The following is a 57,098-nucleotide window of genomic DNA, read 5'->3' as shown; positions in this document are numbered from 1 at the left end:
GCGCGCGACGATAAAGCCTGTCGACCAGAGTAGGACGAAGACCGGCGTGGCCAGCAAGGAGAGCATCGTCAATCAGGCGTTTGGCGGAAAGGCCGAAGTATGCGGATGTGCGTGCACCGCGTCTTGTCCAATCCTGCACCGCTTACGGCATTCACGTGTCTGTCACACGGCTCTGCAATGCTTCGACACCAGCGCAGCACCCGAGCCGCGTCACCTTATCTCACCGGATCGATCACGAAATGACTCGCGACCTTCGCCTCGCACGCACGATGCTGCCGGCCATCGCCGCCTTGATGGCGTTTGCAACCTCGCCGGCACACGCAGCCGATGCCGTCGTCCTCTACACGGCGGACGGCCTCGAAAATCTCTACAAGGACGTGCTCCCGGCTTTCGAGAAGAAGGAAGGCGTCAAGGTCAATATCGTCACGGCGGGCAGTGGCGAAGTGGTGAACCGCGCGAGCGTCGAAAAAGATTCGCCCAAGGCGGACGTGCTCGTGACCTTGCCGCCGTTCATCCAGCAAGCATCGCAGAGCGGCTTGCTGCAGCCGTACCAGAGTGTGAACTACAAGAACGTGCCGGCTATCGCCAAGGCGAACGACGGCGCGTGGGCCACCTTCGTCAACAACTACTTTTCTTTCGCCATCAATCCGGAAGTCACGAAGAGCGCGCCGAAGACCTTCGCCGATCTCTTGCATCCGAACTACTCGGGCAGGATCGCATATTCGAATCCGGCGACGGCGGGCGACGGCATGGCGGTCATCATCCTGACGTCGGCCCTGATGGGCGAAGACAAAGCGTTCGATTATCTGAAGTCGCTCGAACGAAGCGCGAAGTTCCATACCAAGGGCACGGGTTATCTCGATGTGCTGCTCTCGCGTAACGAGATCGCCTTCGCCAATGGCGACCTGCAAATGGATCTCGACGATGCCGCGAACGGCGGTCTGTCCATCAAGCCGCTTTTCCTGTCGCATCAGAACGGCGACGCGCCCACCACGTTCCAGTTGCCGTATGCAATCGGTCTCATCAAGAGCGGGCCGAATCAGGCAGCGGGCAAGAAGCTGATCGACTATCTGATGTCCGCGGAAGTGCAGTCGAAAGTGCCGGACATCTACGGCATTCCGGCGCGCACCGATGTCGCGCTCGGCGGCAAGAACGGCGAAGCGGTGAAGCAGGCAATTGCCGGCGTGAAGCTGATTCCGGTGGACTGGAACGAAGTCATGCAGAAGAAGGCTGGCTGGACCGAGCGCTGGAAGAACGAAGTGATCGGCCAGTCGGGCAAGGAGACCGAGGTCGTGAAGCCGAAGTCCTGACGTGAATACGTTTGCTCTGAGCTCGTCCGGAAATGCGCTCGCTCATGAACACGAAGCGCGATCCGGCGTGCATATCGAAGGACTCACGGTGCGCTTCGGCGCGCGCACCGTGCTCGATCAACTATCGCTGCACATCGAACGTGGCGAGTTCCTGACGGTACTCGGCAGAAGCGGCTGCGGCAAGACCACGCTGTTGCGCTTCATCGCCGGATTCATTCAGCCCGATGCCTTCGCGGGCGCGCTTTTTATCGCGGGCCGCGAACTCACGCATGTGCCGCCGCATCAACGTAATCTCGGCTTGCTGTTCCAGAGCTATGCGCTCTTTCCGCATCTTTCCGTATTCGATAACGTCGCCTTCGGCCTGCGCGCGCGCAAGCTGAAGACGGGCGAGATCGCGCGCCGCGTCGCCGATGCGCTCAAACTCGTGCAACTCGCCGATGCCGGCCACGTCATGCCCGCGCAGCTCTCGGGCGGTATGCAGCAGCGTGTGGCGCTTGCCCGCGCGCTCGTCATCGAGCCGGATGTGCTCTTGCTCGACGAACCGCTTTCGGCGCTCGATGCCAACCTCCGCGCGTCCGTGCGCAGCGAGCTGAAGGCGTTGCACGAGCGCTTGCCGAATCTGACTATCGTTTGTGTGACGCACGATCAGGACGATGCGCTCGTGCTGTCCGACCGCACGCTTCTTATGCGCGATGGCCGTAACGCGCAACTCGGTTCGCCGCGCGAGTTGTACGACGCGCCGAACGACGGCTTCGTCGCGCGCTATCTCGGTGCCGCGAATCTGCTGCCGCCGCGCGTGGTGTATCCCGTCGGCGACGCGCGCCACGACGAACGCGAGCGGCTTGCGTGCATTCGGCCGGAGCGCTTCTCCATCGTGCCGCTCGGCGATGGGCCGTTGCACGGCACGATTGCATCGGTCGAATGGTATGGCGCGTCGCTCTCGATTTCCGTCGCGCTCGATGCGTGGCCCAACGAGCCCGTACTCGTTTCGACGCAGCGCGGCCACACGCGCATGCCGGAAAAGGGCGCGCGCGTTTCCCTGACCTTCGAGGCTGACGATGTCGTCCTTGTCCATCCCTGAAGAGGCCGCCGGGCGAGCGCAGGACGGCCAGGCGACAATCGCCGCGCGGCGCGGCAAGAAGGGGCAATGGCAGTTGTGGTTCATCCTCGTGTTCGTGCTGGGGCCGCTCGTCGTCTATCCGCTCTCGCGCCTTGCCATGTTGAGCGTGACCGGGCCGCACGGCTTCACGCTACACGCCTACACCGCGTTCTTCGGCAATCCGGAGACGCGCGGCGTGATCGGCACGACGCTCGGCATCCTCTTCGCAAGCGCAAGTCTCGCGTCATTGCTTGGCGTCGCGCTCGCGTCGATGCTTTTTTTTCGGCCGTTTCCCGGCGCGAAGCTCGTCACGCGTTTCCTCGAGTTGTTCGTGGCGTTCCCTTCGTTCCTCGTGGCATTCACGCTGATTTTTCTTTATGGCTCGCAGGGTTCGGTGAGCATCGGCTTGCAACGGCTTTTTTCGCTCGATACCCCGCCGCTCGATTTCCTCTTCGGCATCGGCGGCGTAATTCTCGCGGAGGTCGTGTTCTATGCGCCGTTCGTGGTGCGCCCGACGCTCGCTTCATACGCCATGCTCGACATGCGTCTCGTCGAGGCCGCGAAAAGTCTCGGCGCGGGCGGCTGGATGGTCGCGACCAAGGTCGTGTTGCCGCTTGCGTGGCCGGGAATCGCGGCGGGCACTATCTTGTGCTTCCTCCTGACGCTCAACGAGTTCGGCATTCTGCTCGTTTTGGGCAGCGCACATCTCATCACCTTGCCAATTGCCATTTACAGCGCGGCGACCGTCGATCTCGACTTGCCGACCGCAGCGGCGGGATCGGTCGTGATGTTGCTGATGTCGCTCTCGCTCTATGCGCTTTATCGACGCTTGCAAAGACGCTGACATGCAACTTTCGACCTCGTTCAAACCTGGAAAGCCAGTCTCGCTGATGCGCGCGCTCGTTGCGTTCCTGGCGGCGCTCGTGTGCTTCTGGCTCTTCGTGTTGCCGGTGGTCGTGGTGGCGTTGTCGAGCGTCGCGTCGCACTGGTCGGGCACGATCTTCCCCGATGGCTTCAGCACGCGCTGGTTCGGGCGCCTCGGCTCCAGCGATTTCGACGCGCTGACGACAAGCCTTTGTGTCGGCTTCGGCGTCGCGATTCTCGGCACCGCGCTGGGATTGTGGCTTGCGTTGGCGCTGGAGGGCCGTGACCGGCGCAGCCTGGGCGCATTCGTCGATGCCATTGCAATGATGCCGAACGGCGTACCGAGCGTGGTGTTGGGCCTTGCGGTACTGATTGCGTATCACAAGCGTCCGCTGGACCTGTCTGGCTCGGCGGCGATCGTCGTCATGGTGCAACTCGCGCTGGTCTTGCCATTTTGTTACCGCTGCGCGGCGGCTGCATTGCGACCGGAATTGACGACCTTGCGCGAGGCCGCCGCGAGCCTTGGCGCGCCGCCGCGCATGGTGTTGTGGCGCGTGGTGTTACCGCAACTCGTCCCGGCGATAAGGGCGAGCCTGGCGTTGGGATTCGCGCTATCGCTCGGCGAATTGGGCGCGACATTGACGGTGTATCCGCCGGGCTTCGCGACCGTGCCGATAGTCGTGGTGGGGCAAGTGAATCGAGGGTATTACTTGCCCGCATCGGCGCTATCGCTGATATTGCTGGCGGCGTCGCTGGCGGCGCTGTTGTTGATAGCGGTCCACGCACCAAGACGAATCGATAGATGAAAACGCTACGGAAGCCGAAGCAAAGCCCAATGAAGAATTTGCCGGGCGCATCCAACGGCCGCGCGTCGCACTAAGCCGGAAGCACCAAGCGTTACACCGGTCAGACAATCCGCGAGACCAGCGAGTCCCATGAGCTCCAGGAACGGCGATTGAATAAGGCCGACACTTAGGCGCGTGCCGGCGTAGAACTCAATCCTGACCACGCGCCCGATCAGCGGGCAAGACGAAGGCTGCTTCTTCGGCGACTTTCATTGCAGCAACAAAAGAAGTTACGCCTGCCGGGGAGGCGGCTAGTGAACAAGACTGCAAGAGGAGATAGCAAATTTACCCGTCGCAGGGGCGGCGGCGACTGATTGAAACCGCAGGCCAAGAAAGCAAATTCCCCGAACCGGCAAGATCAACCGCCCACGGAAAATCAGGCGTCAGCGACCCACCGCATGTCATACCAAAAAAAATAAAACTGGCGTAACCTGCACCTTCAGGCCACGACCGCAACCCGCGCGAACAGGGAGCCAGCCAAGCCGCAGGCCAAAAAAGCACTGAACTCCCACCACGCTTTCGCTGTCGTTGCATATGTTGCAAATACCGGAGGTTTCGATGACATCCGTCGATCTGGAATTCGACCAGCTCAACAGCAGTGTCGATGCGCTACGGCGCTCCATCTCGAATCGCCTGATGTACGGCGTCGGCAAGGACGCGGTTACCGCGCAGCCGCGCGACTGGCTCAATGCGGTGGAGCTCGCCGTGCGCGACCGCCTCGTCGCACGCTGGATGCGCACCACACGGCAACAATACGAACAGGACGTGAAGCGCGTCTATTACTTGTCGATGGAATTTCTCATCGGCAGAACCTTCACCAACGCGCTGCTTGCGCTCGGCATTCATGACGAAGTCCGCGAAGCGTTATCGGGCCTCGGCATCGATCTCGCCTCGCTCGAAGACCTCGAACCGGATGCCGCGCTTGGCAACGGCGGCCTTGGCCGGCTCGCAGCCTGTTTCCTCGATTCGATGGCAACGGTCGGCGTGCCCGGTTTCGGCTACGGCATTCGCTACGAGTACGGGATGTTCCGGCAGACCATCGTCGATGGCAATCAGGTCGAAATGCCCGATTACTGGCTGCGCGCGGGCAACCCGTGGGAGTTTCCGCGCCCCGAGGTGACGTACACGGTGCACTTCGGCGGGCGCACGGTGCAGCACGACGATCGTACCGACTGGATCGATACCGAGCACGTCAACGCGATGGCCTACGACACGGTCATTCCCGGCTACGCCACCACCGCGACGAATACGCTGCGCCTGTGGTCGGCGCGCGCCACCGACGAGTTCGATCTATCCGCGTTCAATCAGGGCGACTATCGGCGCGCGGTCGAAGCGAAGAACACGTCGGAGCACGTCTCGCGCTTGCTGTACCCGGATGACTCGACGCAAGCCGGCCGCGAATTGCGTCTGCGTCAGGAATATTTCTTCGTCTCCGCGACGATGCAGGATCTGATCCGCCGCTATCAGCGCACGCATACGCATTTCGGACGTCTCGCGGAAAAGGTCGCGGTGCATCTGAACGACACGCACCCCGTGCTCGCCATCCCCGAACTCATGCGCCTGCTCGTGGATCGTCACGGCGTGCCGTGGGACAAGGCGTGGAAGCTGATTCAGCAGATGTTCTCCTACACGAATCACACGTTGATGCCCGAAGCGCTCGAAACGTGGGATGTCGAAATGTTGTCGCGTCTGTTGCCGCGGCATCTGGAGATCATCTTCGAGATCAACGCGCAGTTCCTGAAGCAAGTGACCGAGAAGTTCGGCCGCGACGTGGAACTGATCCGCCGCATTTCGCTCGTCGATGAATACGGCCAGCGGCGCGTGCGGATGGCGCATCTGGCGATCGTCGCGAGTCACAAGGTGAATGGCGTCTCGAAGCTGCATTCGCAACTGATGACGCAGAACATTTTCGCCGACTTCGCGCGCATGTACCCGGAGCGCTTCACCAATGTGACGAACGGCATTACGCCGCGTCGCTGGCTCGCGCAAGCGAGTCCGTCGCTGTCATCGCTCATCGACAAGCGGCTTGGACCGCGCTGGCGCAGCGACTTGTTCGAACTCGGCCGGCTGCGCGAATGGCGCGACGACCCCGAGTTCCAGAAGGCGTTTCAGGACGCGAAGTTCGCCAACAAGCTGCGCCTCGTCGAGCGCGCCAAACGCGAAGCCAACGCGATCATCAATCCTGAAGCGCTGTTCGACTTGCAGGTGAAGCGCATCCACGAATACAAGCGGCAGTTGCTCAACATCTTGTATACGATCGTGCGCTACAACCGTATTCGCGAGAATCCCGAGCAGGACTGGACGCCGCGTGTGGTCATGTTCGCGGGCAAGGCGGCTTCGGCCTACAAGATGGCGAAGAGCATCATCAAGCTCATCAACGATGTCGCGAAGAAGATCAACGCGGACCCGCTCGTCGGCGACAGGCTCAAGGTAGGCTTCGTCCCGAACTACGGCGTGAGCGTGGCGGAGCTCATCATTCCCGCCGCGAACTTATCGCAGCAGATTTCGATGGCCGGCACCGAGGCATCGGGCACCGGCAACATGAAGCTTGCGTTGAACGGCGCGCTGACCATCGGCACGCTGGATGGCGCGAACATCGAAATTTGCGACGCGGTGGGCCGCGAAAACATCTTCATCTTCGGCAACACGACCGACGAGATCGAAACGCTGCGGGCGGCGGGCTACAGGCCACGGCAAATCTACGAGGACAATCCGGAGCTCAAGGTGGCGCTGGACCAGATTCGCCTCGGACACTTCTCGCCGGAAGAGCCGCACCGTTTCTACGACATCTTTCATACGCTCGTGGATTGGGGCGATCACTACATGGTGCTCGCGGACTTCGACAGCTTCGACAAGACGCAAACCGAGGTCGATCTCAAGTACCGAGATAAGGAAGCGTGGACGAAGAGCGCGATCGAGAACGTCGCCGGAATGGGGATATTTTCATCAGACCGGACCATCGCGGAATATGCCCGCGATATCTGGCACGTCGAGCCGCTGAACTTGACTTGACGATGGCTTGAACTGAAGTATGTGCCGCGCGCGGGTACGTCCCGCGCGTGTTCTTTTGTAGCGGCGTCAGGCTTGCGGCTTTGCGGCCGCTGTCTGCGCGTGTTTCGCGACCGCGTCGCCGACCAGCGCGGCCACGCGATCCGCAAATTCCTCGTCTTTCGTGATGATGACTTCGCGCTCGCCTTCGGGCGTTGCGACCATCAATTGATAGATCACGTCCTGCGTGATCCACGACAGATAGCCGACCACGGCCACCATGATGCCGAGTACGAGCGCCGGCCCCGAACCCGTTGCGATGCCCACGCCGATTCCCGCGAGCCCGATCAGCGCAAGGATGATCGGCAGCGGCTTCTTGCGCGATATCTTCACGACCCGCGCGGCGCGCAGATCGCGCAGCGGAATCAACTGGCCCGAGGCCGACAGGCCGACGCGCGAGAGCGTGACGCCGCGTTCGTTGAACGGTGTATCCATATGCAATTGAGATCGAAAATTGACGGCAGCTAAACCGCGCAGATTACCAGACCGCGCGCCGCGATGACACGCATCGCATTGACGAAACGCATGTGGACGCTTGCGTATCGGATATTTCCGATATATGATTCGCTTTAAGACGATGCGGCGAAGCTTCCGCCGTCGGACGAACGAGCAACGAAATGGACATCGACGCAATTCACAAGGCCCTTGCCAACCCGCTTCGCCGCGAGATTCTCGAGTGGCTGAAGACGCCGGAGCTGCACTTTCCCGAACAGGAATTGCCGCACCTGCATGGCGTGTGCGCGGGGCAAATCGATGGGCGCTGCGGCATGTCGCAGTCCACCGTTTCGGCGCATCTCTCGACCTTGCAAAAAGCCGGGCTCGTCACCACGAAGCGCGTGGGGCAATGGGTGTTCTTCAAACGCGACGAAACGGTCATACAGGCGTTTCGCGATTCCATCGGGAATCTCTGAGCGCGGCAGCCCTTTCCACGGCGAACCTTCTTTACATTTCTTCAGGATACCTTACATCTATGCCGACTCTTTTCGATCCGCTCAAAGTAGGCGCGTTGACGCTCAAGAACCGCATCATCATGGCGCCGCTCACGCGGCAACGTGCAGGCGTGGAACGCGTGCCTAACGCGTTGATGGCGCAGTATTACGCCGACCGCGCGTCGGCTGGTCTCATCTTGAGCGAAGCCACCTCGGTCACGCCGCAAGGCTTGGGCTACGCGGATACCCCCGGCATCTGGTCGGACGAACAAGTCGAAGGCTGGAAGCTCGTGACGCACGCCGTGCACGAAGCGGGCGGCAAGATCTTCCTGCAACTGTGGCACGTCGGCCGTATTTCGGACCCCATCTTCCTGAACGGCGAACTGCCGGTTGCGCCGAGCGCGATTGCAGCGAGCGGACACGTGAGCCTCGTGCGCCCGCAGCGTCCGTTCGTGACGCCGCGCGCACTGGAACTCGATGAAATCGAAGGCGTGGTCGCGGCTTATCGCAAGGGCGCGGAAAATGCGAAGCGCGCGGGCTTCGACGGCGTGGAAGTGCATGGCGCGAACGGCTACCTGCTCGACCAGTTCCTGCAGGACAGCACCAACAAGCGTACCGACGAATACGGCGGCGCAATCGAAAACCGCGCGCGTCTCATGCTCGAAGTGGTCGATCAATGTATCGACGTATGGGGCGCGGATCGCGTGGGCGTGCATCTGGCGCCGCGCGCCGATTCGCACAGCATGGGCGACAGCGACCGCGCCGCGACCTTCGGTTACGTCGCACGCGAACTCGGCAAGCGCAACGTGGCGTTCATCGCCGCGCGCGAGTCGGAAGGCGCCGACAGTCTCGGGCCGCAACTGAAGAAGGCGTTTGGCGGCGTGTATATCGCCAACGAAGGCTTCACCAAGCAAAGCGCGGAAGCGGCAATCGAGCGCGGCGACGCCGATGCGGTCGCGTGGGGCAAGCCGTTCATCGCGAATGCGGATCTCGTGCGACGCTTCGAACTCGACGCGCCGCTCAACGCGCCGGACACCTCGACGTTCTATTCAGCAGGCGCGACGGGCTATACGGATTATCCGTTGCTCGAAACCACCGAGTAAGTTGCAACGCGTCGGACAGAACGCAGCAAGCATTTCGGTTCCATGGAAACAGCGGCTTCGGCCGCTGTTTTTTTTCGTCCGCACGATCGGCCGGGGACGGTTCGAATCGACTCGTGCAACGCCCGCAACGAGCAGGAGGGGCCTCCGAAACTATCGTTTTTTAGTTCAACTGCGTGGCGAAAATAGTGTATTGCTAGGCATCAGACAGCCGTGTTGAAGCCTCTTTTTTCGCCGTGACGCATGCGCCAATTCTCTGTGCGTCATCCGTTTGCAGATCGCGATTCGTGCCCATGAACCGTTCGATGCAACTCGATTTTCTCTCGCAAGCACTCGCCCGTATTGCGGCAACGGGGAGCGCATCGTTGCAGGTCATTCGTTTTCCTTCATTCCTTCCTTGCCCAAGAAGCATGTAACGGTCGCGGGGCTGATCCCCGAGAGGAGTGCACATGTCCTGGTTCACAGCAACGCTGCACAGCTATCCCGAGATAGCCATCTTTCTTTCGCTGGGTATCGGTTATTGGTTCGGCGGCAAGAGCTTCAAGGGCTTCAGCCTCGGCGCGGTAACGTCTACCTTGCTGGCCGCCATCGCGATCGGGCAGCTCGGCATCACTATCTCGCCGAACGTCAAATCCGTCTTCTTCCTGATGTTCCTGTTCGCGGTCGGTTACGGCGTGGGTCCGCAGTTCGTGCGCGGCATCGCCAAGGACGGCTTGCCGCAGGCCATCTTCTCCGTCATTCAGTCCGTGCTGTGCCTCGCCTTTCCGTATCTTGCGGCGAAACTGGCCGGATACGACGTCGGTTCGGCGGCGGGACTTTTCGCGGGATCGCAGACCATCTCCGCTTCGATGGGCCTCGCCACCGACGCCATCAACCGGCTCGGCCTGGCGCCGAACGACGCCAAGGTATTGCTCGACGCGATGCCGACCGCCTACGCCGTCACGTACATCTACGGCACGATCGGTTCGGCGATGATCCTTGCGCTGCTCGGGCCGAAGCTGCTCAACATCGACCTCGTGGCGGCCTGCCAGCAGTACGAGGAAGAGATGGGCGGTAGCGGCGAACTGGGCGGCGCGGGCAGCGGCTGGCATCAGTTCGCGCTTCGCGCGTATCGCATTGGCGAAGAGGGGCGTGTGGTCGGCATGAAGGTCGGCGAAGCGGAGGCGCTCGAACCTGCAGGCGTGCGGCTTTTCATCGAACGAATCCGGCGTGGCGGGACGATTCAAGAAGCCAAGGTCGACGACGTCCTGCTAGCGGGCGATGTCGTCGCCGTCGTCGGACGACGCGAGCATCTCGTGAATCTGCTGGGCGGCGTGGCAACCGAAGTGGACGATGCCGAACTGCTCGCCGTGCCGGTGGAAGGCGTCGATGTCTACGTGACGAGCAAGGCCGTCGACGGCAAGACGCTGGAGGAACTCTCGCAGTTGCCCGGCGCGCGCGGCGTGTTCCTGCGCAAGATCAAGCGCGGCGCGACCGAAACGGCCATCCCCGTGTTGCCGAGCACCAAGCTGCATCGCGGCGACACCATCACGCTCGTCGGCCGCACGCAGGATACGTCGGCCGTGGCGAAAGCGGTCGGCGTGATCGACCGTCCGACCGATGCCGCCGACATGGCCTTCGTCGGCCTCGCGATCACGCTGGGCGCGCTGATCGGCGCAGTCGTGATCCGCTTCGGCGCGATTCCCATCACCTTGTCCACGGCGGGCGGCGCGCTGATCGCGGGCATCGTGTTCGGCTGGCTGCGCGCGATCCATCCGACCTTCGGCCGCATTCCGGGGCCCACCATCTGGTTCATGAATTCGGTCGGGCTTAATGTGTTCATCGCGGTGGTCGGCATCTCGGCGGGACCGGGCTTCGTCGCGGGTCTGCAGAAGCTCGGCGTGAGCCTCTTTCTGTGGGGCATCTTCGCGTCGTCGGTGCCGCTCATCATCGGCATGTATATCGCCAAGTACGTGTTCAAGTTTCACCCGGCGCTGTTGCTCGGCATCTGTGCGGGCGCGCGCACGACCACGGCGGCGCTCGGCATGCTTTGCGATGCCGCGAAGAGCCAGGTGCCGGGTCTTGGTTATACGGTGACGTATGCCGTCGGCAATACGCTGCTCACGATCTGGGGCATGGTGATCGTGATGTTGCTGACATGATGCCCGAGCCTTTCGTGCTTCCGTTGTTCAACTCTACGTATCTTTTGCCAGTGGGGGTGTCGGATGTCCAAATCCTCTAAGTCGGGTTCCGACGATCAGGCCGCAATGGCGGCGCTCAGTCCGTTCGAACTGAAGGACGAACTCATCAAGGCGGCCGGCGGCGGCGCGGTCGAGCGTCCCGCCAATTTGTCGATGCTCAACGCGGGTCGCGGCAATCCGAACTTTCTCGCGACGATTCCGCGTCACGGTTTCTGGCAACTGGGCCTCTTCGCCATGCGCGAATCCGAGCGCTCGTTCGCCTATATGCCCGAAGGCGTGGGCGGCTTTCCGAAGCACGAAGGCCTTGAAGAACGCTTCGAGATCTTCGCGCGCGACCACAAGGGAACGCCCGGCATCAGCTTTCTGGTGGGCGCGGTGTCTTACGTGCGCGACCAGCTTGGACTGAACGCAGCCGACTTTCTCTACGAGATGTGCGAAGGCATTCTCGCTTCGAACTATCCCGTGCCCGACCGCATGCTGAAACTGTCGGAGGTCATCGTCGGGCAATATCTGCGGCGCGAGATGATCGGCAAGCACCCGTTCGTCGGCGACTTCGACATCTTCGCGGTCGAAGGCGGCACGGCGGCGATGACCTATATCTTCAACACGATGCGCGAGAACTTCCTGATCAAGGAAGGCGACACGATCGCGCTCGGCACGCCGATCTTCACGCCGTACATCGAGATCCCGCGCCTGAACGATTACAAGCTCAACGTCGTGAATCTCGAGGCCACGGTTGAAAACGGCTGGCAATATTCGAAGCAGGAACTCGACAAGCTGCGCGACCCGAAGGTGAAGGCGTTCTTCCTCGTCAATCCGAGCAATCCGCCATCGGTAAAGATGGATGCCGAGAGTCTCGAATATATCGCGGAGATCGTTAAGGAACGGCCGGACCTGATTCTCCTGACCGACGATGTCTACGGCACCTTTGCGGACGACTTCGTCTCGCTCTTTGCGCTGTGTCCGAAAAACACGATCCTCGTATATTCCTATTCGAAATATTTTGGCGCGACGGGTTGGCGGCTCGGGACCATCGCGACGCATCGGCATAATATTTTCGACGATCAGCTCGCCGCGCTGCCGAAAGACCAGCGAGCCATCCTGCATGAACGCTACGAATCCATCACGACGGAGCCGGACAAGCTGAAGTTCATCGACCGACTGGTCGCCGACAGCCGCACGGTCGCGCTGAATCACACGGCGGGGCTATCCACGCCGCAGCAAGTGCAGATGGTGCTGTTCTCGCTCTTCTCGCTGATGGACACGCCCGACGCCTACAAGAGCGCGCTCAAACGGTTGATTCGCAATCGCAAACGCGCGTTGTATCGGGAAATCGGCATCGCGCTCGAAGACGAGGACGAAAATCAGGTCGATTACTACGCGATCCTCGACCTCGAATACATGGGCGAGAAGTCGCACGGCCGCGAATTCGTCGACTGGGTGCTCAAGAACACCAAGCCTTCGGACTTGCTCTTCCAGCTGGCGAGGGAAGCGCGCGTCGTGTTGCTGCCAGGACGCGGCTTCGGCACGCAGCATCCTTCGGGACGCGTGTCGCTTGCGAATCTCAACGAGAGCGACTACATGCAGATTGGCCGCGCCATCCGCAAGCTGATGGACTCGTATGTCGAGCGCTTCAACAAGGAGACGGGCAAGAAGAGCAAGTAGGCGCACGCATGATGCGACAAGGGCCGCTCGTTCGACCGAGCGGCCCTTTTTTGCGCCTTGTTTTACCGTAACGGGCAGCGCTTAGAACTTGTGACGCACGCCCAGGCGGAACGCGAGCTGGTTGTTCGAACCCGTGCCCGACGTACCGAAGTAGCTCGTCGACGAACCGATCTGCGCCTGATTCTCGACGCCGCGATTCGAACCCGAAGCACGCTGATAGATGCCGAGCGCGTACACGTCCGTGCGCTTGCTCAACGCGTAGTCGAAGCTCGCATCGATCTGATGCCAGTGACCTTCCACGCCATCGGTCACGTCCATGTAGGTGTAGCCGAGCGCCGCCGTGATCGCGGACGTGAAGGCGTACTTGCCGCCGATGTCGAACGCATTGAGCTTCGAACTCGCGCCGGTGATCGGTTCGAAGCGCGTGTTGGTCCAGAGGCCGAACACGGTCGCGGCGCCGAATGCATAGTTCGCGCCGATGCCGAACGTGCGCAGGTCCTTCGTGCCGCCAGTCGCGAGGTTCGCGAGCGCCGTGCTGAACGCGGGCGTCGCCGCGCCCGGATAGTGGATGTCGGTATAAGCCGCGCCCACGCCGACTGGACCGGCCTTGTAATTCACACCGAAGCTGTAGGCACGCGACGAACCGGCGGTGGTCACGCCGCCCGCGGTCGTCGTCGGTGTGCCCGCAAAGGCGCCTGCCTGATTCGAGAAGCCGTACATCGCGCCGAACGTCACGCCATAAAAGCTCGCGCTGCTGAACTTGACCGAGTTGTTGATGCGGCTCGACGTGAGTTGATCGACGTCGTTGATGTGATAGCCATAGTTGCCCGCGACGGTCTGGCCGCCGATGGAGTAGGCCGAGCCGAGGTAATCGGTCGAGAACGTGTACTGACGGCCGAGCGTGACCGAGCCAATGTCGTTCTTCGCGAGACCGACATACGCCTGGCGGCCGAATTCCGCGCCGCCCTGGCCGAGCGCGCCGGTGCCGCTGTTGAAGCCGTTTTCCAACGTGAAGATCGCCTTCAGGCCGCCACCGAGGTCTTCGGCGCCTTTCAGGCCCCATCGGCTGCCCTGGGCCACGCCGTCGTCGTACTTGAAGTTGTGATCGCTGCCGCCAGTGACGGCGCTGTGGTTCACGTAGCTGACGCCTGCGTCGATGATGCCGTACAGCGTGACGCTGCTCTGCGCATGAGCGGAAGTGGCGAAGGCGAAGGCGGCGAGGGCGGCGAGGGCGGCGGTTGCCAGAAGGTTCTTCTTCAAAACGTGCTCCGGGATGAGTTCGCGGGTGTGGTGTGTGATCGTGCGTGTTCGTCGATGTCGCGCTGCGTTCTGCTGACGCTCGGTGCAACGGGCGCAAATGTAGCGGCCGCTGACTAAAGAAATATGACAGCGCTTTCGGATGGCTTGCGGTGTGTCGCGGCTGCAACAGCGCTAGCGCGGCGACGGCGTTTCATGCGTGCGTCCGCTTGCGCGAGACGCGCGGTATTCTCACGACTCCGCCCCATGACGGCCAAGCGAGAAACAAAATGGACGAACACGGAATCCGCGAACTGGAAGAACGCCTGAAGCAGGCGATGATAGCGTCGGACGTGACTGCGCTTGACGCGCTCCTGGCCGACGACCTGACTTTCGTCGATGCCACCGGAAAGATATGGAGCAAGGCCGATGACCTGAACGGGCATCGCCATGGCATGCAGCGCATCGACAAGCTGGAGGTGGTGGAGCAAAGCGTGCGCGTGTACGGCGCGTTTGCCGTGACCGTCACGCGCGTTGCGCTCGCCGGGACATTCGGCGGCGCGCCGTTCGCGGGCAGCTTGCGCTACACGCGAACGTGGGGCGAGACCGCGAACGGCTGGCGCATCGTCGCGGCGCAGTGCGGGCTCATTCCGTTCTGTCGTTCAAGACTCAGGCGGACAACAGCGACCCCGTGCGATAAGCCTTCGCTCCCGCGATGCGCGCCACTTCCAGCCCGGCGGTCGCAAAGCGCGTGATATGCCGCGCGTACAAAACGCCGGAGGTCGTGCACTTGAGCGTGGTGATGGTATCGGCGAGCGGGTCGATCACATCGGCGATGGCCGAGCCCGCCTCGATGAACGCGCCCACTTGCGCACGGAACACGAGAATGCCGCTCGCAGGCGCGACGATGGGCTCCGCGCCCGCGAGCGGCGTGGCCGGATACGCGAGCGGCGGCAGCGGCACTTGCGGCGCATCGATCACGCCGCGATGAATCAGATAATTGACGATGCCCTGCGCGTCCTTATCGCCGAGTTCATGCGAGACGTCGTGCTGGCTGCGCAACTCGACCGTCACCGAGATGCCGCCGTTCGGAATAGGGAAACGCTCGCCGAAACGCGTACGCAAGTCGGACCAGCAGAAGCTGTGGATTTCGTCGAACGGGTTGCCGACCGAATTCAGCGCGAGCAGGGACGCCTTTGCATCGAGATAGCGCGCGAGCGGTTCGACATCGGCCCAGATATCCGGGTTCGTGTAGAGATGCAGCGCGGCGTCGAGATCGCAGTGCAGGTCGAGCACGACATCGGCGTCGTACGAGAGCTTTTGCAGCGCTAGACGTTGCGATTCGAGTTCGGTGTGCGCCGTTTGCTCGTCGAGCGCTTCCTTCATCGCGGCGCGCACGGCGAGCAGGTTCGCCTGACTGTCGCCGGAAAGGCGCGCTTCGATGCGCGGCGCGATCAACGCGGCCAAATCGTGAAAATTGCGGTTGAAGTTGTGGCCGCTATTGGCTTCGAAACGGCCGAGCAGTTGGCCGTGCAAGATCTGATTCAGCCCGATGGGATTCGGCACCGGCACGATCACCACTTCGCCTTTGAGCTTGCCGTCGGCTTCGAAAGCGGCGAGCAGGCGGCGCAATTTCCACGCGGCGAGCATGCCGGGCAATTCGTCCGCGTGCAGCGAGGACTGAATGTAGATTTTCTGACCGCCGCCCGAGCCGTAGTGATAACTCGTGATGGTGCGGGAAGTGCCGAGCGTCGGCGAAATAAGTTGATGAGTCTTGGTTTGCATGATGTGCGCGCGCATGCGAGTGCGCGGTCTTGTCTCGAATGATGTTTATGGCGGGCCAGCGTGCACGGGCGAGATTGCCGCGTGCCATGGCGATGGCGTCTCCTGTCGACCGGAATGAGCGCTGATGGTGCTTGCCGCGCCCGGTTCCGGTTCCATGCGAGATTGCTGCCGTCGGCTTTGCCTCGGACGTTCGATCTTAGCCGAAATCCGCGCGGCGGCGCGTCGGGACGTTTGCGGAGTTGCGCGGAAGGCCAAAGCGGGCACGGAAGAGCGCACCGTTGCTGCGACAAAAGCAGACTCAGCAAAAGCGACCTGCCAGGCGCCAAAAACAAAGCGGGCTCCGCAAAAAAACGCGGAGCCCGCTTCGTAGCCCACTCGAGCGAAGGCCGGTGTGACCGGCGCTTCGCCCGAAGGCATGACTTAGCTGCCGTACACGTCGAAGTCGAAGTACTTCTTCTCGATCTTCTTGTACGTGCCGTCCTTGATGATGTCGGCAATTGCCTTGTCGACTTGCGTCTTGAGGTCGGTGTCTTCCTTGCGCATGCCGATGCCCGCGCCTTCGCCCAGCACCTTCTTGTCGACGATATCCTTGCCCGCGAAGTCATAGCCAGCACCGCGCGGCGTCTTCAGGAAGCCGATTTCCGCCTGCACGGCGTCTTGCAGGGCGGCGTCCAGACGGCCCGAAGTCAGATCGGCGTAGACCTGATCCTGGTTCTGGTACGGCGTCACCGTCACGCCCTTCGGCGCCCAGTAGGTCTTGGCGTAGGTTTCCTGGATCGTGCCTTGTTCCACACCCACGGTCTTGCCCTTCAGGCTTTCGGCCGTCGGCAGGATGTTGCTGCCCTTCTTCGCGACAAGACGCGTCGGCGTGTTGAACAGCTTGCTCGAAAAAGCGATCTGCTCGGCGCGTTGCGGCGTCATGGACATCGACGAGAGCACGCCGTCGAACTTCTTCGCCTTGAGGGCGGGGATCATGCCGTCGAAATCGTTCTCCACCCATACGCACTTGGCCTTCAGGCGCGCGCAGATCTCGTTGCCGAGATCGATATCGAAACCGGTCAGCTTGCCATCCGAACCCTTCGATTCGAACGGGGGATAGCTTGCGTCGACGCCAAAGCGAATCGTCGAATAGTCCTTGGCGTGCGCGGTGACGGCGGTGAGCGACGTGGCGGCAAGGAGGGACATCGTCAGGGCCGCGATCAGTTTCTTCACTGTTATTACTCCAGATGGTGGTCGGTTCATCCCGGCAGGTCTCGTATCCGGGCATCCGGCGCCGTAATTGGCGACGCCGGACCTTTGGGTCTTCCGCGGATCGTGTCCGGGCAGAATCGGCAGAAGGGTACCAAGCCAAAATTGTCAGGCATCTAGTGAAAGCACCGATAGCGGCGATTTAGAACTTTCCTTCACATGATTTAGCAAGTGGTTTTGTCTGAATTCTACCGACTTCCTTGCTGATTACTTTCTCAATGCTTGCGAAGCGGATGGTCCTTGAGAAACCACGACAGCGCAAAAGCGATGCACGCAATACAAGCCGCGACCAGATAAACCGTGTGCATGGAGCCGGCGAACGCGCTCAGATAATCGTCATGCAACGCGGCCGGCAGATTCGCCACCGCGAGCGGCCCGAGCGAACGCGGCATCTCCGTGCCGGCCGGAATCAGCGTTTCGAGCCGGCCGCGCAGGCTTCCCGAGAAAATCGCGCCGAAAGCGGCCACGCCGACCGAGCCGCCGATCGAGCGAAAGAGCGTCGCGCTGGAGGTGGCCACGCCGATCATCCGGAATTCGACCACGTTCTGCACCGCCAGCACGAGCACCTGCATCACCATGCCGAGCCCGAGGCCGAGCAGCAGCATGTAGCCGTACATGACCGGCAGCGGCGTGTCGAGGCGCAGCGTGGACAGCAGCACCATGGCGAGCGTGACGAGCCCCGTGCCCGCGATCGGGAAAAACCGGTACTTCCCGATCTTGCTGATGACCCGGCCGCTCACGATGGAAGAAAGCAGCACGCCGGCCATCATCGGCGTGATCTGCAGACCGGCCTGCGACGGCGTGGAGCCCTTGACCACTTGCAAATAGAGCGGCAGGAACGTGACCGCGCCGAACAGCGCGCAGCCGACAATGAAACCGATCAGCCCGGCCAGCACGAAGGTGGGTTCCTTGAAGAGCGAGAGCGGCATGATGGGCTCGGCGGCGAGCCGTTCCTCATAGACGAATCCGCCGATGCAGATCAAGCCGAGCGCGAGCGTGCACCACAGTTGCGGTGAACTCCACGGCAAGAGCGCGCCGCCTTCGCTGGTGAACAGGATGATGCAGGTGAGCGCGGCGGCTAGAAAGCCCGCACCCATATAGTCCACGCGATGGTTCACGTGCGCCGTATGCGGCTTGAATACGGTCTGGATGACGGCGAGCGCGATCACGCCGAGCGGCACGTTGATGTAGAAAATCCAGCGCCACGACAGATGCTCGACCAGAAAGCCGCCAAGCAGCGGCCCGACGACCGTGGCAAGGCCATACACACCGCCGAAAAGCCCCTGGAAGCGACCGCGTTCGGCGGGTGGTATGACATCGGCGATGGCGGCCATGGTGACCACCATCAGCCCGCCGCCGCCGAGCCCCTGCAACGCGCGCAGCGCGATCAATTGCGTCATGTTCTGCGCGACGCCGCAGAGGATAGACCCGGCAAGGAATATCAGGATGGATGCCTGAAGCATGACCTTGCGTCCGAACTGATCGCCGAATTTGCCGTAAAGCGGCACGACGATGGTCGAACTGAGCAGATAGGACGTGACGACCCACGACAAGCGTTCGAGTCCGCCGAGTTCGCCGACGATGGTCGGGAGCGCTGTCGACACGATGGTTTGATCGAGCGCACCGAGCAGCATGACGAGCAAAAGCGCCGTGAAGAGCAGGCCGAGCGGCGGTTTTGCGGCTTCGTCGACGCCTGCAGGAGCGGTTCGGTGTAAAGATGTCATATCGACCTGTACTTGCGTAGGGACGCCTTTGGCGTCGTGAAAAGCGCTTCAATCCGGTTCTCAGCGCTGCCCGCCGAAAACGGATTGAATTTAATTAACATGAAAGTTAATATAAACGATCATCGAAGGCCCGTCAAACCATCTCTATGTCAAACGATGTAATCGGAGCCGAGTTGCCCGGCGAATCAGGCGAGGTTCAACTGAAGAAAGCGGGGCGGCGGCCGGGCCGTCCGAGCGGCGGTCACAGCGCCGAGGCGCGGGCGCACTTGCTGGATACGGCGCTGATGTTGTTTGCGCGGCAGGGCATCGGCGAAACGACGCTCGGGGCGATTGCCCGCGAGGCCGGCGTAACGCCCGCAATGGTCCATTACTATTTCAAGACGCGCGAGCAGCTACTCGATGTGTTGATCGACGAACGCTTCGCGCCGTTGCGCTCGGAACTGGGACGCGTATTCAACGATCCCTCGGCCGAGCCCGCCGACACCTTGCGCGCCTTCGTGGAGGCGCTGGTCGCGACGGTGGACAAGCATCCGTGGTTCGCGGCGCTGTGGGTACGCGAAGTCATCAGCGAAGGTGGCGTGCTGCGTCAGCGCATGGCAGAACGCTTCGGCGACGAGCGCAAGGATTTGGCCATCGAGCGCATCGCCGGATGGCAGAAAGCGGGCAAGGTAAATCCGGCGCTGGAGCCATCGCTCGTGTTCGTATCGTTGTTCGGACTCGCGGTGTTTCCGCTTGCGACATCACGCTGGCGCGGCCAGGGCGCAGGCGCGATCAGCAAGGAGCAGATCGCGCGGCATGCGGTGGCGTTGTTGATGGATGGGATTCGGGCTGACTGATACGCCCCTCGCAGCTAAAATGCGGCCCTCGTCCCGCGCGCCGAAGACCACCCCTTCGCGCGGGACGCCACATCCGCAAAAGAACCGTCCGGTCGACAGGAGACATATCAATGGCAACTTCCCCCGCGGCGGGCGCACAGCGCACATCGGCCGCTGCGTCCGCGTCCGCGCCACCCGAAATCACCGCCGGGCTCATTTCCGCGCGTCTCGACCGGCTGCCGGCCACGCGCACCATCTGGACTTTCATCGCGCTCCTGAGTCTCGGCTTCTTCTTCGAGCTCTACGACTTGCTGTACTCCGGTTACGTCGCGCCAGGGCTGGTAAAGAGCGGCATCCTCACGCCAACGACAGCGAGTTTCTTCGGTTTCACAGGCGTGGCGAGCTTTATTGCGTCGCTGTTCGCGGGGCTGTTCATCGGCACGGTGGCGTGCGGTTTTCTCGCCGACCGTTTCGGCCGCCGCGCGATCTTCACGTATTCGCTGCTCTGGTACACCGTCGCGAATCTCATCATGGCGTTTCAGGACACCGCGACCGGCCTCAACTTCTGGCGCTTCATCGCCGGCGTGGGAATCGGCGTGGAACTGGTGACGATCGGCACGTATATCTCCGAACTCGCGCCGAAGTACATCCGTGGACGCGCTTTTGCCTGCGAGCAGGCAGTCGGTTTCATGGCGGTGCCGGTGGTCGCGTTCCTCGCTTATCTGCTGGTGCCGCGCGCGCCGTTCGGCTTCGACGGATGGCGCTGGGTCGTCGTGATCGGTGCGCATGGCGCGCTCTTCGTCTGGTGGATTCGCCGCACGCTGCCCGAAAGTCCGCGTTGGCTCGCGCAAAAGGGCCGCCTCGCCGAAGCGGATCGCGTAATGTCGGCGCTCGAAGCCAAAGTGGAACGCGAATACGGCCGGCCGTTGCCGCCGCCCGCCGCGCCCGAGCCGGTGCTCGACGCCGCGCAGGGCGCAGGCTCGTTCGCCGATATGTGGAAGCCGCCCTACGGCCGCCGCGCCACGATGATGATCATCTTCAACGTGTTCCAGACAGTCGGTTTCTACGGCTTCGCCAACTGGGTGCCGGCCTTGCTCGTGAAGCAGGGCGTCACGGTCACGTCGAGCCTCATGTATTCGAGCATCATCGCGATCGCGGCGCCCATCGGGCCGATCATCGGGCTTTTGATTGCCGACCGCATCGAGCGCAAGACGGCCATCGTCGCCATGGCGGGCGCGAATATCGTCTGCGGGCTGCTGTTCAGCCAGTCGTCGGACGCCATCTTCCTGATCGCGATGGGCGTCGGGCTCACGCTGTCGTCGAACATCATGTCGTACAGCTTCCACGCGTATCAGACCGAGTTGTTCCCGACCAGCATCCGCGCGCGCGCCGTCGGCTTCGTCTATTCGTGGAGCCGGTTTTCGGCGATTTTCACGTCATTCATCATCGCGGCCGTGCTCAAGGGCTTCGGGACGACCGGCGTGTTCGTGTTCATCGCGGGCGCCATGCTCGTCGTGATGGCGGCGATCGGCCTCATGGGACCGCGTACGCGCGACATGGCGCTCGAAAAAATCTCGCATTGACGTGAATTGAGCAGCGATTGCTGCGGATTGTCGGCCGGTATGCCAAAATCCGCAGAACGTACCCGATCGTCGCTCAATTTTCGAATATGTCCGACACGCTCACTCCGGTAGAAGCAGATCATGCGATGCGTAATTGGACGTATCGATCGTCAGGAAAGATTCGGATTGGCTCGGATCAGCATCTGCGGATGTTCTGCGAGATGTTGCTGACGACGCACAATCCGTACAAACCGGCCGTGATCGAATGGCCGAAGCTGGCCCCGGCGGCGCTCAAGCGCGTGACGTCGCTGCCCATCTGGGACATCGCGGTGCAGACGGAAGGGCGCGCCTCCATTCGCGTGGCGACTTACGCGGCGGCGGTTCACGATCCGCATTTGCGCGAAGCCTTGCGCGTGAACGGCGGGGAAGAAGCGCGCCACAAGCTCGTACTCTCGAAACTCGTCGAAGCCTATGGCATCGAGCTCGCGCCCGAGCCGCCGTATCCCGCACCGGACGACGCATTGCGCGCGTGGATGCTCACGGGCTACAGCGAGTGCATCGACAGTTTCTTTGCGTTCGGCTTGTTCGAGGCGGCGCGCCAGTCAGGCTATTTTCCCGAAGCGCTCGTCGAAACCTTCGAGCCGGTGATTCAGGAAGAAGCGCGTCACATTCTGTTTTTTGCCAACTGGGTGGCGTGGTATCGGCGCAGTCTGCCGTGGTATCGCAAGCCTGGTTTCCTGCTCAAAACCGCGAGCGTCTGGATTTCGCTGATTCGCGACCGCATTTCGCTCGCACGAGGTTTCGACACGAGCGGCGCGGCGCAAGATGCCAACTTCCCGGCCAACGTCGGCGATTCCGTGGCGGGCAATGTCTCCGTCGCTTCGTTGATCGACCTGTGTCTCGCGGAAAACGCGCGTCGCATGAGCGGTTACGACGCGCGGCTCTTGCGCCCGACCACCGTGCCGATGCTCGCGCGTCTCGCGCGCCGCTTCGTCAAGTAAGCGGCTTCTCTTCGCTCGATGCCGCTTTGTAGCGGCGCGATGCGTCTTCGACATCCTGTCGAAACTGCGCTAGCGCCGCCGTTTTCGCATCGGCGGGTTGCAGCGCGGCCCACAGCACTTCCACCAGTTCATTCGCCGTCGTCTCGATCTGAGTCTGACTCAGGCGGCGTTTTGCAAGCGTGGCGTCCCACAACACGTGTTCCATCGGCCCGAAAACGAGCGAGCGCAAAAGACGCAGCGGAACGTCGCCGCGGACGTGGCCAAGCGTCTGTCCGCGCGCGAGCACGTCCATGAGCGGCGCGGTGTAGCGGCGCTGCAATTCGGTGAGCGTGTCCGACAGATCGTGCTGGCGCGTGCGGCCTTCCGAGAGCACGAGCGCGCACAGACCGGTGCCGTTCATCAGCATCAACCGCAAATGCGTTCTCACGATGAACGCGAACTGCTGGCGCACCGAGCCGTCGCGCGGCATGCCGGTCTCGAAGGCATCGATGATTTCGTCGTACCAGTCCGCGATCACGCGGGCGCACAATTCCCGCTTGCCGCTGAAATAGCTGAACACCGTGGCTTCCGAAATGCCGGCGCGCTGCGCGATTTCCGCGCTGGTGGCGCCGTCGTAGCCTTTCTCGGCGAAGACCTCGCGGCCGGCCTGGAGGATTTCGCGCACGCGTTGTTGCGATTTGACGCCCGACGGCGTGCGGCGGTTGGAAGCGGTGCTTTGCGTGGACATGGCGGTAGCGGAAGAGCGTGCGCAAGAAATGTGAGCGTAGCTCAAAAACCTATTGACGGAAAGACGAATAGAGGATGAAATTGGCCCATTCTGCGGCGCTCCATATGCTGTGAGTGAAACTCAAACGCGACGCGCCGAAACATTGCATCTGGAGGAGACACCCCATGAGCACCGTGCCGGGCCTGAACTTCGCGCTGGGCGAAGACATCGATATGTTGCGCGACACGCTTCAGCATTTCGCGTCGAAGGAAATCGCGCCGCGCGCCGCCGAAATCGACCGCACCGACCAGTTCCCAATGGACCTCTGGAAGAAATTCGGCGACATGGGCGTGCTCGGCATGACGGTATCCGAGGAATACGGCGGCGCGAATCTCGGCTACACCGCGCACATGGTCGCGATGGAAGAAATCTCGCGGGCGTCGGCATCGGTCGGGCTGTCGTATGGCGCGCATTCGAACCTCTGCGTGAACCAGATTCATCGCAACGGCACGGAAGAACAGAAGCGCAAGTATCTGCCGAAGCTCGTTTCCGGCGAACACGTCGGCGCGCTTGCCATGAGCGAGCCGAACGCCGGATCGGATGTCGTCAGCATGAAGCTGCGCGCGGACGAGAAGGGCGACCATTACGTGCTCAACGGCACCAAGATGTGGATCACCAACGGCCCGGATTGCGACACGCTCGTCGTCTACGCGAAGACGGATATCGAAGCGGGCGCGCGGGGCATCACGGCTTTTATCGTCGAGAAGGGCATGAAGGGCTTCTCGGTCGCTCAGAAACTGGACAAGCTCGGCATGCGCGGCTCGCATACGGGCGAACTCGTGTTCGAGAACGTGGAAGTGCCGAAGGAAAACATTCTCGGCGCATTGAACGGCGGCACGAAGGTGCTGATGAGCGGTCTCGACTACGAGCGCGCCGTGCTCGCGGGCGGGCCGACCGGCATCATGCTCGCCTGCATGGATGCGGTCGTGCCGTATATCCATGACCGCAAGCAGTTCGGGCAAGCCATCGGCGAATTCCAACTGATTCAAGGCAAGGTCGCGGATCTCTATACGACGCTGCAAGCGTGCCGCGCATATCTCTTCGCGGTGGGCCGCCAGCTCGATACGCTCGGCTCGGGCCACGTGCGCCAGGTGCGCAAGGACTGCGCGGGCGTGATTCTCTACACGGCCGAAAAAGCCACGTGGATGGCCGGCGAAGCCATCCAGATTCTTGGCGGCAACGGCTACATCAACGAGTATCCGGTGGGACGCCTGTGGCGCGATGCCAAGCTCTATGAAATCGGTGCGGGCACGAGCGAGATTCGCCGCATGCTGATCGGTCGCGAACTGTTCGCCGAGACGGCTTGAGGCGCGTCATGGCGATCATCGAATCGAAACTGAACCCGCGCAGCGAAGATTTTCGGACCAACGCCGCCGCGCTCGAAGCGCTCGTCGCGGATCTCAAGGCAAAAGTCGCGAAGCTCGCGGAAGGCGGCGGTCAAGCCGCGCGTGACCGGCACGTGTCGCGCAACAAGCTCTTGCCGCGCGACCGCATTGCGCAACTGCTCGATCCGGGCACGCCGTTTCTCGAACTCTCGCAGCTCGCGGCCTACGGCATGTACAACGACGACGCGCCGGGCGCGGGCATCATCACGGGCATCGGGCGCATTGCGGGACAGGAGTGCGTGATCGTCTGCAACGACGCAACCGTGAAAGGCGGCACGTACTATCCGGTGACGGTGAAGAAGCATCTGCGCGCGCAGGAAATTGCCGAACAGAACCGCCTGCCGTGCGTCTATCTCGTCGATTCGGGCGGCGCGAACCTGCCGAATCAGGACGACGTGTTCCCCGACCGCGATCACTTCGGCCGCATCTTCTACAATCAGGCGAACATGTCGGCGGCGGGTATCGCGCAAATCGCGGTGGTCATGGGCTCGTGCACGGCGGGCGGCGCTTATGTTCCGGCGATGAGCGACGAGTCGATCATCGTGAAGGATCAGGGCACGATTTTTCTGGGCGGCCCGCCGCTCGTCAAGGCCGCGACCGGCGAGGAAGTCAGCGCCGAGGATCTCGGCGGCGGCGACGTGCACACGCGTCTTTCCGGCGTCGTCGACCATCTCGCGCAGAACGACGCGCATGCGCTCGGCATCGCGCGCAGTATCGTCGGCAATCTCAATCGCGTGAAGACGCCGCCGCTCGCGCTCAAGGAACCGCTGCCGCCGCGCCATGAAGCGCAGAGCCTTTACGGCGTGATTCCGGTCGATACCCGCAAGCCTTTCGACGTGCGCGAAGTGATCGCGCGCATCGTCGACGATTCCGCTTTCGACGAATTCAAGGCGCGCTACGGCACGACGCTCGTCACCGGCTTCGCGCATATCTGGGGGCATCCGGTCGGCATCGTCGCGAACAACGGCATTCTGTTTTCCGAGTCGGCGTTGAAGGGCGCCCACTTCATCGAACTATGCTGCCAGCGCAAGATTCCACTCGTGTTCCTGCAGAACATCACGGGCTTCATGGTCGGGCGCAAGTACGAAAACGAAGGCATCGCGCGTAACGGCGCGAAGATGGTGACGGCCGTGGCCACGGCAAAGGTGCCGAAGTTCACGGTGATCATCGGCGGTTCGTTCGGCGCGGGCAATTACGGCATGTGCGGCCGCGCCTACTCGCCGCGTTTTCTGTGGATGTGGCCGAACGCGCGCATCTCGGTCATGGGCGGCGAACAGGCCGCGTCCGTGCTCGCAACCGTCAAGCGCGACGGCATCGAGAAGAAGGGCGGCGCGTGGTCGAAGGACGAAGAGGAAGCGTTCAAGGCGCCGATTCGCGATCAATACGAGGCGCAGGGTCATCCGTACTATGCAAGCGCGCGTCTTTGGGATGACGGCGTGATCGATCCGGCGCAAACGCGCGACGTGCTGGGCTTGGGCCTTGCCGCGACGATGAACGCGCCGATCGAAGACACGCGCTTCGGCGTATTCCGCATGTGACGACAGACGTCGGGACCCAGGCGCCCGACTCGCGTCTCGCACCTCAAGCTGATCCACGGATGTGAAGCCATGTTCAACAAGATTCTGATTGCAAATCGCGGCGAGATCGCCTGCCGTGTCGCGGCGACGGCGAAGCGCATGAATATCGGCAGCGTCGCCGTTTATTCGGACGCGGATGCCCAAGCGAAACACGTCGATGTCTGCGATCAAGCCGTGCACGTGGGCGGCGCGGCGGCATCCGAAAGCTATCTGCGCATGGAGCGAATTGTCGAGGCAGCGCTTTCGAGCGGCGCGCAAGCCGTGCATCCAGGCTACGGCTTTCTTTCCGAGAACGAAGACTTCGCCAATGCATGCGAGAAAGCGGGCATCGTCTTCATCGGGCCGCCGGTCGAAGCCATTCGCGCGATGGGTTCCAAGGCCGCGGCCAAGGCGCTCATGCAATCCGCGTCGGTGCCGCTCGTGCCCGGCTATCACGGCGACGATCAGGACGCCGCGCTCCTGCAACGCGAGGCGGATCGCATCGGCTATCCGGTGCTGCTGAAGGCAAGCGCGGGCGGCGGCGGCAAGGGCATGCGAGTCGTCGAAAAGAGCGAGGACTTCGCGGCCGCGCTCGCTTCATGCAAGCGCGAAGCGGCGTCGAGCTTCGGCAACGATCGCGTGCTGATCGAAAAATATTTGCTGCGCCCGCGTCACGTCGAAGTGCAAGTTTTCGCCGATACGCACGGCAACGCGGTCTATCTGTTCGATCGCGATTGCTCGGTGCAGCGTCGGCATCAGAAGGTGCTCGAAGAAGCGCCCGCGCCCGGTCTTTCCGATGCCACCCGACGCGCAATGGGCGAAGCCGCCGTGGCGGCGGCACGCGCGGTGAATTACGTCGGCGCGGGCACGGTCGAGTTCATCATGACGCAGGACGGCCAGTTCTACTTCATGGAGATGAATACGCGCTTGCAGGTCGAGCATCCGGTGACCGAGATGGTGACCGGGCTCGATCTGGTCGAATGGCAACTGCGCGTGGCGGCGGGCGAGCCTTTGCCACTGTTGCAAGACGCGCTGAAGGTGCACGGTCATGCCATCGAAGCGCGCATCTATGCGGAGAACCCGGCGCGCGGCTTTTTGCCATCGACGGGCACGCTCAAGCATCTCGCATTGCCGCAGGCGGTGAGTTTTTCGATCGATGGCGACGTGCGTATCGACAGCGGCGTGCGCGAAGGCGACGCCATCACGCCGTTTTACGACCCGATGATCGCGAAGCTGATCGTGCATGGCCGCGACCGTCGAGATGCGCTCGCCCGCATGGCACGGGCGCTGGCCGAATGCGAGATCGTCGGGTTGCATACGAACGTCCAATTCCTGCAACGTATCGTGAAAAGCGAGCCGTTTTCGCAAGGCGAGCTCGATACCGGTTTGATCGAGCGTCATCGCGACACCTTGTTCGCGCCGCCAACCGTACCGCGCAACAAGGCGCTCGCGCTTGCCTGCGCCGCGCTGCTTACGCGCGAAGGCGGCGAGGCGCACGGTCACTCGCCGTGGGACGCGCTCTCGCACTGGCGCATGGCGGGCGGTTATAGCCAGGACCTGAACTGGCGCGAGGTCGATCACGACGACATGCTCAAGGTCGTCTACACGAAAGACGGCGAGAAGCGGCTCGCGCTCGATGGCAAGAGCGCGCGCTTCGACTGGACGCATGGCGGCGCGACCGATTACACCGTGCAATTGGACGATAACCTGCTAAAAGGCACCGTCTTCACCGAAGGCGACATCTTCCACGTCTTTCTCGAAGGCGCGGAATTCCAGTTCGAATGGCAAAACCTGATGGCTCATGCGGGCGACGCCGAACACGAAGGCCGTCTCACCGCGCCGATGCCCGGCAAGGTCATCGCGGTATTGGTGGAGGCAGGCGCGATGGTGGCGAAGGGCGCGCCGCTCATCGTCATGGAAGCCATGAAGATGGAGCATACGATCGTCGCGCCCACGGCGGGAAAAATCGGCGAGATTCTCTTCGACGTCGGCGATCAGGTCGCCGACGGTTCGCAGTTGCTGGTGCTCGAAACGAGTTGAAGGAAGCTGGAAGCGCGTTACTTCCTGGGCCTGCCGAGTAACGTGTCCTGGCTCTCGGTGCGCACCAGAATCTCGACGCGCCGGTTTAGCGCGCGGCCCTGCGGCGTGTCGTTATTGGCGATGGGCCGCAGGTAAGCCATGCCCTTGGTCGTAATGCGCTCGGCCGGCACGCCGCGCGCGATCAACGCATTCGCAACGGCATTCGCGCGCGCCAGCGACAGTTCGCGGTTGTAGGCGAGCGAGCCTTCGTCGTCGGTATGGCCTTCGATCAGAACAGGCCGCATGCTGCGTTTGAGCACATCCGCGACGCGGTCCAGCACGGCGATGTTCTGCACGCGGATGCGCGCTTCGTCCCTATCGAAGAGCGGCGCGTCGGGCAGGCGCATCTCCACGCCGCCTTTGACCTGCAGCATGGTGATGCCGTATTGCGCGTTCAGCTTGTCTTCCTTCGTGCGGCTGAGGCCGCTCGAACAGCCTGAGAATAAACTCGCCAGCATCGCAAGCGACGCGCATGTTCCAACGGCCGACTGTAATGCTCTACCTGCCATCCGTGCTTTCCCTTCTCTTTAGAGAGGCTTTGATTATACGGAGCCCGAATCTTGCCGTTGTAAATAACATTTGCTGCTTGCCCGCAACTATGCGGAACGCTTTGTGCGAATCGAGCGCCAACCTAGACCCAACTGGGCGTCAACAGGGCGCCAACTTCGTCCGAACGTTCGACGCGCTTACAATGCGTGCGACCATTCAGGTTATCGATTCGAATTTCCGTCTTTCTTCCTGCGAGCTTTCACCGTCATGTCTACACCGCGATATCCGCGTAATCCAGAGCGCAGCAACGAGCATGATACGGACCCGGGCGCACGCATCAACAAGGTACAGCGGGCGGCGTCGGCGGCGCTTTACACGGTGCTCGTGCTGATTGCGCTCTATACGGCGCGCACGTTCATTCCGGCGGTGGTATGGGCTATCGTGATCGCCATTTCATTATGGCCGGCGCTGCACTGGCTAGAGCAGCGTCCGCTGTTCAGGCGGCACAATATCTTGCTCGCGGCGTTTCTTGCCACAGCGGTCGGGCTGCTCTTCGTGGTGCCGTTCGCCATCGTCGCCGCGCAGACCGCCAACGAAGCGAGCGACATGCTCCGCTGGTTCCACGACGTCTTGCGCACCGGTATTCCGATGCCCGCTTTCCTCGAGCATCTGCCAATGGGTTCGCAGCAGGTTTCGCACTGGTGGCAGGAGAATCTGGCGACACCGCTCGAATCTTCCCCTGCCGTGAAGCGTCTGCATAGCGCGACGGTCGTCGCGATGACGCGCCATTTCGGCGGACGCGTGGTGCATGCGCTCGTCATTTTCGGCTTCATGCTGATGACGCTGTTCTTCATGTTCCAGGCGGGCGCGCGGCTTGGCGAGCAACTGATCGCGGGATCGCGGCGCGCGTTTGGCGCGGACGGTGCGGCGCTCATCCGGCGCATGGCGGACTCCGTGCGCAGCACGGTGATCGGTCTCGTGGTGGTTGGCCTGGGCGAGGGCGCTTTGCTCGGTATCGCCTATGGCATCACGGGCGTGCCGCACGCCACCTTGCTCGGCATGCTGACCGCGGTCGCCGCTATGCTGCCGTTCTGCGCGCCGATCGTCTTCCTCGGCTCGGCGCTATGGCTGCTCGCGCAAGGCTCCGTGATTTCGGCTGCCAGCGTGGCGATCTTCGGGCTGATCGTGGTCTTCATCTCCGAGCATTTCGTGCGACCAGTGCTGATCGGCGGCTCCACGCGCCTGCCGTTTCTGCTCGTCTTGTTCGGCATTCTGGGCGGCGCGGAAACGTTCGGGCTGATCGGGCTTTTCATCGGCCCGGCATTGATGACGATTCTCGTCGTGCTATGGACGGACTGGGTGCGCGATTGAAGACGAAGTCGATGAAGCGCCGCGCGTGACGTAATTCAAATGCCCGCGCCGCGTTCCTGCACGCAGACCCAGGGCGATACCACCACGGCCCACAACTCGGGATCGCGCGCGGCGATATCGACGGCGGTCTGCGCCTGCAAGCGCTCGATGAGTCCGGCCGAGAGCCATTGCGTGACCTGCTGCGTGTCGTCGTTGGCGACAGCCTCGGCGACGCTCACTAGATCCAGGTCGCCCTTCACCCAAATCAGCGCGCCCTTTGCGAAGAAGCGTTCGAGTTCGGACCAGCCGATCTGCGCCGTTTCGGCAAGCAGCTTGGTGTAGAGCGGGCTGGGGCTTTGGTTGGAAGCGTCGGTCATAAAGGAAGCGATGGAAACGAAAAGGCGTCCGACACTATAGCGCAGTGCCGGACGCCTTCGTTTCGCCTTGAAGCGGACGTTTAGAGGTCGAAGAACACGGTCTCGTTCGGGCCGCGAAGATGAATGTCGAAGCGATAGATCGTGCCCGACACACCCGGCTTGCCCGTCGGTCCCGCTTCGCGCTTGGCGATCAGCGTATGGCGGCGCTCGGCCGGCACGGCGGCGAGCACGGCGTCGTTCGCGTTGGCTTCGGTTTCATCGTCGAAATAGATGCGCGTGTAGCTGTGCAGCAGCATGCCGCGCATTAGCACGATGACATCGAGATGCGGCGCGGCATCGTCGGCGGTCTTGCCGGGCTTCACCGTATCGACGATAAAACGCAGCTTCGGGTCCGTGCCCGTGCCGACGCGCGCGAATCCGCGAAAGCCCGACTCGCGCGCGGCTTCGGCGCTTTCCACGTAACGGCCGTTCGCGTCAGCCTGCGCGATTTCGATGAGCGCGTCGCCAATGGGCTTGCCTTCCGCGTCGTACACGTTGCCGACCACGGCGATATGCTCGCCCGGCACTTCACGATCCGCGGCCGATGCCGTGAACAGGCTCTTCAGATCGAAGTTGTATTGCTCGGGAACGAGGCCGTAGGCGAAGTACGGTCCGACGGTCTGCGATGGGGTTTGTTTGAGCGTGGTCATGTCGTTCACTCCGTCGGCGTCTGGTCCGGGCCGCGCAGCACGATATCGAATTCGTAGCCGAGCGCGTAGTTTTCCTGAGTCGTGTCGATCGAGAAGCGCGACACGAGGCGCTTTCTCGCCTGCTCGGGAATGCCTTGATAAATCGGATCGAGGTCGAGCAGCGGGTCGCCCGGGAAATACATCTGCGTGACGAGACGCGAGCCGAAGTAGTCGCCGAAGAGCGAGAAGTGAATGTGATTGGGGCGCCACGCGTTGGTGTGATTGCCCCACGGATACGCGCCCGGCTTGATCGTCATGAAGCGGTAGCGGCCTTCGTCGTCGGTCAGGCAGCGGCCCGCGCCGAGGAAGTTCGGGTCGAGCGGCGCGTCGTGCTGATCGGCCTTGTGGACATAGCGTCCGGCGGCGTTGGCCTGCCACACTTCCACGAGCGTGTTGCGCACCGGGCGGCCGTTGTCGTCCAGCACGCGGCCCGTCACGATGATGCGCTCGCCGAGCGGCTCGCCGTTCTTGGCGGCATTGCGCGTGAGGTCGTTATCGAGCGTGCCCAGGTCGTCCGCGCCATAGACGGGAACGCGGCGGTTGCGCAGATTTTCCTTCAGCGGGATGAGCGGCAGCGAAGGGCTGCGCAGCACGGATGACCGGTAGCCCGGCGACAGATACGGCGGGTGGGAATCCCAGTCGCGAGGCGTGAGAATAGGCGAAGTCATGACGACGTGTCTCCTGTTTTGTAGGGTGTCCGGGTTTTTCAATCGGATATTTCTGGCAACTACTTTATCGAATGCAGCGAGTTATGGAAAATGATGTTTCGTGTCTGCTTGCATAACGACTCGTCATGGATACCGACTTCACCAACACTCGCGTCAAGTTCCGCCACCTTCAGTGTTTTCTTGCCGTGACGCAGCTCGGCAGCGTGCAGCGCGCGGCCGACAGCCTGTCGATTACGCAGCCGGCCGTGTCGAAGACCATAGGGGAACTCGAATCCATTCTAGGCGTGCGCTTGTTCGAGCGTGGCAGGCGCGGCGCGGTTCCCACGCGCGAGGGCCGGCTCTTCGCGCCGCATGCGAGCGCGTGCGTGGCGTCGCTGCGCGAAGGCGTGGACATGCTGCTGCGCGAACGTGGCGATGTGCCGGGGACCATTTCCATCGGCGTATTGCCGACTGTCGCCACGGCCTTGCTGCCGCCCGCGCTCGCTGCTTTCCGGCAGCAATGGCCGGCCATTTCGCTTGCCGTTCGCACGGATTCGAACGCGCAACTGCTCGAACGGCTGAAGGCGGGCGACGTCGATCTGGTCGTTGGCCGGCTCTCTGAGCCGGAAGCCATGCACGAGCTTTCCTTCGAGCAGATCTATCGTGAACCGCTAGCGGTGATTGTCCGGCGCGAGCATCCGCTGACGTTCGAGGCGCCGCTCACGCCCGCGTTGCTTGCGCGTTTCGCGATCGTCGTGCCGCCATTCGGGACGTTGATTCGTCAGTCGGCTGAAAGCGTTCTGACAGCGTTCGGCGCGCATGCGCTGACCGCGTTGATCGAAACGCTGTCGGTTTCGCTTGGCCGCGCGCTCGCGTTGCACAATGACGCCGTGTGGTTCGTTCCGGCGGGCGCGGTCGCGCAGGACATCGCGCTCGGCTTGCTCGTTGCCTTGCCCATGCCCTTCGCCGGCACCGATGAGCCGATCGGCTTGATACGTCGCAACGACTCCGCGCGCACGCCCGTGGAAGATAGTCTGGTCGATGCCTTGCGCGAAGCGGGCCGTGCGCGCGCCGGGAACAAGTGACCGGTCGTGCGCCGCGGCGCGCACCTTGCTAGAGCAGCATTTACCGCGCAGATTTCGCGCGAAACAAATACTATGACGTAAGCCCGCCGGGACAGCGAATCGGTTGCAACGAACGCTCGTGGCGCCGGTCTTATCGACGCGTGCCGCTTCGGCGCATCGACGTCATTTCCCGCACTTGGTGCCGCATTGCTGTCAACTCGTTCGCTCCATGAAGACCGTTCTGCTCGTCGATGACGACCCCGCCACCATCGAAGCCTGGACCCTCTGCATGCAAGGGGAGGATTGCCGCGTGCTCTACGCCGTCGACGGCAACGGCGCTCTGTCGATACTCGGCGCGCAGACGGTCGACATCGTCGTGTCCGACTGGATGATGCCGGGACTCGGCGGTGCGCTTCTCTGTCAAACGATGAAGAACGACGCCGCGCTCGCGCACATCCCTTTCCTGATGATTTCAGGGCATCCAAATCCGCCGGCTTTCGTGAGCTACGACGGGTATCTGCGCAAGCCGGTCGAGATGGAGACGCTGGTTGCGGCCGTGAACCGTCTGTGTGCCGCAAAGAAGCGGCCGCTTTATTGAACGGCTGCTGCTTGCGCTTCGACGAGAATCTCGGAACGCGACGACCAAGGCCTCAAGTCCGCATCCACGGGGCAAAGGCTTGCGGCTTAACCAATCAGCGCAACTCCGCCAGCGCCGCATCCATCTGCGCTTGAGCGAGCCGGTTCAATTCCTGCGGGATTTCGCATTCGAGCGGCAAGGCGGGCGTGACGATCACGCGGATATGTCCACCATGATCCGGCCAACCCTTCGCCGGCCAGACCTTGCCCGCGTCGTGGACAACGGGCACGACCGGAACCTTGGTCGCGCACGCGAGCCGCACGCCGCCCGAAGCGAGCTTGAGCGGCGCATCGTGCGCCACGCGCGTGCCTTCCGGAAAGATCACCACGACATCGCCTTTCTTCAGCCGCGCGGCGCATTCACGCGTGACAGCCTGGTGCGCCTGACGGATCGAGCCGCGGTCCAGGCTCACCATGTCCAGACCGCGCAACACCCAGCCGAAAAAAGGAATCTGCATGAGTTCGTGCTTGAACACGAAGCTGATGCGGCGCGGAAAGAGCGCCATGAACGCGAGCGTCTCCCAGGTCGATTCATGGCGGCTCAACACGATGCATGGCCCGTGCGGCAAGTGTTCGAGTCCTTCGACCGAGACGCCCACACCGGTGATGACGCGCATCATCGTGACCATCGCGCGGCACCATTGCCTGGCTAACCAATAGCGTCCGTTTCTGCCGACGAACGGGAAAAGCGGCAGGATCAGGATCGACCAGATCGTGCCGCTGCCGAGCAGATAGGTGGCGAAGAGCCACTTGACGAGGGTGCTGCGCATTGAAATCGTGCGATCGACGGAGGAAAGCCCAGAAGCATAACGGTATCGAGCCGTGAACGCACGAGGCAAAAACCGCCGCTTCGCTCATGCGTCTTCGGGCGCGCGATGCAACAATGGCGCGTGCAGGTCATCGACCGCTTATATCAACATCGCAAGGGAACACATGGATCAGGAGCCGGTGAGTTTCGACGAAGGCATGCTCGACGTGGGCGACGGCCATTCCATCTACTGGCGCGCGCAAGGTCCGCGCGAGGCGCCCGTCATGCTCGTCGTGCACGGCGGCCCCGGCGGCGCCATGAATCTCAAATGGGCCGAGGTGCTGGAAGCGGACAAGTGGCGCGTCGTGTTCTTCGACCAACGTGGCTGCGGCAAGTCGAAGCCTTTCGGCAAGCTGGAGGCGAACGGCATCGATGCGCTCGTCGGCGACATGGAGAAGCTGCGGGTCGGGTTGAACATCGAGCGCTGGGCGCTGTTCGGCGGTTCGTGGGGCACGACGCTCGGGCTTGCCTACGGCGTCACGCATCCCGAACGCTGCACGGGCTTCTTGCTGCGCGGCGTGTTTCTCGCGCGGCGCGCGGACATCGACTGGTTCCTGTGGGACGTGCGGCGCGTGTTTCCGGAGGCGCATCGCGCGTTTCTGGACGCCATCGAAGCCGCGAGCGGGAAGCGTCCGACGAGCGGCGAGGAGATCCTGCAACTGACGGAAGCGCCGCTCGCGCGTTTCGATGAAGCCGGCACGCGGCTCGCGCGCGCGTGGACGCTGTATGAGACCACCTTGTCGGTGGTCAACAAGCCGCCGAAGGAGGCGAAGGAAGCGGACGAGGCGAAAGTATCGGGTGAAGCGCAAGCATCGAGCGAAGCGAAGGACTCGAGCGACCCGAAGCAGGACGACAAGCGCCCGAGCGCCGAGGCCAACTCCGCCGCCGTTTCCATGGCGCTGCTCGAACGTCACTACATGGCGCACGAACTGCCGCCCGAACCGCTGCTGCCGCGCGTCGCGCGCATTGCGCATCTGCCGTGCAGTATCGTCCACGGACGTTTCGACATGGTGTGTCCCGCGGATCAGGCGTTCGACCTTGCCGCGCTTTGGCCGGGCGCGCAACTCGCCATCGTGGATGTCGCCGGGCACTGGACCTTCGAGCCCAACAACGTGACGGCATTGCGCAAAGGCGCGGTGGCCCTGGCTCAAGCCATCGCGGCAAGCTGACGCTTACAGGATCGACGGCGCCGCTTCGGTCAGGCGTCGCCAGTCGAGATCCGCGCCCGCGACGATCAGCCGTCCGTTGCGCTGCGTCGCGATGGTGAGCGTGACGCACAGCGACGTCCCCGTTACCGACAGATACGGCGCGCTCGTGATGACCTGCTGCGGCCGCGTGTGGGCATCGACGAAGTAGGGGCGCGTGTCCCAGCGGCCGGTCGAGGCGTCCGCGATGGGCGCGAAGCGGTCGGCCGAGCGCCGCTCACACGCGCCGGCGAGCGTCGGCAGGCATTCGCGACCCGCGTGGTCGAGAAAGAAGCAACTGATCGTACAAGGCAGCGCGAGCAACGCGGCGCAAGCATGCTCGGCGGATGCGCCGCCCGCAAGGCGCGTCGCGGCCTGCGCCAGATTCGAGCGATACGGCATCAGCAGCAAGTCGCTCGCGAGGCGCTCGGTGCGGCGCGTCTGCGCGAGCGAATCGAATACGTTTTCGAAGAGCGGCGTGGCCGCGCCGCGTTCGGCGAGTTGCGCGGCGGGTTGACCGAACAGATAACCCTGCACGAAGTCCACGTTGGAGCGCGCCGCGAGCATCAGGTCGTCGCTGGTTTCGATTCCTTCGGCCACCACGAACATACCGGATTCATGCAGCAGATCGACGAGCTTCGGCATCAGCGCATCGCGCATCGGCGTGCGTCGCTTGCCGCTCTGCGCGCGCACCAGGCTGCGGTCGAGCTTGACGATATCCGGCCGCATCGTGAGCAGACGATCGATATTGGAATGCCCGGCGCCGAAGTCGTCGACGGCGACGAGGAAGCCCTGCGCGCGAAACGAGCGCGTCGCGCGCGCGATTTCCGCGACATCCGAACCGCCCGATTCGAGCACTTCGATCACGATCCGCTCCGGCGCGAGCCCGGCCGCGTGCGTGAGCGCGGCGAACTGTTTCGCATAGCCAGGGTCCGTGAAAGTCGCAGGGTTCATGTTGACGAACAGCCAATGCGCGCTCGGCAGCACCGGCGCGGCATGACGGAGGTGCGCCAGATGACTCATGCGGTCGAGCGCGGTGAGCTCGCCCGAGACGATCGCGCGGCCAAACAGATCGAACGGGCCGATCAGCGCGCCATCGCCCGCATCGCCGCGCAACAGCGCCTCGTATCCGACTTCGCGCTGATGCGGGAGGCTGTAGATCGGCTGCAGATGCGTGCGAAGCGTGATGCCGTCGACGACTCCGGTGTGTGCCGTCAACACGTCGGACCACGCCGGCCGAGGCCTGACGGCTGCGTGCGGACACAGCGTCGGGGAGAATGCACATACGAGTCGATGAACGGCACGGCAATGGCACGCGGCGAGATGGGGATACAAGGCAGTATCGGCCGAGCGTGCGAAAACTTGAGTGGCGGCGTCGTGTTTGCCCGCGCCCGCGCCGCGACCTATCTTTGAAGAGGCGGTGATACGATCCCGCTGCAACTTAAGCGGCGCAAGGCTCGTCGAAGCTTGCACCAAAACCTTTGAGAGACATCGATGGCGCAACAGAAAACCAATCCAAAACTCGAGCAGGCGCTCACGCGCGGCGATCTCGCCATCCGTCAGGCCAATTCGGCTCGCGCCACGGCGGTGTTGCGCGCACTCGGCAAGATGATCGTGGAGGCGTCGGCGACCATCGGCGTCGAAGCGCACGTGGTCGTTCACGACGGCGACAAGATCTACGATCCCGCCGACGGCGCGTGGCCGCAGCAGTTGCTCGTTTCGCTCGACGGCCCTGTCGAGGAGAACGATCCAGACGAAATTCGCACGATCACCTTGCTCGCCGACACGCCGGCCACCATCTTCCGCTGCGAATGGCAGCGTGCCGACGGCAATCTCGGCCGTCAGGAGGGACGCCCGCTTGCCATGGTTGCTTTCATTACCGACGTCGACATTCCCTGGCTCGACGAGGAAGACTGATTATCCCGTCTTTGATTTGTTCAACATGTTGTGAGATTCGCGGATGCCAAAAGTCCTGGTATCCGCGTTTTTGTGTCCGCTCATCTCCCCAACGATCCCATTTGTTGCCGTTTTCTGTTTTCGAGTGTTGCGTGAAGCGCAAACGTTACCGTGTCCCCTTTTTTTAGTCTTTTGACGTGATTACGCGATATTTCGTATTGCTTGACAGACGGCTATTCTCCTGAATACCTCTCACGGCATTTGGTGGCTGTTGGCCCTCGTTTCTTTTCACTCTTCTTGTGCATGCATAATCGAATACCGGCTATGCATATTTATTTTTGCAGCAGTTGCCCGGCGATTAGTTCGGCAATTAGAATAAAAGTTCTAATTGTTTAGCCTGAATTTTGCTGAGAAACAGTGGCAAGCGCGCACCCCGTTATTTGACTTCGTGAGAGGCTCGATTCGCCGTGTGAGGGCACAACCTTAAAACGCCCATATCACGCGGCAATTTCCTAATCGCCAAGAAAAATGGGGTTTACAAAATGGAACGTCTGAACCTTGCCACGAATGCCGCCGCTAACCAATCTGAAACGGCGCTTCGTCCGACACTCACGGTAGTGCCCGCACTTCAGAAAACGGAACGCATGCCGTTTACTATCCGTATCGTCCAGGACGACGACGGGCTCCAGAAAGCCGTAAGCATCAGGCGTTCTGCGTATGGTCGGCATTTGCCCGAATTCGCCGAGAAAATGACGATCGAGCATTCCGATCGCGATAGCGGCACCGCGGTTTTGCTCGCGGAATCGAAACTCGATGGCGCGCCGTTGGGCACCATGCGCATTCAGACCAATGCGTATGCGCCGCTCGCGGTCGAGCAATCGATCAAGCTGCCGGGTCATCTCGCCGAAAGCCGTCTCGCGGAAGCGACGCGCCTCGGCGTGGCGGGCGGCATGGTGGGACGAGTCGTGAAGGTGGCGTTGTGCAAGGCGTTGTGGATGTTCTGCGAACTGCATGAGATCGACTGGATGGTGATTACCGCGCGTGCGCCGCTCGACCGGGAATACGAAGCCATGCTGTTCAAGGACGTGTTCGGCGTAAACGAGTATCTGCCGATGGCGCACGTGGGCGGCATGCCGCATCGCGTGCTGGCCAAGGAAGTGGCTGTCGCGCGGCAGCGTTGGGAAGAGGCGCGTCACCCATTGTTCAACTACATGGTGAATACGCATCATCCGGACATCGATTTGCAATCTGTAGATTTATCTTTTGACTGGGAACCGGTACGATGCCCTGAGGCTCCGCTGATGGCTTACGGCCGGTAGAAGAAGGGCTGCGGTAACGAAAGCAAGAGCAAAAAAGCCGGGCCCGAAGTGGTCCGGTTGGCCAAAGAGTGCGGTGGCGGGGGCAAGCTCGGCTCCGCCGCGCCTCTCGCCGGCAAGATCGGCGCAAACGGGGGGCTTATTCAGGTATGGCGTCGGTTATTCCAGCTTCCTTATCGAGATTCAGACGCTCGGGCTCGTGGATCGACGGCGCGTTGTACGCGGTCGCCGTCTACGCGGTCCCGTTTCTGATCGCACTCGGTACGCTAGCGACGCTCTTCTTTTTACCCCGCCAGTACGAAACGCGGGGCGCGGTCCCGCTTGAACTCCACGTTCTCGCCGATCATGGCGACTCGCTCGGTCCCGAAGCCGCGCGCGAAGCCTTGCGCGCCGCACCGGCCACCACGCGCTACAACACGCATCTCTCCGAAAAACCCGTCTGGTTTTCCATCACGGCGCCCGTCATGAGCACGGAGTCGTCGACTGCAATCGAACTGCCTTCGCGCCACGCGCAGTCGCTTTCATGCTGGAACGCCAGTAACCTCCAGCCGCTCGGCACCGCCGATCGCGAAAGCGTGAGCGGCGAGATGCATCCGGTCAAGGCCGGTTTCTTCGTGCAGGTGGGGCGCATCAAGGCACCGTTGTCCGTCATTTGCCGCGGCGTTTATTCGGGCCCGGCGCAGATCAACGCGTTTGCGTGGGAATGGCAAGGTCTCCGAAGCTCGGCGCTCGACTTCCAGGAAAGCTCCGGGCTGATCGCGGGCGGTTTGCTCACGCTCGCGGTATTCGTTTTCGTCACCGCGTTGATCAATCACGAATGGACGTACGTGATTTTCGCGGTGTGGCTCGTCGGCAATCTGCGTTTGTGCGCCAACGCCATGGGCTGGGACATGCAGTGGCTCGGCCGCGTACTGCCAGCCGACTTCATGACGCCGCTCAGGCAAATCACGTTCGCCGCGTACTACTTGCTGACCGCCGCGCTATTCCAGCAGCTGTTCCGCCGCGAATTGCGCGTGGTCGGTTACCGGTGGCTTTTGCGTGTCATTCAGTACGTCGGCATCGTGCTCCTTGGGGCAGCCGTGGCGTTGCCGTATTCGCTGTTCATTCCGACGCTGTGGGTCATTGCCGGCTTCGGTATCTGCGTGCTGCTGTTCTTCCTCGTGCGGCTCGTGTGGATGGCCCGTTCGCGCACGGTCATGTGGTATGTGGCGTCGCTCGCCATCGTGCTGTTTTCCACGTTCTCCGAAGTACTTGGCGCGGCGTTCGGCCTCAAGGTGCTGGTCGGCGGCGTGAACACGGTAATGGCCGCGCTGTCGTCGAGCATGATGGCGGCGTTTGCCATCGCCGAGCAGATGCGCGCCGAGCGCGACTTCCGCCGTCAGGCGCAGATGGAATTACGCAACACTTACGAAGTCACGCCAATCGGTCTCTTCACGCTCGATACCGACGGCCGCTTCGTGCGCGCCAATCCGGCGCTGCGCTCGATGCTCGACCTGCAGAAAGCGGAATACAAAGTCCGCCACTGGAACGATTACTTCGAGCCCGGCGCGTGGGGCGCGCTGCAGGCGCTGGCATCGAAAGGCAGTGACGGTGAGCTCGAAATGGGCGGTTCCGCCGCGCGCGGCACGGGCGAGCGGCGCTATCTATTGAAGGCTATCCGCTCGAATGGTTGGATCGAAGGCTCGCTGCAGGACACGACCGAACGTTCGCGCGCTGTCGAGCGTCTGCGCTTTCTCGCGGAGCATGATCCGCTGACGGGCTCGCTGAACCGGCGCGGTATCGAGAAAGCTATTTCCGCCCAAAGCGATGAAATGTTGCCGTGGGCGCTTGCCTATGTCGACCTCGACCGCTTCAAGCTCGTGAACGACCTCTTCGGCCACCGCAGTGGCGACGAAGTCTTGCGACAGGTCGCGGCACGCACGCGGGCGCACTTCGCGCGCAATTACGCAGTGGGGCGAATCGGTGGCGACGAGTTCGTCTGCGTCATGCACGACACGTCGATTGAAGACGCCATCGCGCAATGCCGCGAACTCATTTCCATTCTTTCTGACGCGCCCTATCAGGTCGGAAATCGCGCGTTTCAGGTGAAGGCTTCGATCGGTCTCGTCGAATGCTCGCAGGGCGTGCGCGTGCAGGACGCGCTGTCGCATGCGGATCGCGCGTGCCGCGAAGCGAAGAAGGTCGCGCATACTCACCTCGTCACGTACCGCAAGGGCGCGGCGGCGTTCGAGGAGCGCGCGGAAGAATTGAAACTCGTCGAGACGCTCGGCCGAAATCGTCTGCCGCCGGGCCTTTTTCTCGTGATGCAGCCGATCATGTCGTTATCGGCGCCAACGGAATCGCTTAATTTCGAAGTACTTCTGCGCATGCGCGCGCCGGACGGCACGACGCTGCCCGCGGGCAAGGTGATCGTCGCGGCGGAAGAGTCCGGCAATATTGCTGCAATCGACCGCTGGGTCATTACCACGTTGCTCGAATGGATCGAGGCGCATCGCCATGAATTGAAGAACACGCAATTCATTTGCGTGAACCTTTCGGGCGGTTCGCTCAACGACGAGCAATTCATGGAGGACATCTTCGCGTTGTTCGCGCGGCATCAATCAGTGGTGCATTACCTTTGCCTTGAAATCACCGAAAGCGTGGCGCTGCACGATTTGGAGAACACGCAGCGCTTTATCGCGCGCGTCCATGACATGGGCGGCAAAATCGCGCTCGACGACTTTGGCGCGGGTTATTCCTCGTTCAAATATTTGAAGGCACTTTCCGCCGATGCGCTGAAAATCGACGGCGAATTCGTGCGCTCCATGTGTGCGCATCCGGCGGATATCGCCATTGTCGAAGCCATCGTCGCGCTTGCGCGCAATCTCGGCATGCGCAGCGTGGCGGAATGGGTCGAAGACATCGATACCCTGCGCGCATTGCAGGAAATCGGCGTCGATTATGTGCAGGGTTTTTTAGTCGCGAAACCGCAAGACAGCGTCGCCATTCTTTCGGCGACTTCCGCTGCGAGTTTCGTAAAAGATCCGGAGGTGGTGAGTTTTGTCGAGTGCCTGTCCGCGCCGGCGCAGGCGCTCGCATTCGACTATGAATGGCGCGCCCGCGCCGCGGGCACCCATTAACTTCTATTTTCGAACCCGTTTTCAGGCGGGTTTCGATTCACTCAAAATCTTGTTCGCCGCGATGGGAATGCGCGTGTCGTCCCATTGCGCGAGCCATTGAATCTCCTTTCGCGTGAAATAGCCGGGATGATTGCGCAGCGCGAACTGCAGGGAATCGACGATGTGATCGCGAATGATCTGCGGGGCGTTGTCGTCGTTGACAATCGCGTGAAGGGCTTCGAGTGTGCTCATGTTGCGTGGCCTGGCCGGTGAATAGGGAACGTCGGCGTCACCATAACCCGATAAAAATCGCGAAACATATTGCAGCGCGAAACTTTCCATGCGGCGGTTTCCTTACAGGAGCTTGCTAGAATCGGCGCGGATGCCTCAACTCGATCAACGCGCCGGACTTGGAGCGGGAGCCGCTTATGAACGACCTGGAGCGCGCTTCGCATGGCGCGTGTTTGCGCTGCGAAGAGGGCGCGCATGCCTGATCGATCCTCGCGCCAAGCGTCTGTTCATTCGGTCGGCTCGAATCAGCTCGGCATGCGTCAATTCAACGAGCGCATCGTGCTGCAGGCCATTCGTCTGCACGGCGCGCTGCCGAAGGCGGACATCGCGCGCCTCACGCGCCTTTCCATGCAAACGGCGTCGATGATCGTCGATCACCTTATCGACGACGGTCTGCTCGTGAAGGAAGCGCGAACGCGTGTGCCGGGGCGCCTCGGGCAGCCATCGGTGCCGATTGCGCTGCGAGCGGACGGCGCGTTTTCCATCGGCGTGAAAGTGGGGCGACGCAGCCTCGACGTGCTGTCGATGGACTTCACCGGCGCCATTCGCACGCGCGACACGCTCGACTATCCCTATCCCGATCCCGCCACGCTTTTCACGGAACTTGCCGCACGGCTCACGCGCGCCATCGACGCGCTCGGCGACGACGCGCGCAAGATCGCGGGCATCGGCGTGGCGGCGCCGTTGTGGCTCGGCGGCTGGCGCGATTTCTTCGATACGCCGCCCGACGTGCTCGCCGCATGGAACGAGATCGATATCCGCGGGCGCATTCAGGCGCTCACGGCCTTGCCCGTCGAGTTTGCAAAGGACACCACGGCCGCCTGCGCCGCCGAACTCGTGATGGGGCAGGGGCGCGGGTTGCGCAACTTCCTGTACGTGTTCATCGGGACGTTCATCGGCGGCGGGCTGGTCATCGACGGCCGCTTGCACGCGGGGCCGGGCGGCAACGCGGGCGCAATCGGCTCGCTGCCGCTGCAAAAGCGCGGCGGTGCGGCGCAGTTGCTCAACACCGCGTCGGTCTATGTGCTCGAAAAGGCGTTCGCGGCGGCCGGCGCGCCCGCCGCCGCCGCTCACGACGAACGCGCATGGTCGGCTTCGCTGCGGCCGCTGTCCGAGGCGTGGCTCAACGACGCGTGCCCGGCGATCGCGTTGAGCATCGCGTCGTCGTCGGCTTTGCTGGATCTCGAGGCGGTCGTGATCGACGGCGAAATCGATCGCGGCTTGTTGCGCGAGATCATCCGGCGTACGAATGAAGCGCTCGGCCATTTCGACTGGCAAGGCATCACGCGTCCACGTTTGGTGGAAGGACAGATCGGCGCCGATGCACGCGCGATGGGCGGCGCCATTCTGCCGCTTTACGCGCACTTCGCGCCGAAGCATGAATTGTTCTTGAAGCCGCTGGAGACTTGACGCGCGGATTGCATTGTCTATACAAGGCGCTGCCAAACACGAGAAATTGGCGTCGGGAAATCCCTAATACAACGAAAGTTGTATATACAAGAACATGAACTCGAATTCGGGCCTGCGAGAAATCCGCGTCCGTTCGCTCAATCTTCCGACGCGCAGGAGCCTGCCTCGTGACCTCATCTCTCCGTTATCGCGACACTGAAATTCGCGCCCCGCGCGGCGCACGACTCAATGCCAAAAGCTGGCTGACCGAGGCACCGCTGCGCATGCTGATGAACAATCTCGACCCGGAAGTCGCCGAGAATCCGCGCGAACTGGTGGTCTATGGCGGAATTGGCCGCGCGGCGCGTGACTGGCCGAGCTTCGACAAGATCGTCGAAACGCTTAAGCGGCTCGAAGCGGATGAAACCCTGCTGATTCAATCGGGCAAGCCGGTTGGCGTCTTCAAGACGCATGAGAACGCGCCGCGCGTGCTCATCGCCAATTCGAATCTCGTGCCGCACTGGGCGAACTGGGAGCATTTCAACGAACTCGACGCCAAAGGTCTTGCCATGTACGGGCAGATGACGGCGGGAAGCTGGATCTACATCGGCAGCCAGGGAATCGTGCAGGGCACGTATGAAACCTTCGTCGAAGCCGGTCGGCAGCATTACGGCGGCGATCTCAAGGGACGTTGGGTGCTGACCGCCGGACTTGGCGGCATGGGTGGCGCGCAGCCGCTCGCCGCGACGCTCGCGGGCGCGTGTTCGCTCAATATCGAATGCCAGCAGAGCCGGATCGATTTCCGTCTGAAGACACGTTATGTCGATGAACAAGCCACCGATCTCGACGATGCCCTTGCCCGCATGCAGCAATACACGTCCGAAGGACGCGCGGTGTCAGTCGCACTCTGCGGGAACGCCGCCGATGTTTTGCCCGAACTCGTGCGTCGTGGCGTGCGCCCGGACCTCGTAACCGATCAGACGAGCGCGCACGATCCGCTCAACGGCTATCTGCCGAACGGCTGGACGTGGGCGCAGTATCGCGATCGCGCGCAAAGCGATCCGCAGGGCACGGTGAAGGCGGCGAAGCAATCGATGGCCGAACACGTGCGGGCAATGCTCGCCTTCCGCGAACAAGGCGTGCCGGTGTTCGATTACGGCAACAACATCCGCCAGATGGCCAAGGACGAAGGCGTCACGAATGCGTTCGATTTCCCCGGCTTCGTGCCCGCCTATATCCGGCCGCTGTTTTGCCGGGGCGTCGGACCGTTCCGTTGGGCCGCGCTTTCTGGCGATCCGCAGGACATCTACAAGACCGACGCGAAGGTGAAGGAGCTGATCGCGGACGACGCGCATCTGCATCGCTGGCTCGACATGGCGCGCGAACGCATCAGCTTCCAGGGCTTGCCGGCGCGCATCTGCTGGGTCGGCCTCGGGCAACGCGCGAAGCTCGGCCTCGCGTTCAACGAGATGGTGCGCAACGGCGAGCTGTCCGCGCCGGTGGTGATCGGCCGCGATCATCTCGATTCCGGTTCGGTCGCGAGCCCCAACCGCGAGACCGAGTCGATGCGGGACGGCTCGGACGCCGTCTCCGACTGGCCGCTTCTCAACGCGCTGCTCAACACGGCGAGCGGCGCAACGTGGGTGTCGATCCATCACGGCGGCGGCGTCGGCATGGGCTTTTCGCAGCACGCGGGCGTCGTGATCGTCTGCGATGGCAGCGTCGAAGCCGACGCGCGTATCGCCCGCGTGCTGCATAACGATCCGGCCACCGGCGTCATGCGTCATGCCGATGCGGGCTACGACATTGCCGTCGACTGCGCGCGCGAGCAAGGCCTCGACTTGCCGATGATCGACGGAGCGAACGGCAAGCGATGAACAAGCTCTGGCAGCATTGCCACGTCGCAACCATGACGGGCGGCAAGTATTCGATCATCGAAGATGCCGCGATCCTGACGCATGGCGGGCGTATCGAATGGATCGGGCCGCGCGTCGCCGCGCCGGAGCGCGATTGCGAGCGTATCGATCTCGAAGGCGCGTGGGTTACGCCGGGTCTAATCGATTGCCATACGCATCTCGTCTTCGGCGGCGACCGCAGCGGCGAATTCGAGGCCCGTCTGGAAGGCGCGAGCTACGCGGAGATCGCGGCGCGCGGCGGCGGTATTGCAAGCACGGTACGCGCGACGCGTGAAGCCAGCGAGGACGCGCTGTTCGAAAGCGCCCGCGCGCGCGCCGTCGGCCTGCTGCGCGACGGCGTGACCGTGCTCGAAGTCAAATCCGGCTACGGGCTCGATCTCGCGAACGAACGCAAGATGCTGAGAGTCGCGCGGCGTCTTGGCGAGACGCTGCCCTTGACCGTGCGCGCGACCTGTCTCGCAGCTCACGCACTGCCGCCCGAGTATGCGAATCGCGCGGACGACTACATCGCATTCGTCTGCGATGAAATGTTGCCGGCGCTCATCGATGAAGGCCTGGTCGATGCCGTCGATGCCTTTTGCGAGCATCTCGCGTTTTCGCCGCAACAAGTCGAGCGAGTGTTTCTCGCCGCGCAAAAACACGGCGTGCCGGTGAAGCTGCACGCCGAACAGTTGTCGTCGCTGCATGGTTCGACGCTCGCGGCGCGCTATCAGGCGCTTTCCGCCGATCATCTCGAATACATGACGGACGAGGATGCCGCGGCGATGGCAAGCGCGGGCTCCGTCGCCGTGCTGCTGCCTGGCGCGTTCTACATGCTGCGCGAAACGCAGCTACCGCCCGTCGATGCCTTGCGGCGCCACGGCGTTCCAGTTGCACTCGCCAGCGATCTGAATCCCGGCACATCGCCCGCGCTTTCGTTGCGGATGATGCTCAACCTCGGCTGCATGCTCTTTCGTCTGACGCCGGAAGAAGCGCTCGCTGGCGTGACCCTTCATGCGGCGCGCGCACTTGGCCTGCACGGCTCGCATGGATCGCTGGAAGCGGGAAAGGCGGCGGACTTCGTCGCGTGGAAAATCGGTCGGCCGGCCGAGCTGGCTTATTGGTTGGGCGGTTCATTGCCCAATTGCGTGGTGCGAAACGGCGAAGTGGTGACGACTTCTGTCTGGCAATACGGCCTTACGGCGTTAAGGTAATAAAAAAACGCCTCGTCCAAAAGCACGAGGCGTTTTTCGACAACCGATAAGAATCACACGCTGCGCTTGCGGATCATGCCCCACACGACGAGCAAGATGATTGCGCCGATCACGGAGGCGATCCATCCGGCGGGCTGCCCGGGCTGATACCAGCCGAGCGCGCGTCCCACATAGCCCGCCACCAGCGAACCGACGACCCCCAGCACGATGGTCATGATCCAGCCCATGCTGTCATCGCCTGGTTTGACGGCGCGCGCAATGAGCCCGATAACCAGTCCGACGATCAAAGTCCCGATGAATGCAAACATGCGGTAGCTCCTTCTGAATTGCTGCTCGTTGGCTGAGATTGCTCCGGACGCATTCCGGCACGTCCAAAGTAGCACGCGACAATGCGTTTGGATATGACACGCCGCGCGACTTGGCCGGGATTGGCCATTCGGCCAGTCTCCTTAGCACGTGGGATGCCACGTCATCTCGCGCGGTAAAATCCGTGTTCTGCATCACTTTGCCTGCACGGCGCCGCCATGACCGATTCCGATTTCCCCGCAACCGACGACCCGATTCACGAAGACCGCCTCTGGCGCGACGACGGCTGGACCGCTCGCGTCATGAAGAACGAAGACGACGATGGCTGGGCCGTCGCGATGATCCAGGCGGGCGAGGCCGAGCCCGCGCTCGTCGGCCCGTGGACCATGGGCCGCGACAAGAAGAACCCGAAGCCGCTGGACGCGAACGCTTTTCGCACGCTGGTCAAGACGGCGTCGGAGGTATTGCGCCGTCACGAGCAGCAGCGGCATGCCATGCTGCACAAGAACGTTTCCATCGACGTACGTGGCGAAGACGTTACCGTCACGCTGGAAATCGTCCCCGACGATGACGACCCCTACGCCAACCTGAAGGCCTTCGATGCATTTGGCACGCAGCTCGCGCACGTGCGCGTGTCGCCTGCGTTCAAGCTGAGCAAGACAAGCGCCGAACGCTGGGCCGAGAACGACTACGCGGCGCCGCATTGAGCGGCGCTCGAAAAGCGTCAGCGCAATAAAAAAGCCGTCGCATTTGCGACGGCTTGCAGACAACGAGCAGCGAGTCACCGACCCGCAGCTTATTTCACGACGAACTCGATACGACGGTTGGCGAAACGACCGCTTGCGGTGGCGTTATCGGCGATAGGGTTTGCGTCGCCGTAGCCGTTCGACGTGAGGGAATTCGAAGGCACGCCGGCTTTCATCAAATAGCCGCGCACGGCTTGAGCGCGTTCCCTCGACATTTCCAGTTTGGCTGACGGCACACCTGTTGCGTCCGAGTATCCCGCGACTTCGAGTTTGACCATCGAACCCTTGGCCGCGCAGTCTTTCAGCAACGCGGCAGTCTGATCCAGCGTGGCATACGCGTCTTGCGGCACGGTTGCGCTGGAGCGTCCGAAGTTGACGACCTGCAGATCGAGCACCTTCGAGAGCTTGTCTCCGGAACAGGAATCTTCCGCGGCGAGCAGTGTCTTCATGGCGCTGCGGAACGATTGCGTGGCATTGGCGACCGCGCTGTCCACGTTGAACGAGCTGACCTGAAACATGTCGCCGAAGGTAGTTTTCAAGCGATCCATCCAGCCGAATTTCGCTTCGGCGGCCGTGCCGCTCAGTTCAACCTTCGAACCCGCGATTTTCGCTTCCGCGCCCGGCACGGCCATTAGCGGCAAGAGATCCGTCACGTGCGAAAGCCACGTGGCGGGACGCGCTTGTGCATCGACGGAAACGTTGGCGCTGTAGTTCTTGCCAAAGTGCTGTTCGAGTGCATCGATCAGACGTTGCTTCTCGGCGTCCGTGGCAACGGTTGCCTCGATCGAAGGAACGCCGGCAGAACTCACGTGGAACAGCATGCTGGCGTCTTTCGACTTCGCCGGTGCTGCATCGGGTACGGAAGCCGCCGCGATGCCGCTTGCGGCATCGACCGAGGAAGCTATCGCCGTTGCGGATGCCGTGTCCGTGCGCAGCGTGTCTGAACCATTGACTTGTGTCTCGACCGAAGATGCAGCCGGTGTGACCTGCGTGACGGGTGATGCAGCGGTCGAAGCTCTCAGGTCGAACTTGTCGCCGTTCGTAAAGCCACGGTAGTACACGGCCGCGAGAATCGCGGCGAGCATGGCAAACAGGAGCCAAATCCATTTGTGCGACTTTTTCGGCGCGGGCTTGCGCACGGGTGCTCGCATTTGAGTTGTTGCGGCCGCGAAAGCGGGGACGGGCGTGGAAGCAGGCGCAGGCGTGGGCGCGGGTGCGGGTGCGATAGGCGCAATGGCTCGCGGCGCCGGTGGGGCTGTCGTCGCAATGGCCGCCGTTGCCGGAATGGTTGCAATAGCGGGCTCAAGTGCCGGTTCCAGCGTCGAACCGACGGCATCCAGGCGGCCCGCGATATTGCTGGCAAAACCTTCCGTGTTGCCAAGACCAATGGCGGCCGCGATTCCGTTCGAAAGCGTTGCGCGGATTTCGGCTACCTGATCGCGCAACAGCGCGGGCAACGCATGCACCGAAACCTGCGAGAGCAGGAAGTAATGCTTCAGCACACCGAACAACACGGCGGAGAGCATGCCCGAGAGGGCCGATGTCGCTTGTGCCGGCACGCCGGTCTCAATGGAAGCCGCATCTGTCAGAGCGTCGATGCGTTGTCCCGTCGCGCGCGCGGCCATCAAATGTCCGCTTGCTTCGAGGTGTTTGAGGCCACTCGTCGTGGTTATCACGTTGCTCAACTGATCCGCGATAAAAGCGTTCGCGTCCGGCGACATGACGACCGTGTACAGCGCGTTCGCGCCATCAGCAAAAGCCGAACGTTCCATGAGAGATGCAACGAGACCAGGCACTGCGCGTGCGGTCAGCTGCTGAACGATTTGCGCAGGGATACCGAATTTCTGCGATAGCTGTTCCGCGATTTGGTCCGTAATCGCGGACCTGACTGCCTGGACCAGATTGATGCTCATCGACTGTCTATCCTATATGCTGTAGCGCCAGATGAAGGCGCATTGACGCGACGCATTTTATATGCGCAGCTATCCTAAAATATTTTCGAGATACTTATTTACAGAAACCGTTACGTTCGTGTCACGGTTGAGCGGGCATGAGCTCGAATCAGCGTGCCCGAAGGGAAGAATCCGAGAAAAAGCGGGCCACGCGTTTGGCGGCGATTCCGAGCCATGATGCTTCGGATGGCATGGGTTCGTGCTGATGCACGTTCGATGCGAGGATGGCGTAGACCGGGTTCGAATGGACGAACGCGCGATACGACGCATCGAGAGGTGAGGTCCACACGCAAGCACGGCATTCGTGCTTCGAGCAGCTACTGCAGGGAGGTTGATCGCGCTTCATGACGGGTCCTTGACTTAACCTGTCGATGATGTTTGATCCTTGCGGGGAACGCGATCGGACGCTTCTGATTGGAGTCTTAAAATAACTCCGAAAGCATGCAAAATAGGATACTTCGCACGTTCACAATCACATCGAGGAGACAGACGATGCATTACCTGATGATCTACGAACTCAGCGCCGACTATCTCGAGCGGCGCGCGGAATTTCGCGATGCGCATCTGAAGCTCGCCTGGCAGGCAGCCGAGCGCGGCGAGATCGTGCTGGCCGGTGCGCTCGATGCGCCCGCCGATCGCGCCATATTGCTGTTTCAGGGCGACTCGCCCGCGGCCGCCGAGGCGTTCGCACGTAACGATCCTTACGTGGTGAACGGTCTCGTCGAACGCTGGCAGGTGCGCAAGTGGAACACCGTGGTGGGCGAGGACGCGGCCACGCCCGTTCGTTAGACGTCGGCGGTTTCTTCCGAAGGCCGGTCGCGGCGTGCGGGCGCGTTGCGGCGCGCGGCGCGATAAAGGCTCGTGAGCGTATCGTCCATTTGCTGCGTGCGCTCGAAGAGGTCCGCGAGCCAGTCGACGAACACCGAGACGCGCGGCGTCGCCTGCCGGCTCTTCAAGAACGCCACCGAGACCCGCAGCGGCGGCGACTTCCATTGCGGCAGCACTTCCACCAGTTGCCCCGAGCGCAGATACGGCTGCGCGGCGATCCGCAACGGCTGTATCAGTCCGAGCCCTTCTATGCCGCACGCGAGATACGCGTGTTCATCGGCGACCTGGACGAAGCCGCGCATCTTCATGGTGACGGCTTCACCGTCCACGTCGAAATCGAAATCGGCGGGGCGGCCATTCTTGCTCGACACGCAGTTCACCGCGACGTGCTGCGCGAGTGAATCGACCGATGCGGGCATGCCGTGCTTTTCCAGATACGCGGGACTCGCGCAAGTCACTTGTTCGAGCACGCCAAGCCGCCGCGCGATGAGCCCCGAGTCAGGCAATTCGCCAAGCTGCACGCTGCAATCGACGCCTTCGCCGACCAGATCGACATTACGCATGCCGATGCCGATCGACAGTTCGATCTGCGGATAACGCGCATGAAACTCCGGCAACGCAGGCACGACGATGGACGTCGCGACGGTGTCCGGCATCTCCACGCGCAACCGTCCGCGCAGACGTTCCTCGCCCGCGCCGAAGCCGGATTCGAGTTCGTCGATATCCGCGAGAATCTGCGCGCAACGTTCGTAATAAGCGGCGCCGTCGACCGTGAGGTTCAGGCGGCGCGTGGTGCGGGCGAGCAATTGCACGCCGATCAATGCTTCGAGTTGTTGCACAGTCGTCGAGACGCTTGCACGCGGCATGCCGAGCGATTCGGCAGCGCGCGTGAAGCTGTTCGTATCGACGACACGCGTAAAGACACGCATGGCATGGACGCGATCGATCACGTTGAGTTTTCCTTATTCCGACGATGGAAAGGCGATGCGCGCCACTACACACCGCCGCTTGACCGGGCAGGCGAAGCGGCGGGAAACAAGGCACATCGGCGATGATCACATCGTAAGGATTCGAAACCCTTGCGTGAATACACAAAACTGGACGATTCTTGCCCGATTCTTCCCGCGCCCGTGTGAAGGCGTAATCAAAGCGTCGGCATTTCGCCGCGCAGACGGCCCGAGAGTCCCGACATATCCGCGCCCGACGGCGCTTGGTAGAGCCGCAATCCCATCTCGGGAAGAATGGACAGCAGATGGTCGAAGACATCGCCCTGAATGCGCTCGTACTGCGTCCAGGCGGTCGTCGCGGTGAAGCAGTAGACCTCCACCGGAATGCCCTGCGATTCGGGCTCCATCATGCGCACCATGATCGTCATGTCCTGCCGGATCTCGGGGTGCCGCTGCAAGTAAGCCAGCGCGTAGGCGCGAAACGTGCCGATGTTCGTGAGCCTGCGCCGGTTCGCGGGTTCGTTGGCGAGTTCGCCGAGATTGCGGTTGGCCTGTTCGACTTCCGTTTGTTTCTGCTGCAGATAATCGTGCAGCAGGCGAAAGCGCATGAGACGGTCGGTTTCGTCGTCGCTTAAAAAGCGCACGCATTGCGCGTCAATACGCATGGTCCGCTTGATGCGCCGCCCGCCCGATTCGAACATGTGCCGATAATTGCGATAGCTCTCCGAAAAGAGCTTGTAGGTCGGCACCGTGGTGACCGTGTTGTCCCAGTTCTGCACCTTGACCGTATGCAGCGCGATGTCCTTCACGAAGCCATCGGCGGATGCTTGCGGCATCTCGATCCAGTCGCCTATGCGCAGCATGTCGTTCGACGTGAGCTGCGTGCTCGCGACGAGCGACAGCAGCGTGTCCTTGAACACGAGCAGCAGCACGGCGGACAACGCGCCGAGACCCGAGAGCATCCAGAGCGGCGAACGGTCGATGAGAATGGACAGCACGAGCACGCTGCACACCAGCGCGAGCGCGAGCTTGCCGATCTGGACATAGCCCTTGATGGAGCGCGTCTGCGCTTCCTTGCTCGACGCATAGACATCCTGCCACGCCGATAACGCGCTGCCCGTCGCGAGGAACACGCACACCCATGCGCCGCTGTGCGCTACACGCTCGATGACCGTCGCCCAGCGGCCGATATGCGGCACGTCGTCGATACCGAGCGCAATGGTCGCAAACGGCACCGCGTACCACAACCGGTGATAGGCGCGCCGGCGGATGAACGCCTGATCCCACGCGGTGTGTCCGGCCAGCACGAGCAGCCGGTGCGCGATCACGAGCACGATGCGCGCGACCACCCACTGCACGAAGAGCGCGACGAGCGCCAGCATGACGATGCCGAAGACCAGCTGCGCCCACGGATGCGTGGGCAAATGCTGTTGCAACTGGTCGGGCAGAAAATCGAGATTCATGGCTTCCACGAAAGGGCGAATGCAAGGCGCCCCGTATTGTGCATGAACGCGCACCATTTCCGCGCGCACGGTTTGCTCGATGACCGTCTTATCGAAAACCCGCGTTCGATGAAAATGAATTTTTTTCGGCGATTGTTTTGGGTAAATATACTTTCATTGCATTTGCTTACAGCGGGAGTTGTTCCAGCGCCCATGTCACGCTTACCAGCGGTCCATCCGTCGACGGATGCCGACGATCTGATCTCCGCGCGCATCGCGGCGGCCATGCCGGGCCTGACGCCGATCCATCAGCGCATGGGCGCGTTCGTGCTCGCCAACCTGTTTCGCTCGGCCACCATGCGGATCGACGAACTGGCGGAAGCGGTCGGGGCATCGGTTGCCACGGCGAACCGCTTTGCGCGCGCGCTCGGTTTTTCCGGCTATCCCGCGTTTCGCGAGGCGCTGGTGCGCGGCTTCGAAGCGACCATCGCGCCGGTCGAACGATTGCGCTCCGCGCTGGAATCGCCCGCGAGCGGCGCGGACGTCTTCGATGCCTCGCTCGCGCAGGCGTCGGCGAACCTGCGTCTTGCCCAGACTTCCGTCGATGCCGCGAAGGCCGTCGCCGTCGTCGAAGCCATTCTCGCGGCGCGCCAGGTCTTCGTGCTCGGTTACGGCGCGAGCGCGTTCCTCGCCGGTCTCATGGAGCATGGCCTCACGCCTTATTGCGCGAACGTGCAGTCGCTCGCGCTGACGGGCGGGCCATCGCATGCGGCGCGGCGTCTGTTCACGGCATCGCGCGAGGATTTGCTCGTTGCCATCGCCTTCCCGCGCTATGTCGACGACACTATCACGCTTGCGCGGCAAGCGCGCGACCATGGCGTGCGCGTCGTTGCGCTCACCGACAGCATCGCGTCGCCGCTCGCGCGTATCGCGGATCTCGTGCTGACCATCGGCGCGGAACGGCGGCTCGCCGCCAATTGCGACACCGCCGTGCTTGCCGTCATCGAAGCCTTGTGCGACGCCGTTGCGCATCGCGCGAAGCGTTCGGTCGAGGCGGCATCCGGATTGACCGAATTCGTGCTGCCGTGGCTCGTCGCACCTTCTATCCTCAAGAGTGCGTCCGGCGTGCAAACACCGCGCCGCCGGCAGACTCGACATCCCCACACGGAGCCGCGCGAATCATGAACGCCATTCCGGTCATTGCCATTCACGGCGGCGCCGGCACGATCGTACGCGCCGCGCTCAAGAGCGACGCCGAAGCGCGCTATCACGCGGCGCTCGCGGAGATTCTGCGCGCGGTTGAACGCCTGCTCGCCGATGGCGGCAGCGCACTCGACGCCGTCACCGAAGCCGTGCGTCTGCTCGAAAATTGTCCGCTTTTCAATGCAGGTCACGGCGCGGTCTTCACGTCCGCGGGCACGCACGAACTCGATGCATCCATCATGGACGGCGCGACGCTCGAAGCAGGCGCCGTCTCGTGCGTGACGCGCTTGAAGAACCCGGTGCTCGCCGCGCGCCGCGTGCTCGACGTGAGCGAACACGTGATGTTCACGGCGGCCGGCGCGGAAGCGTTCGCGGCGGCGCAAGGCCTCGAATTCGTCGAGCCGTCGTACTTTCATACCGATGCGCGCTACGAGCAATGGCAGAAGGCGCGTGGCGCATCCGGCACAATGCTCGATCACGACGCGGCGACGCTCGCCGCGGGCGAAGACGATCCGCTCGATCCTGCGAAGAAGTTCGGCACGGTCGGCGCGGTGGCGCTCGACGCGCACGGTCATCTCGCGGCCGCGACATCGACGGGCGGCATGACCAACAAGCAGATCGGCCGCGTCGGCGATGCTCCGATGATCGGCGCGGGCTGCTACGCGAACGATGCGACCTGTGCGGTCTCGACCACGGGCACGGGCGAGATGTTCATGCGCATGCTGGCTGCCTACGACGTGGCGGCGCAGATGGAATATCGCGGGCTGCCGCTCGAAGTCGCCGCGCGCGATGTCGTGATGAACAAGCTGCCGCGTATCGATGGACGCGGCGGACTCATCGCCGTCGATGCAAAGGGCAATGTCACGCTGCCGTTCAATACCGAAGGGATGTATCGCGGGTTCGCGCGCGTGGGCGAGCAACCCTTCACGGCGATCTACCGCACATGACGACGTTACCCGACGCACGCGTCATCGACGTACGCGATCTCTCCGTCACTTTCCGCTCGCGCTCGCGCACGGTCGAAGCGGTGCGCAACATGTCTTTTGCCGTCGATCGTGGCGAGACGCTCGCCATTGTCGGCGAATCGGGATCGGGCAAGTCGGTGACGTCGCTTGCGCTCATGCGTCTCGTCGAACACGGCGGCGGCGCGGTGACGGCAGGCAGCATGGCGTTCCGGCGACGCAGCGGGCAAGTGCTCGATCTGGCGCAAGCCTCGTCCGCCACGATGCGCGGCGTGCGCGGCGCCGATATCGCGATGATCTTCCAGGAGCCGATGACCTCGCTCAATCCAGTGTTCACGGTGGGCGATCAAATCGCGGAAGCCATCGCGCTGCATCAGGGCAGGAGCCGCGCGGAGGCGAAGAACGAAGTGCTGCGTCTGCTCGATCTCGTGCGCATTCCCGAGGCGCGCCGCGTGTTCGGGCGCTATCCGCATCAGTTGTCGGGCGGTATGCGGCAGCGCGTGATGATCGCCATGGCGCTTTCGTGCCGGCCCGCGCTGCTCATTGCCGACGAACCGACCACCGCGCTCGACGTGACCATTCAGGCGCAGATCCTGCAACTCGTGCGCGGCCTGCAGGACGAGATGAACATGGCCGTGATCTTCATCACGCACGACATGGGCGTGGTCGCGGAAGTGGCGGATCGCGTGCTGGTGATGTATCGCGGCGAGAAGGTTGAGGAAGCCGAATCCGACGCGCTGTTCGCGCGTCCGCGGCATCCGTACACGAAGGCGCTGCTCGCCGCCGTGCCGACGCTCGGCGCGATGCAGGGCACCGATCGCCCCGCCAAGTTTCCGATTCTCGAAGTGGAGCCTGCCGAACTCGCCCCCGACGATGCCAGCGCGTTGCGGCCATCCGCGGCGGTCGAAAGAGAGACGCAGCCCGCCATCGACGAAACCGCGCGGCCAATTTTGCGCGTGCGCGATCTGGTCACGCGCTTTCCGGTGAAGACCGGCATCTTCGGACGCACGACGGCGGCGGTGCATGCGGTCGAGCGCGTGAGTTTCGATCTGCGTCCGGGCGAGACGCTTGCGCTCGTCGGCGAATCGGGCTGCGGCAAGTCCACCACGGGGCGCTCGCTCTTGCGGCTCGTCGAAAGCCAGAGCGGTTCCATCGAATTCGACGGACGCGACATCAGCGCGCTGAAAGGCCCCGAACTTCAGGCGCTGCGCCGCAATATCCAGTTCATCTTTCAGGACCCGTTCGCCTCGCTGAATCCACGTTTGACCGTGGGCTTTTCCGTGATGGAACCGCTCCTCGTCCACAACGTCGCAAGCGGACGGGAAGCGCAACAACGCGTGGATTGGCTGCTCGAAAAAGTCGGCTTGCCGCCCGAAGCCGCGCAGCGTTATCCGCATGAATTCTCGGGCGGGCAACGTCAACGGATCGCCATTGCGCGTGCGCTTGCATTGAACCCGAAAGTCGTGATCGCCGATGAATCCGTCTCCGCGCTCGATGTCTCCGTGCGCGCGCAGATCGTCAATCTCATGCTCGATCTGCAGCGCGAACTCGGCGTCGCGTATCTCTTCATCTCGCACGACATGGCGGTGGTCGAGCGCGTGAGTCATCGCGTGGCGGTGATGTATCTCGGGCAGATCGTCGAGATCGGGCCGCGCGCGGCGGTGTTCGAAGCGCCGCGTCATCCGTACACGAGAAAGCTGATGAGCGCGGTGCCGGTGGCCGATCCCGCGCGCCGTCACGCCAAACGCATGCTCGCCGCCGACGAAATACCGAGCCCGATTCGCAAACTCGGCGACGAACCGGTGGTGGCGAAACTCGTTGCGGTCGGCCCGGACCATTATGTCGCCGAGCATCATGTCGGCGGCGCTTATTAAGCGCTAGTCAAGATCAGTCAAGTCAAAGGAGTCTAACGATGCCGTCAACGAAATCCAGCTCCATGCGCGCGCTTTTAGCCGCGAGCGCATGCGTATTCAGCGCGCTTGCCGCCGCGCCCGCGTTTGCCCAGAGCACCGCCGTGATGGCGGTGGCCTCGACCTTCACGACGATGAACCCCTACGATGCCAACGACACGCTCTCGCAAGCGGTCGCCAAGTCGTTCTATCAAGGGCTCTTCGGCTTCGACAAGGACATGAA

51 protein-coding genes (2 of these 51 running past the window's edge) are annotated in these 57,098 nt (G+C 62.5%); 32 read left to right on the top strand and 19 right to left on the bottom strand.

The annotated features are described in order from the left end of the window. A protein-coding gene (locus tag NCR98_RS18285; RefSeq protein ID WP_250526872.1) for a DMT family transporter crosses the window boundary here: on the bottom strand, positions 1–66 show its 5' end (the start). It extends 810 nt beyond the left edge of the window; 66 of the gene's 876 nt are visible here — the first part of the coding sequence; its start codon is at positions 64–66; its stop codon lies off the left edge, out of view. A gap of 173 nt (positions 67–239) precedes the next feature. Here NCR98_RS18285 and phnS point away from each other — a divergent pair, with 173 nt between their 5' ends. The 5 genes from phnS to NCR98_RS18260 all read left to right on the top strand — a co-directional run bounded on the left by phnS (position 240) and on the right by NCR98_RS18260 (position 7,130). After that, positions 240–1,310 (top strand): 2-aminoethylphosphonate ABC transporter substrate-binding protein, encoded by a 1,071-nt coding sequence (gene phnS, locus NCR98_RS18280; RefSeq protein WP_250526871.1) that lies wholly within the window; start codon positions 240–242, stop codon positions 1,308–1,310. A gap of 16 nt (positions 1,311–1,326) precedes the next feature. After that, complete coding sequence (phnT, locus tag NCR98_RS18275; RefSeq protein WP_250526926.1) at positions 1,327–2,391, top strand: 2-aminoethylphosphonate ABC transport system ATP-binding subunit PhnT; 1,065 nt, start codon at positions 1,327–1,329, stop codon at positions 2,389–2,391. Next, on the top strand, positions 2,369–3,253 hold the full coding sequence (gene phnU, locus NCR98_RS18270; protein WP_250526870.1) for a 2-aminoethylphosphonate ABC transporter permease subunit: 885 nt from the start codon (positions 2,369–2,371) through the stop codon (positions 3,251–3,253). The genes phnT and phnU overlap by 23 nt, the downstream gene beginning before the upstream one ends. 46 nt (positions 3,254–3,299) lie before the next feature. Next, entirely contained in the window at positions 3,300–4,079 is a 780-nt protein-coding gene (phnV, locus tag NCR98_RS18265; protein WP_250526925.1) for a 2-aminoethylphosphonate ABC transport system, membrane component PhnV, read from the top strand. Positions 4,080–4,676: 597 nt separating this feature from the next. Then, positions 4,677–7,130 (top strand): glycogen/starch/alpha-glucan phosphorylase, encoded by a 2,454-nt coding sequence (locus NCR98_RS18260; RefSeq protein WP_244829319.1) that lies wholly within the window; start codon positions 4,677–4,679, stop codon positions 7,128–7,130. A 66-nt stretch (positions 7,131–7,196) separates the two neighbouring features. On the opposite strand, the gene NCR98_RS18255 is transcribed toward NCR98_RS18260, so the two are convergent. Continuing rightward, a complete protein-coding gene (locus NCR98_RS18255; protein ID WP_244829320.1) occupies positions 7,197–7,601 on the bottom strand; it encodes a DUF6232 family protein in 405 nt (134 codons plus the stop codon). Between the two features lie 182 nt (positions 7,602–7,783). On the opposite strand from NCR98_RS18255, the gene NCR98_RS18250 reads away from it, so the two are divergent. The 4 genes from NCR98_RS18250 (at position 7,784) to NCR98_RS18235 (ending at position 13,040) form a co-directional block, all read left to right on the top strand. Continuing rightward, on the top strand, positions 7,784–8,077 hold the full coding sequence (locus NCR98_RS18250; RefSeq protein WP_244829321.1) for an ArsR/SmtB family transcription factor: 294 nt from the start codon (positions 7,784–7,786) through the stop codon (positions 8,075–8,077). Positions 8,078–8,136: 59 nt separating this feature from the next. After that, positions 8,137–9,198, top strand: coding sequence for an alkene reductase (locus NCR98_RS18245; RefSeq protein WP_244829322.1), 1,062 nt, complete (start codon positions 8,137–8,139; stop codon positions 9,196–9,198). A 446-nt stretch (positions 9,199–9,644) separates the two neighbouring features. Next, positions 9,645–11,336: an aspartate-alanine antiporter gene (gene aspT, locus NCR98_RS18240; protein ID WP_250526869.1), complete on the top strand. Its 1,692-nt coding sequence runs from the start codon at positions 9,645–9,647 to the stop codon at positions 11,334–11,336. Between the two features lie 63 nt (positions 11,337–11,399). Then, complete coding sequence (locus tag NCR98_RS18235) at positions 11,400–13,040, top strand: bifunctional aspartate transaminase/aspartate 4-decarboxylase (protein WP_244829324.1); 1,641 nt, start codon at positions 11,400–11,402, stop codon at positions 13,038–13,040. 81 nt (positions 13,041–13,121) lie between these two features. Here the strand turns inward: NCR98_RS18235 and NCR98_RS18230 are convergent, their stop codons facing one another. Then, positions 13,122–14,300 (bottom strand): porin, encoded by a 1,179-nt coding sequence (locus NCR98_RS18230; protein WP_250526868.1) that lies wholly within the window; start codon positions 14,298–14,300, stop codon positions 13,122–13,124. Positions 14,301–14,566: 266 nt separating this feature from the next. On the opposite strand from NCR98_RS18230, the gene NCR98_RS18225 reads away from it, so the two are divergent. Beyond that, positions 14,567–15,031 (top strand): nuclear transport factor 2 family protein, encoded by a 465-nt coding sequence (locus NCR98_RS18225; RefSeq protein WP_250526867.1) that lies wholly within the window; start codon positions 14,567–14,569, stop codon positions 15,029–15,031. Here NCR98_RS18225 and NCR98_RS18220 read toward each other — a convergent pair. From NCR98_RS18220 to NCR98_RS18210, 3 genes are all read right to left on the bottom strand, one after another. Continuing rightward, a complete protein-coding gene (locus NCR98_RS18220) occupies positions 14,946–16,061 on the bottom strand; it encodes a succinylglutamate desuccinylase/aspartoacylase family protein (RefSeq protein ID WP_250467383.1) in 1,116 nt (371 codons plus the stop codon). The two genes, NCR98_RS18225 and NCR98_RS18220, sit on opposite strands and share 86 nt — an antisense overlap. A 420-nt stretch (positions 16,062–16,481) precedes the next feature. Then, positions 16,482–17,273, bottom strand: coding sequence for an ABC transporter substrate-binding protein (locus tag NCR98_RS18215; protein ID WP_250467382.1), 792 nt, complete (start codon positions 17,271–17,273; stop codon positions 16,482–16,484). A 251-nt stretch (positions 17,274–17,524) separates the two neighbouring features. Then, positions 17,525–19,033, bottom strand: a complete 1,509-nt coding sequence (locus NCR98_RS18210) for an MDR family MFS transporter (protein WP_250526866.1) — start codon at positions 19,031–19,033, stop codon at positions 17,525–17,527. Between the two features lie 173 nt (positions 19,034–19,206). Here NCR98_RS18210 and NCR98_RS18205 point away from each other — a divergent pair, with 173 nt between their 5' ends. The 3 genes from NCR98_RS18205 to NCR98_RS18195 all read left to right on the top strand — a co-directional run bounded on the left by NCR98_RS18205 (position 19,207) and on the right by NCR98_RS18195 (position 22,411). Continuing rightward, positions 19,207–19,869: a TetR/AcrR family transcriptional regulator gene (locus NCR98_RS18205; RefSeq protein WP_250526865.1), complete on the top strand. Its 663-nt coding sequence runs from the start codon at positions 19,207–19,209 to the stop codon at positions 19,867–19,869. A gap of 110 nt (positions 19,870–19,979) precedes the next feature. Then, on the top strand, positions 19,980–21,431 hold the full coding sequence (locus NCR98_RS18200) for an MFS transporter (protein ID WP_250526864.1): 1,452 nt from the start codon (positions 19,980–19,982) through the stop codon (positions 21,429–21,431). A gap of 86 nt (positions 21,432–21,517) precedes the next feature. Further along, positions 21,518–22,411, top strand: coding sequence for a ferritin-like domain-containing protein (locus NCR98_RS18195; RefSeq protein WP_250526863.1), 894 nt, complete (start codon positions 21,518–21,520; stop codon positions 22,409–22,411). Here NCR98_RS18195 and NCR98_RS18190 read toward each other — a convergent pair. Then, the gene (locus tag NCR98_RS18190; RefSeq protein WP_250526862.1) at positions 22,404–23,138 is read right to left on the bottom strand and encodes a TetR/AcrR family transcriptional regulator; all 735 of its coding nucleotides are present in this window, start codon (positions 23,136–23,138) and stop codon (positions 22,404–22,406) included. The genes NCR98_RS18195 and NCR98_RS18190 overlap by 8 nt on opposite strands. Positions 23,139–23,302: 164 nt before the next feature. Between NCR98_RS18190 and NCR98_RS18185 the strand changes: the two genes are divergently transcribed. The 3 genes from NCR98_RS18185 (at position 23,303) to NCR98_RS18175 (ending at position 28,158) form a co-directional block, all read left to right on the top strand. Further along, on the top strand, positions 23,303–24,484 hold the full coding sequence (locus NCR98_RS18185; RefSeq protein WP_244829334.1) for an isovaleryl-CoA dehydrogenase: 1,182 nt from the start codon (positions 23,303–23,305) through the stop codon (positions 24,482–24,484). 8 nt (positions 24,485–24,492) lie between these two features. Next, positions 24,493–26,100 carry a carboxyl transferase domain-containing protein gene (locus tag NCR98_RS18180; RefSeq protein ID WP_250493592.1) on the top strand — a complete coding sequence of 536 codons (1,608 nt, stop codon included), beginning with the start codon at positions 24,493–24,495 and terminating at the stop codon, positions 26,098–26,100. A gap of 69 nt (positions 26,101–26,169) precedes the next feature. Then, positions 26,170–28,158 carry an acetyl-CoA carboxylase biotin carboxylase subunit gene (locus NCR98_RS18175; protein ID WP_250526861.1) on the top strand — a complete coding sequence of 663 codons (1,989 nt, stop codon included), beginning with the start codon at positions 26,170–26,172 and terminating at the stop codon, positions 28,156–28,158. Positions 28,159–28,175: 17 nt separating this feature from the next. Here the strand turns inward: NCR98_RS18175 and NCR98_RS18170 are convergent, their stop codons facing one another. Then, positions 28,176–28,706 carry an OmpA family protein gene (locus NCR98_RS18170; RefSeq protein ID WP_244829337.1) on the bottom strand — a complete coding sequence of 177 codons (531 nt, stop codon included), beginning with the start codon at positions 28,704–28,706 and terminating at the stop codon, positions 28,176–28,178. Between the two features lie 247 nt (positions 28,707–28,953). Here NCR98_RS18170 and NCR98_RS18165 point away from each other — a divergent pair, with 247 nt between their 5' ends. Then, on the top strand, positions 28,954–30,057 hold the full coding sequence (locus NCR98_RS18165; RefSeq protein WP_250526860.1) for an AI-2E family transporter: 1,104 nt from the start codon (positions 28,954–28,956) through the stop codon (positions 30,055–30,057). Between the two features lie 35 nt (positions 30,058–30,092). Here NCR98_RS18165 and NCR98_RS18160 read toward each other — a convergent pair whose 3' ends face one another. The 3 genes from NCR98_RS18160 to pcaH form a co-directional block, all read right to left on the bottom strand. Further along, the gene (locus tag NCR98_RS18160; RefSeq protein ID WP_244829339.1) at positions 30,093–30,413 is read right to left on the bottom strand and encodes a DUF2288 domain-containing protein; all 321 of its coding nucleotides are present in this window, start codon (positions 30,411–30,413) and stop codon (positions 30,093–30,095) included. Between the two features lie 80 nt (positions 30,414–30,493). Further along, on the bottom strand, positions 30,494–31,102 hold the full coding sequence (gene pcaG / locus NCR98_RS18155; RefSeq protein ID WP_250467372.1) for a protocatechuate 3,4-dioxygenase subunit alpha: 609 nt from the start codon (positions 31,100–31,102) through the stop codon (positions 30,494–30,496). Between the two features lie 5 nt (positions 31,103–31,107). Next, the gene (gene pcaH / locus NCR98_RS18150) at positions 31,108–31,809 is read right to left on the bottom strand and encodes a protocatechuate 3,4-dioxygenase subunit beta (protein WP_244829341.1); all 702 of its coding nucleotides are present in this window, start codon (positions 31,807–31,809) and stop codon (positions 31,108–31,110) included. Between the two features lie 125 nt (positions 31,810–31,934). On the opposite strand from pcaH, the gene pcaQ reads away from it, so the two are divergent. Both pcaQ and NCR98_RS18140 read left to right on the top strand, forming a co-directional pair. Then, positions 31,935–32,873, top strand: a complete 939-nt coding sequence (gene pcaQ / locus NCR98_RS18145; protein WP_250526859.1) for a pca operon transcription factor PcaQ — start codon at positions 31,935–31,937, stop codon at positions 32,871–32,873. 208 nt (positions 32,874–33,081) lie between these two features. Then, positions 33,082–33,450, top strand: a complete 369-nt coding sequence (locus tag NCR98_RS18140; protein WP_244829343.1) for a response regulator — start codon at positions 33,082–33,084, stop codon at positions 33,448–33,450. A gap of 94 nt (positions 33,451–33,544) precedes the next feature. Here NCR98_RS18140 and NCR98_RS18135 read toward each other — a convergent pair whose 3' ends face one another. Next, the gene (locus tag NCR98_RS18135) at positions 33,545–34,258 is read right to left on the bottom strand and encodes a lysophospholipid acyltransferase family protein (RefSeq protein ID WP_244829344.1); all 714 of its coding nucleotides are present in this window, start codon (positions 34,256–34,258) and stop codon (positions 33,545–33,547) included. A 163-nt stretch (positions 34,259–34,421) separates the two neighbouring features. Here NCR98_RS18135 and NCR98_RS18130 point away from each other — a divergent pair, with 163 nt between their 5' ends. Beyond that, on the top strand, positions 34,422–35,465 hold the full coding sequence (locus NCR98_RS18130) for an alpha/beta fold hydrolase (RefSeq protein WP_250467370.1): 1,044 nt from the start codon (positions 34,422–34,424) through the stop codon (positions 35,463–35,465). A 3-nt stretch (positions 35,466–35,468) separates the two neighbouring features. Here the strand turns inward: NCR98_RS18130 and NCR98_RS18125 are convergent, their stop codons facing one another. Continuing rightward, entirely contained in the window at positions 35,469–36,701 is a 1,233-nt protein-coding gene (locus NCR98_RS18125) for a sensor domain-containing phosphodiesterase (protein WP_244829346.1), read from the bottom strand. 273 nt (positions 36,702–36,974) lie between these two features. Between NCR98_RS18125 and NCR98_RS18120 the strand changes: the two genes are divergently transcribed. From NCR98_RS18120 to NCR98_RS18110, 3 genes are all read left to right on the top strand, one after another. Next, a complete protein-coding gene (locus NCR98_RS18120; protein ID WP_250493585.1) occupies positions 36,975–37,397 on the top strand; it encodes a hypothetical protein in 423 nt (140 codons plus the stop codon). A gap of 623 nt (positions 37,398–38,020) precedes the next feature. Then, positions 38,021–38,695, top strand: coding sequence for a hypothetical protein (locus tag NCR98_RS18115; protein WP_244829348.1), 675 nt, complete (start codon positions 38,021–38,023; stop codon positions 38,693–38,695). A 146-nt stretch (positions 38,696–38,841) separates the two neighbouring features. After that, entirely contained in the window at positions 38,842–41,811 is a 2,970-nt protein-coding gene (locus tag NCR98_RS18110) for an EAL domain-containing protein (RefSeq protein ID WP_370652191.1), read from the top strand. A gap of 21 nt (positions 41,812–41,832) precedes the next feature. Here the strand turns inward: NCR98_RS18110 and NCR98_RS18105 are convergent, their stop codons facing one another. Continuing rightward, positions 41,833–42,042: a hypothetical protein gene (locus NCR98_RS18105; RefSeq protein WP_250526924.1), complete on the bottom strand. Its 210-nt coding sequence runs from the start codon at positions 42,040–42,042 to the stop codon at positions 41,833–41,835. Positions 42,043–42,276: 234 nt separating this feature from the next. Here NCR98_RS18105 and NCR98_RS18100 point away from each other — a divergent pair, with 234 nt between their 5' ends. From NCR98_RS18100 to hutI, 3 genes are all read left to right on the top strand, one after another. Further along, entirely contained in the window at positions 42,277–43,491 is a 1,215-nt protein-coding gene (locus NCR98_RS18100) for an ROK family transcriptional regulator (RefSeq protein WP_250526858.1), read from the top strand. A gap of 167 nt (positions 43,492–43,658) precedes the next feature. Further along, entirely contained in the window at positions 43,659–45,347 is a 1,689-nt protein-coding gene (hutU, locus tag NCR98_RS18095; RefSeq protein WP_250526857.1) for a urocanate hydratase, read from the top strand. Beyond that, positions 45,344–46,579: an imidazolonepropionase gene (gene hutI, locus NCR98_RS18090; RefSeq protein ID WP_250526856.1), complete on the top strand. Its 1,236-nt coding sequence runs from the start codon at positions 45,344–45,346 to the stop codon at positions 46,577–46,579. Before hutU ends, hutI begins: the two co-directional genes overlap by 4 nt. A 53-nt stretch (positions 46,580–46,632) precedes the next feature. Here the strand turns inward: hutI and NCR98_RS18085 are convergent, their stop codons facing one another. Continuing rightward, positions 46,633–46,887, bottom strand: a complete 255-nt coding sequence (locus tag NCR98_RS18085) for a GlsB/YeaQ/YmgE family stress response membrane protein (RefSeq protein WP_244829354.1) — start codon at positions 46,885–46,887, stop codon at positions 46,633–46,635. 216 nt (positions 46,888–47,103) lie between these two features. On the opposite strand from NCR98_RS18085, the gene NCR98_RS18080 reads away from it, so the two are divergent. Next, a complete protein-coding gene (locus NCR98_RS18080; RefSeq protein ID WP_244829355.1) occupies positions 47,104–47,592 on the top strand; it encodes a hypothetical protein in 489 nt (162 codons plus the stop codon). Positions 47,593–47,681: 89 nt separating this feature from the next. Here NCR98_RS18080 and NCR98_RS18075 read toward each other — a convergent pair whose 3' ends face one another. Together NCR98_RS18075 and NCR98_RS18070 are read right to left on the bottom strand one after the other, a co-directional pair. Continuing rightward, positions 47,682–49,544, bottom strand: coding sequence for an OmpA family protein (locus tag NCR98_RS18075; RefSeq protein WP_250526855.1), 1,863 nt, complete (start codon positions 49,542–49,544; stop codon positions 47,682–47,684). A 148-nt stretch (positions 49,545–49,692) separates the two neighbouring features. Continuing rightward, positions 49,693–49,872, bottom strand: a complete 180-nt coding sequence (locus tag NCR98_RS18070; protein WP_244829357.1) for a hypothetical protein — start codon at positions 49,870–49,872, stop codon at positions 49,693–49,695. Positions 49,873–50,075: 203 nt separating this feature from the next. On the opposite strand from NCR98_RS18070, the gene NCR98_RS18065 reads away from it, so the two are divergent. After that, on the top strand, positions 50,076–50,372 hold the full coding sequence (locus NCR98_RS18065; RefSeq protein ID WP_250467363.1) for a YciI-like protein: 297 nt from the start codon (positions 50,076–50,078) through the stop codon (positions 50,370–50,372). Here the strand turns inward: NCR98_RS18065 and NCR98_RS18060 are convergent. Then, positions 50,369–51,361, bottom strand: coding sequence for a LysR family transcriptional regulator (locus NCR98_RS18060; protein ID WP_244829359.1), 993 nt, complete (start codon positions 51,359–51,361; stop codon positions 50,369–50,371). The two genes, NCR98_RS18065 and NCR98_RS18060, sit on opposite strands and share 4 nt — an antisense overlap. A 194-nt stretch (positions 51,362–51,555) precedes the next feature. After that, a complete protein-coding gene (locus NCR98_RS18055; RefSeq protein ID WP_244829360.1) occupies positions 51,556–52,821 on the bottom strand; it encodes a mechanosensitive ion channel family protein in 1,266 nt (421 codons plus the stop codon). Positions 52,822–53,013: 192 nt separating this feature from the next. On the opposite strand from NCR98_RS18055, the gene NCR98_RS18050 reads away from it, so the two are divergent. The 4 genes from NCR98_RS18050 to gsiB all read left to right on the top strand — a co-directional run. Then, complete coding sequence (locus NCR98_RS18050) at positions 53,014–53,985, top strand: MurR/RpiR family transcriptional regulator (RefSeq protein ID WP_250526854.1); 972 nt, start codon at positions 53,014–53,016, stop codon at positions 53,983–53,985. Further along, positions 53,982–54,950 carry an isoaspartyl peptidase/L-asparaginase family protein gene (locus NCR98_RS18045; protein ID WP_250526853.1) on the top strand — a complete coding sequence of 323 codons (969 nt, stop codon included), beginning with the start codon at positions 53,982–53,984 and terminating at the stop codon, positions 54,948–54,950. The genes NCR98_RS18050 and NCR98_RS18045 overlap by 4 nt, the downstream gene beginning before the upstream one ends. Continuing rightward, positions 54,947–56,839 carry a dipeptide ABC transporter ATP-binding protein gene (locus NCR98_RS18040; RefSeq protein WP_250526852.1) on the top strand — a complete coding sequence of 631 codons (1,893 nt, stop codon included), beginning with the start codon at positions 54,947–54,949 and terminating at the stop codon, positions 56,837–56,839. Before NCR98_RS18045 ends, NCR98_RS18040 begins: the two co-directional genes overlap by 4 nt. 62 nt (positions 56,840–56,901) lie before the next feature. Then, on the top strand, positions 56,902–57,098 hold the 5' end (the start) of the coding sequence (gsiB, locus tag NCR98_RS18035) for a glutathione ABC transporter substrate-binding protein GsiB (RefSeq protein WP_370652206.1). The gene runs 1,333 nt beyond the window's last position; 197 of the gene's 1,530 nt are visible here — the first part of the coding sequence; it begins with the start codon at positions 56,902–56,904; the stop codon falls past the right edge of the window.

The sequence above is a fragment of the Caballeronia sp. GAWG2-1 genome (genome assembly GCF_023631405.1).
Lineage (GTDB): Bacteria > Pseudomonadota > Gammaproteobacteria > Burkholderiales > Burkholderiaceae > Caballeronia.
This window is presented reverse-complemented; position numbering and strand designations above follow the sequence as displayed.

What these genes read in the sequence shown, in the direction of transcription:
- phnS (WP_250526871.1), top strand. Translation starts at nt 240, where the DNA reads ATGACTCGCGACCTTCGCCTCGCACGCACGATGCTGCCGGCCATCGCC.
- phnU (WP_250526870.1), top strand. Translation starts at nt 2,369, where the DNA reads ATGTCGTCCTTGTCCATCCCTGAAGAGGCCGCCGGGCGAGCGCAGGAC.
- phnV (WP_250526925.1), top strand. Translation starts at nt 3,300, where the DNA reads ATGCGCGCGCTCGTTGCGTTCCTGGCGGCGCTCGTGTGCTTCTGGCTC.
- NCR98_RS18260 (WP_244829319.1), top strand. Translation starts at nt 4,677, where the DNA reads ATGACATCCGTCGATCTGGAATTCGACCAGCTCAACAGCAGTGTCGAT.
- NCR98_RS18255 (WP_244829320.1), bottom strand. Translation starts at nt 7,601, where the DNA reads ATGGATACACCGTTCAACGAACGCGGCGTCACGCTCTCGCGCGTCGGC.
- NCR98_RS18250 (WP_244829321.1), top strand. Translation starts at nt 7,784, where the DNA reads ATGGACATCGACGCAATTCACAAGGCCCTTGCCAACCCGCTTCGCCGC.
- NCR98_RS18245 (WP_244829322.1), top strand. Translation starts at nt 8,137, where the DNA reads ATGCCGACTCTTTTCGATCCGCTCAAAGTAGGCGCGTTGACGCTCAAG.
- aspT (WP_250526869.1), top strand. Translation starts at nt 9,645, where the DNA reads ATGTCCTGGTTCACAGCAACGCTGCACAGCTATCCCGAGATAGCCATC.
- NCR98_RS18235 (WP_244829324.1), top strand. Translation starts at nt 11,400, where the DNA reads ATGTCCAAATCCTCTAAGTCGGGTTCCGACGATCAGGCCGCAATGGCG.
- NCR98_RS18225 (WP_250526867.1), top strand. Translation starts at nt 14,567, where the DNA reads ATGGACGAACACGGAATCCGCGAACTGGAAGAACGCCTGAAGCAGGCG.
- NCR98_RS18220 (WP_250467383.1), bottom strand. Translation starts at nt 16,061, where the DNA reads ATGCAAACCAAGACTCATCAACTTATTTCGCCGACGCTCGGCACTTCC.
- NCR98_RS18210 (WP_250526866.1), bottom strand. Translation starts at nt 19,033, where the DNA reads ATGACATCTTTACACCGAACCGCTCCTGCAGGCGTCGACGAAGCCGCA.
- NCR98_RS18200 (WP_250526864.1), top strand. Translation starts at nt 19,980, where the DNA reads ATGGCAACTTCCCCCGCGGCGGGCGCACAGCGCACATCGGCCGCTGCG.
- NCR98_RS18195 (WP_250526863.1), top strand. Translation starts at nt 21,518, where the DNA reads ATGTCCGACACGCTCACTCCGGTAGAAGCAGATCATGCGATGCGTAAT.
- NCR98_RS18190 (WP_250526862.1), bottom strand. Translation starts at nt 23,138, where the DNA reads ATGTCCACGCAAAGCACCGCTTCCAACCGCCGCACGCCGTCGGGCGTC.
- NCR98_RS18185 (WP_244829334.1), top strand. Translation starts at nt 23,303, where the DNA reads ATGAGCACCGTGCCGGGCCTGAACTTCGCGCTGGGCGAAGACATCGAT.
- NCR98_RS18180 (WP_250493592.1), top strand. Translation starts at nt 24,493, where the DNA reads ATGGCGATCATCGAATCGAAACTGAACCCGCGCAGCGAAGATTTTCGG.
- NCR98_RS18175 (WP_250526861.1), top strand. Translation starts at nt 26,170, where the DNA reads ATGTTCAACAAGATTCTGATTGCAAATCGCGGCGAGATCGCCTGCCGT.
- NCR98_RS18170 (WP_244829337.1), bottom strand. Translation starts at nt 28,706, where the DNA reads ATGGCAGGTAGAGCATTACAGTCGGCCGTTGGAACATGCGCGTCGCTT.
- NCR98_RS18165 (WP_250526860.1), top strand. Translation starts at nt 28,954, where the DNA reads ATGTCTACACCGCGATATCCGCGTAATCCAGAGCGCAGCAACGAGCAT.
- NCR98_RS18160 (WP_244829339.1), bottom strand. Translation starts at nt 30,413, where the DNA reads ATGACCGACGCTTCCAACCAAAGCCCCAGCCCGCTCTACACCAAGCTG.
- pcaG (WP_250467372.1), bottom strand. Translation starts at nt 31,102, where the DNA reads ATGACCACGCTCAAACAAACCCCATCGCAGACCGTCGGACCGTACTTC.
- pcaH (WP_244829341.1), bottom strand. Translation starts at nt 31,809, where the DNA reads ATGACTTCGCCTATTCTCACGCCTCGCGACTGGGATTCCCACCCGCCG.
- pcaQ (WP_250526859.1), top strand. Translation starts at nt 31,935, where the DNA reads ATGGATACCGACTTCACCAACACTCGCGTCAAGTTCCGCCACCTTCAG.
- NCR98_RS18140 (WP_244829343.1), top strand. Translation starts at nt 33,082, where the DNA reads ATGAAGACCGTTCTGCTCGTCGATGACGACCCCGCCACCATCGAAGCC.
- NCR98_RS18135 (WP_244829344.1), bottom strand. Translation starts at nt 34,258, where the DNA reads ATGCGCAGCACCCTCGTCAAGTGGCTCTTCGCCACCTATCTGCTCGGC.
- NCR98_RS18130 (WP_250467370.1), top strand. Translation starts at nt 34,422, where the DNA reads ATGGATCAGGAGCCGGTGAGTTTCGACGAAGGCATGCTCGACGTGGGC.
- NCR98_RS18120 (WP_250493585.1), top strand. Translation starts at nt 36,975, where the DNA reads ATGGCGCAACAGAAAACCAATCCAAAACTCGAGCAGGCGCTCACGCGC.
- NCR98_RS18115 (WP_244829348.1), top strand. Translation starts at nt 38,021, where the DNA reads ATGCCGTTTACTATCCGTATCGTCCAGGACGACGACGGGCTCCAGAAA.
- NCR98_RS18110 (WP_370652191.1), top strand. Translation starts at nt 38,842, where the DNA reads ATGGCGTCGGTTATTCCAGCTTCCTTATCGAGATTCAGACGCTCGGGC.
- NCR98_RS18105 (WP_250526924.1), bottom strand. Translation starts at nt 42,042, where the DNA reads ATGAGCACACTCGAAGCCCTTCACGCGATTGTCAACGACGACAACGCC.
- NCR98_RS18100 (WP_250526858.1), top strand. Translation starts at nt 42,277, where the DNA reads ATGCCTGATCGATCCTCGCGCCAAGCGTCTGTTCATTCGGTCGGCTCG.
- hutI (WP_250526856.1), top strand. Translation starts at nt 45,344, where the DNA reads ATGAACAAGCTCTGGCAGCATTGCCACGTCGCAACCATGACGGGCGGC.
- NCR98_RS18085 (WP_244829354.1), bottom strand. Translation starts at nt 46,887, where the DNA reads ATGTTTGCATTCATCGGGACTTTGATCGTCGGACTGGTTATCGGGCTC.
- NCR98_RS18080 (WP_244829355.1), top strand. Translation starts at nt 47,104, where the DNA reads ATGACCGATTCCGATTTCCCCGCAACCGACGACCCGATTCACGAAGAC.
- NCR98_RS18075 (WP_250526855.1), bottom strand. Translation starts at nt 49,544, where the DNA reads ATGAGCATCAATCTGGTCCAGGCAGTCAGGTCCGCGATTACGGACCAA.
- NCR98_RS18065 (WP_250467363.1), top strand. Translation starts at nt 50,076, where the DNA reads ATGCATTACCTGATGATCTACGAACTCAGCGCCGACTATCTCGAGCGG.
- NCR98_RS18055 (WP_244829360.1), bottom strand. Translation starts at nt 52,821, where the DNA reads ATGAATCTCGATTTTCTGCCCGACCAGTTGCAACAGCATTTGCCCACG.
- NCR98_RS18050 (WP_250526854.1), top strand. Translation starts at nt 53,014, where the DNA reads ATGTCACGCTTACCAGCGGTCCATCCGTCGACGGATGCCGACGATCTG.
- NCR98_RS18045 (WP_250526853.1), top strand. Translation starts at nt 53,982, where the DNA reads ATGAACGCCATTCCGGTCATTGCCATTCACGGCGGCGCCGGCACGATC.
- NCR98_RS18040 (WP_250526852.1), top strand. Translation starts at nt 54,947, where the DNA reads ATGACGACGTTACCCGACGCACGCGTCATCGACGTACGCGATCTCTCC.